Raw genomic sequence first — 57,143 nt, forward strand, 5'->3', positions numbered from 1 at the left:
GGGTCGGACCGCCTGGCAACCAAAAGCTTCAACCCCCCCTTCACCAACCCCATCACGAGGCCAGATCCAAGAAGCCGAGCCATTTGGCATCAACTACTTAGGCACACTGTTGAGTTCTCAAAGAACAGACGCGCATCCCTCACCGCTCTTACGAGCACCTGACCGGAGGCAACCGTTCAAACTTAGCGGACCCGCCCCAGCCGGTCAAGTCCGTCCGGACCCTCCCCACCAGCGAATCCACCCCGGCAGCGCCATCCCCAGGAACCGAAGCTCCCAAGAGGTCTCATACCGAGGGGGTGATCACCCGCGGGGACCAGCCACCGGGTGTGATCCGCGGTGTCCGTTCCTCCCTGCCGGGCGATGTCGAGAACATTACGCAGCGGCCGGAGCGGGCGTCAACTCGCCGAGGGGTGACGGCGGCCACACAGTCGCAGGTCAGACGCGCGGGCGCCGGTACGACGACACCCCCGCCGGTTCCGAGGGGAACGGGCGGGGGTGTCGTCGATCGAGCTCAGTAGAGGGCGCTGGCCAGTGCGCGTCGCGCGGCCTGGACCCGCGGATCCTCCGAGCCGACCACCTCGAACAGGTCGACGAGCCGGGTGCGGATCCGCTCGCGATCGGGCCCGAAGGTGACCCTGATGGTGTCGATCAACCGTCCGAACGCGTCGTCGATCTGGCCCCCGAGGACATCCAGGTCCGCCACCGCCAACTGGGCGTCCACATCTCCCGGGGCGTCGGCCGCCGCCTTCCGCACCGACGCCGGGTCCGCTCCCCTGGTCCGGGTGAGCAGTCCGACCTGCGCCAGACCGGCCTTGGCCAGGTCGTCGCGCGGGTTCTCGCGCAGCGCCTGCTCGTACGCGGCGGTCGCCGCGGGGAAGTCGTCGGCCTCGATCGCGTCGTAGGCGGCCTGGTGCAGGGGCGGGAGCGGCGGCTCCTCGGGCTCGGCGACCGGGGCAGGCGCACCGTCGGTGCCGGGTGCCGAGCCGGTGATGCCGTTCGCCTCGGCGGCCTGCAGCACCTGGTCCAGGACGTCCTTGATCTGCGCGCGCTCGGGCGCGCCCTGGAACAGGGGCAGCGGCTGCCCCGCCAGCACCGCGACCACCGTCGGCACCGACTGGCTCTGGAACGCTGCCGCCACCTGCGGGTTGGCGTCGGCGTCGATCCGAGCCAGCTGCAGGCGACCGCCGTACTCGCCGATCAGGGATCCGAGATCAGTGGCCAAGGTGGTGCTCGCCTCGCTCCAGGAGGCCCAGAGCAGCACGATCACGGGGTGGCCGGTCGAGGACTGCACCAGGGCGGGGAAGCCCTCGGTGTCCACGTCGATCACCCACGGACCGGGCGCGGCCAGTCCCCCGGGCGTCCCGGGCGGCGGAGTGGCCGGCCGGGCCAGGCTCGACAGGTCCACCGCGCCGCGCATGTTGAGCCGGGGTTCGCCGGCCGGGTTCTGGGTCATGCTGCTCTCGCTCCTGCTCTGCTGGGTAGAACGTTCACTCGCCGGTGACGGCGGTCCGGGCGTGCTCGGCGGCCAGCACCTGCACGCCGGTGTCGCTGCCCGCGGGGGGCACGTAGAAGGCGACGACGTCGGTCCAGGTGCGCACCAGGTTCTGGCTGACGCTGTCCTTGCCCGCCAGCGCGGCGTCCAAGGGGTCGTTCAGCGTGATGCTGCCCTGGCTGAGTGCCGCGGTCGTGACGGTGGTCAGCTGCCCGACCACGATCGCTCCCCCGTCGACGGTGCCCAACGCGGTGACCGCCCCGGCCTCGGGGGAGACCGTCTCGGTGACCGTGGCCACCGCCTGCAGACTCTGCACGGTCTGCGCCCGGGCGGCCTCGATCGCGGTGCGGAAGAAGTTGGTCCCGAAGGTCGCGGCGTAGGGCGACGCGTCACCGTTGGTGAGGACGTCGGCGTACTGGCCGACCACGTCCTGGGGCGTGACCAGCAGCGAGTCGTCGTCCGCGGTGATCAGCGGACTGCCGGTGTCCGGCTCGGCGGTGGCGGGCATCTGGACCCCCTCGCCGAGTCGGGCCCAGGCCCAGAGGTGGTAGTCGTCGCGCGGGCTCTCCTGGATCAGCACCAGGAGCAACGGCGCCTGCAGATCCGCCGGCTGCTCGGTCACGACCATCTGGGTCCGCGGCCAGGTCGTGGTGTCCGGGGTGATCGTGGTCTGCGCGGTCGTCGGGATGACCACCGGCGCACGCTCCCCGTTGGTCGCCTGCGCCCGGGTGTACTCCGCACCGCGGATCGCCAGTGCGGGACCGCTCAGCCGCGCGCTGAGACCGGCCGGGTCGAGCGCGCTGTCCCCGGCGGCGAGCACCTCCCCCACCTGCTCGAGGATCGAGGTCGACTGGGTCGCGTCCAGGACGGGCGGCGCCTGCGCGGGGACCGCCTCCGGCTGCGGTTCGGGAACGGGGTTGGCGCAGCCTGCCAGAGCGATCACGGCGGTGAGGGCCAGGGCGAGCGAGCCACGACGTCGGCGGGCGGTCATCGGTCCTCCTCCCGATCGGTGCTGCGGTCGGCTTCGGGCTGGTCGGGCTCGGCGTCGGCGGGGAAGCCCCACATCCGGCGCCACGAGTCGGCGCGCTGGGTGCTGGACAGGCTGTCGTCCTCCTCGTCGACCCCCGGGACCGCCGGTGCGGCGTCGTCGTCGGGTGTCGTGGACGCCCCGGGCGCGGGCGTGGGTCCGTCGGTCGCCGGGGCCGCCGGTTCCTGGTCACGCGAGCGGCGCCACGGCAGGCGGTCGGCGAGCCCGCGGCGGGGCGCCGTCTCGTCGGTGCGCGGCTCGGCGGCCGCATCCCCGGTGTCCGCTCCGCTCGGTGCGGCATCGGGGGCGGCTGTGGCACCGGGCCCGCCCTGGCCGATCGGACGCGCACCGCCGTCCGGACTGCTCGTGGGAGCGCTCGGCGACGAGGGGGATCCGGCTCCCCCGGTCGGGGTCGTGCTCCCGCTCGGGGTCGCGGTCGACGGCGCGGGCGGGGCGACCTGAGTGGACGCTGCTCCGGAGGACGCGCTGTCCGGTGCGGTCGCGGTCGCGTCCGTGCCGGTCTCCTCGGTCGCGGACGGATCGCGTCGACGGCCGAACAACGGGCGACGGCCGCTGCGGGCTCCCGGCGTGCCGGGCTGCTGGTCGACCGCGGTCTCCGCCGGTGCGGGAGCGTCCTCGGTGTGCGAGGAGTCGACCGGGGTGGCCGCACCGACGTCGTCGACCGGTCCCTTTCCTGCCGGGGTCGTCACGGCGGTCGTGCCCGAGCCGGACTCGGTCGGACCGGTCGGGGACGGGTCGGCGGGCGGAGCGGCCGGGATCGGACCGGTCGCCGTGGGGGTCGCCCCGGTCGCCGTGGGGGTCGCCCCGGTCGTCGTCGGGATCGCACCGGTGACGGTCGGGATCGCGCCGGTGACGGTCGGGATCGCACCGGTGGCGCCACGCCGACCGCGGCGGGCGGCGATCGCAGCGGCCTCGGCCTCCCGGATCTGGCGGCGGGTCAGCGGCAGACCGGTGGCCGGGTCGATCGGCGGGATCGTGCCGGTGGTGGCGGGTGCGGGGCCTCCGGTTGCCGGGTCGCCGCCGGGGACCTGCGGGGTCACGACGGCGATCATGCCGGTGGAGACGTCGTGCCAGTCCGCGCCGGAGGCGGAACGCCGGATCCGGATGGCCAGGACGACCGCGACGGCGATCAGCAGGACTCCGGCGGCCACCCCGGGCCACAGCCAGGGAGTGGTCACCTCCTGCGGCCAGGACAGCTCGAGCGTCGGGTCGCTGGCGCCGAGGCTGACCGCCATCAGCGACCAGCGGCCGGACGGGGGTGCAGTCCACTCCAGCGAGGCCGATCCGTCGCCGGTCACCTCGGTGACCCACATGTCCGAACCGGTGGGGTCGGCCGCGGTCCCCGCCTCGGCGGCGTCGGCGGACGCGGACGGGCTGGGCTCGACGGCGTCGGCCGTGGCCTCGGCGGACGCGGTGGCGTCGGCGGACGCGGTCGGCTCCGGGGTGGTGCCGTCGCTCAGCGCCAGGTCGTGCCAGTCGGACAGTCCGGTGACCAGTTGGTGCGGGTCGGTCCCGATCCAGGCCGAGACGTCCGTGTCCCGGCCGACGACCAGGACGACCGGTGAGCCGTCCGCGCGGACGGTGACCGTGACGGGCTCACCCGCGACCTCGAGCACACCGGGTTCGGTGACCAGGGTCGGGGTGTCGGCGGTCGCCGAGGCGACCAGGGGGTCGTCCGCACGCCAGGCGGTCGCCGAGGCGATCCCCAGAGCCGCGGCGGCGAGGCCCAGCAGCCCGAGCAGGGCGGCGATGAGTCGCTGAAGCACGCATGTTCCTTCCTGACGTGACGCACCAGGATAGGCAGCTGAGCAGGCATCCGGACACTTCGGGCACCTCGCGACCGGTTGTCCACGGTCCCGATCGGCCGTCGATGGTCCCCAGGTCCGCACGTCGGCACTGCCTCGACCACCCTGGTGGCGGATACCCTGGATCGCGGACGCCGGCCGTGGCCGCAGCCGTGTGTCCCTCCCGATCCGTCGGGAGCCACCGCTGCCATGCCCCAGGAGGATCTTCCGTGCCAGAGGACCGCATGCTGTTCCCGGTCGTCAATTTCCGCGGTTACGACCGCGAACAGGTCGACAGCCGGATGGCCGAGCTGGAACACGCTCTCGGCGAGGCCCGCTCGCAGGTGTCGTCGCTGGACGAGCGGATGCTGCAGATCTCCGGAGAGCTCTCCGAGGCGCACCGACAGCTCCGGGAGGCGGAGCGTCCCACCTACTCGGGGCTCGGCTCGCGGATCGAGATGCTGCTGCGGTCCGCGGAGGAGCAGTCCTCCGACGTCGTGCAGCAGGCGAACGCGCAGGCCTCCGACGCCCTGGCCCGGGCGCGGCTCGCCGCCGGGCAGCTGCGCGCCCGGGCGGAGAACGAGGTCGCCGAGCTGATCGCCACCGCCAAGCGGGAGGCCACCGAGGAGCGGACCACCGCCCACGCCGAGGCGGAGAGCGTCCTGACCGCGGCCCAGCGCCGTGCGGAGGAGATGGTCGGGTCCGCGGAGCGCGAGGCCGCCCGGATCCAGACCTCCCAGGCCACCGAGTCCAGCGAGCGGCGGGCGAGCCTGGAGCGTGAGCTCGGCACGCTGCGCGCGACCGTGGAGCGGGAGACCACCGAGCTGCGGATCAGCACCGAGCAGACCGCCGAGCAGCTGCGCAGCACCACCGAGGCCGAGACCTCGGCACTGCGCGCCGAGGCCGAGCACTACGACCAGGACCTGCGCCAGCGCGCGGACGCCGACACCTCCGCCCAGCGTCAGCTGGCCGAGTCCGAGACGTCCGAGCAGCGCCGGCAGGCCGCGACCGAGATCGCCGAGCTGCGGACCGAGACCGAGCGGTGGGCGGCCGAACAGCGGTCCACCGCTTCCGCCGAGGCCGCGCAGCTGCGGCAGTCCGTCGGCGAGGAGGTCAACCGGCTGCGCGCCGAGGCCGCCGCCTACGCCGACCAGGTGCGGTCCGCCGCCGAGCGGTCCGCGACCGAGCTGCAGCAGAAGGTCGCCGCCGAGACCAGCGCGGTGCGGGCCGAGGCGGACCAGTACTCCGGGTTCGTGCGGGCCACCGCGGACCGCGAGACCGCCGAGTTCCGGGCCCAGGTCGCGGAGGAGATCGCCGCGACCCGCCAGCAGGCGGAGCAGGAGCTCAGCACGGTGCGCGCGGAGTCCGAGCAGTACGTGGCCGAGCTGCGGGCCACCGCGGAGCGGGAGACCACCGAGCTGCGCGAGCGCACCGACCACGAGACCACGACCCTGCGGGCGCAGGCCGAGCAGTACGCGAACGAGCTGCGCGCCACCGCCGAACGGGAGACCACCGAGCTCCGGGCCACCACCCAGCGTGAGACCGACGAGCTGCGCGCCGACACCCGGCGCGAGACCGACGACCTGCGCGAGCAGACCCGCCTGCAGGTCGAGCGCCAGCTGACCGAGGCCGGCCGCCAGGCCGAGGAGCTCGCCGGCCGGGCGCGGACCGAGGCGGACACGCTCCAGCAGCGGGCCCGCCAAGCCCTGGCCGATGCCGAGCTCTCGATCGCGACCCAGCGGGAGGAGGCCGAGCGCGCCGACGCCGAGCGGCACGCGGTCGCCCGTACCGAGACCGAGAAGCTGGTCTCCGACGCGGAGGCGCACGCCGCCGCGGCCGAGCAGCGGGTGGCGAAGGCGCTCGAGCAGGCCGAGAGGGTCCGGCTCGACTCGCAGAACCAGGCCAAGGAGCTGCTGTCCAACGCCCGGCAGAACGCCGACCGGGTCGTGGCCGAGGCGCGCGAGCACGCCGAGAAGACGCTGTCCGAGTCGATGAGCGAGGCCGAGCGCGAGCGGACGACCGCCCAGCGTCAGGTCGAGGACCTGAACCGTCAGCGCGAGTCGATCACCAGCTACCTGGACGAGCTGCGGAATCTGCTCGGATCCGACCCGGTGCCCAACCGCCAGACCCTGGAGCGGGCGGACAAGGCGCAGGCCAAGTTCGAGCGCGAGGCCACGCCCGCGGCGGCCAAGCCCGCGCGGACCCCGGCCAAGTCCAAGGCGCGGCCGGCTCCGGTGTCGGCAGCCGGTCCGAAGAAAGCAGCGGCCCAGCCGATCGAGGAGACCGACGAGGCCGCGACGACGGCGACCCAGGACGACGCCGGGACCTCGGGCGAGGCGAAGGCACCGGAGGACGTGCAGGGCACGGAGGCGGTGCAGGCCACGCAGACGGCGGGGAGCACGGAGGCCACCACGGGGACGGAGGCCGAGCCGGCCGCCTCGGGCGAGGACCGCTCCGGCGCCGGCCGTCCCGAGGACAGCTCCGACGAGGACAGGTCCGGCGGAGATGACTCCGACGGCACCGTGACCTCGGTCGAGCCGGCGACCGACGACCGGTCCGGGGCCGAGCAGAAGTGACCGGGTCCGCGGCCGCCGACTGGCGGGATCGACGCCGGGAGGCGGCCACGGCACACGAGGCGGCGCTGCTCGCTCGGCAGCGTGCCGAATCCGATCGCGCCCGGGCGTTGATCCAGGGGTTCCTGGTCGACGCCCGAGCGCGCGGGGTGAGGCCGGAGCCACTGCGCGCTCAGGGCTACGGCGGCCGGGGATCGTTCCGCACCGGGATCGACGGGTGGTACCTGCGCCGCGACCGCACGGTGGCGATCGGGACCGACGGGGAGTTCTACGTGCTCACCGTGCCGGGATCGCTCGGTGCCCGGTGGCGTGGGGTGCACCTCGAGCCGCAGGACCCGCCGCTGGTGATCGGTGCCGGGGGCAAGGACGGGGAGTCGCTGGACCTGCCGCTCGCCCTGTCCCGGGTGCTGGGCGACGACTGAACGGTCAGAGCCGGGCGAGCAAGTCGTTCAGCGCGCCCGCGACGGCCTCCGGCTGCTCGACGGCGGTGAGGTGTCCCGCTGCGGGCACGACGACCGCTGTCACGCCGAGCTCCGCGGCCATCAGCTCGGCCTGCTCCGGCGGAGTGGGGCCGTCCTCGGCACCGACCAGCACCAGTGCGGGCGCGGTCCAGCCGCGGAGCACCGCCGTCCGGTCCGGGCGAGCGGCCATCGCTCGCTGGGACCAGGCGATCCCCGCGGGGGCCTGGTCGTCGATCCACCCGGTCACGACGTCGACGAGCGCGGGACGCTCGGCCAGCGTCGTGGCGCCGAGCAGTGACCGGGCCATGCCACGTACCGGGTCGACCGAACCGGTGCGCTCGGCCTCGTCCGCGATCCGTCGGCGGTGGGCGGCGGCCTCGTCGGTGTCGGCGACCGCCTTGGTGTCCAGGAGCGCGAGTCCGGCGACCAGCTGCGGGTGCCGCTCGGCGAGCGCGAGTGTCACGTAGCCGCCCATCGACAGTCCGGCGATCACCGCGGGGCCGGGCAACGCCGCCGCGACCGCATCCGCGGCGGCCTCGACCGACGGGGTGGCGTCCGTGCGCGCGTCGGGGAGGCCCGCCGCGCCCATACCGGGCAGGTCGAAGGCCAGGACCGGGGTCCCGTCGGACACGAGCGGCGCCAGCCCGGACCACATCCGCGCGTCGACCGGGAAGGCGTGCAGCAGGACCAGCGGGGTGCGGCCCGGATTCCCGGGACGCAGGGTGTGCTGGACGATCATCAGCCCTCCTCGGTCCGGGGCTCCGGGTCGGCCTGCTGCACGGGGCCGTCCCAGGTGGTGGGCAGCGGGAGGGCGAACCCGGGCCGGACGTGGCCGACGATCTCGTCCAGGACCCGGCGGACGTAGGGCTCGCCGACCCACAGGTGCTTGGCGCCGTCGATGCCGATGACCTCGGCCTGGCGCACCCGGGCGAATCGGCGGCGCGCCTCGTCGGGGCGCAGGTAGTCGTCGTGCTCGGGGACCAGCGCCACCAGCGGACGGCCGTCGGCGTCCCAGGCGTCCAGGTCGGTGTCCGTCGCGCGGTGCAGGGGCGGGGAGAGCAGGATCGCGCCCTCGATCAGCGGGTCGAGTCCGTGCATCAGGGTGAGCTCGGTGCCGAAGGACCAACCGACCAGCCAGGGGTGCGGCAGGTCGCGGAACTCGGCGAACTCGATCGCGGCGTGCACGTCGAAGCGCTCGGAGCGGCCCTCGTCGAAGCTGCCCTCGCTGGTGCCGCGCGGGCTGCTGGTGCCTCGGGTGTTGAACCGCAGCACCGCGATGTCGGCGAGGGCGGGCAGCCGCCACGACGCCTTGCGCAGCACGTGCGAGTCCATGTACCCGCCGTGCGTGGGCAGGGGGTGCAGCGTGACCAGCGTGGCGGCCGGGGTGCGGGGCGTGCCGTCGGGGTCGACCGGGAGCGCGAGCTCCCCGACCAGGGTCAGGCCGTCGGCGGTGTGCAGCTCGATGTCCTCCCGATGTGCGGGCAGGACGGTCAGGGATCGGATCTCGGCGCTCATCGCCGCCGAGCCTACGCGCCCGTCGAGAAGCCGGTTCGTGTCGGCCCGCGGGCGATCTGGGCGACGTGAGGTGGCTTCTCGGCGGCCGGGGCGCACGGAGGAATGGGCTCTCGCGCGACATGGGGCGCGTGGAGTGAGGGAGCGCGCGGGACGGAGTGCGCGGAGTGCGGGTGCGCGGGGAACGGAGCGCGCGGAGTGCGAGGAACGGGGCACGCGGAGTGACCGCGCGCGGGGAACGGGTCGCGGTGTCAGCGGGTCGGGCGGCGGCGGAGCCGGGCCTCCCAGCAGGAGGTGTGCCAGTGCCGGCGGTTCTCCAGCGCGGCGGTGTCGCCGAGGATGCCGTCCGCCTGCCAGGCGACGACGTGCGGGGTGCCGGTCGCGATCAGCTGGTCGCAGCCGGGGCAGCGGAAGGTGCGGTCGGAGCCACGGACCCGTTGGGTGGTCCACTCGCCGTCGGGTCCGGACTCCGCGCGACGGATGCCACCGACCCGGTCGAGGTCGAGCGGAACGTGCTCGGCGCTGTAGGGGCGCTTGCCGGAGCGACGGGAACGGGGCACGGGTCCATCTTCCCCGATCGCGCACGGTGCGGCGACGAGGTGCGGGGACCTCGGTCGCACGACCTGTGCGCGCTGTTCGGCGGATCGCCCCACGACCGGGTCGATCGGGAACGACGGCCCCCGGGCGCAGCGCACCGCCCGCCACCGAAGGGTCGGGGGCGGGCGGTGCGCGGTGTCCGGCTCCGGCCGGTCAGGTCAGATCGGCGGCCGTCTCGGCCGGGGCGATGGCACCGGTGCGGATCAGCTCGGCGTACCAGAGCGCGGAGTCCTTGGGGATCCGCTCCAGGGTGTCGTAGTCGACCCGGACGATCCCGAACCGGCGGTCGTAGCCGTAGGCCCACTCGAAGTTGTCGAACAGCGACCAGACGAAGTAGCCGCGCACGTCGGCGCCCTGGTCCATCGCGGCGCCCACGGCGTCGATGTGGTCGTGCAGGTAGCTGACCCGGTCCAGGTCGTGCACCCGTCCGTCGGCGGAGACCTCGTCGGCGAAGGCGGCACCGTTCTCGGTGATGGCCATCGGCAGTCCGGGGTAGCGCTGGTGCAGCGAGACCAGCAGGTCGGTCAGGCCCTGCGGCTCCTGGTTCCAGCCCATCGCGGTGTGGGGACCGGGCTGCGGGAGCCACTCGACGTCCTCGGCACCGACCCAGGTGCTGACCGCGGAGGACTTGTGGCCGTCGACGCCGGGGCTGCCGTCACCGACCTTGGCCTCACCCTGCAGGCGGCGGACCCGCCCGGTGGAGTAGTAGTTGACGCCGAGCAGGCTGAGCGGCTGGTGGATCAGGTCGAGGTCGCCGTCCTGGACGAAGGACCAGTCGGAGATCGCGGCGGTCTGAGCGAGGACCTCCTCCGGGTAGTGGCCGTCCAGGATGGGCTGCAGGAAGACTTCGTTGGCGATCAGGTCGATCTTGTGGCGCGCGGCGAGGTCCTCGGCCGACTCGGAGTCGGCGCGGGTGACGTGCAGGTTGAGCGTGATCGAGATCGTGGTGTCCTCGCCGAGCACCTCGCGGATCGCGGTCGATGCCAGGCCGTGCGCCAGGTTGAGGTGGTGGACGGCGGCGAGCGAGGCGGCCTGGTCCTGGCGGCCCGGGGCGTGCACCCCGGAGGCGTAGCCCAGATACGCGGAGCACCACGGCTCGTTCAGGGTGGTCCAGATCTCGATCTTGTCGCCCAGGACCTCGGCCATCTTGCGGGCGTAGTCGGCGAACAGCTCGGCGGTGCGCCGGTTGGTCCAGCCGCCCTGGTCCTCCAGCGGTTGCGGCAGGTCCCAGTGGTAGAGCGTGACGACCGGGTTGATCCCGGCGGCGAGCAGCCGGTCGACCAGATCCACGTAGAAGGCGATGCCCTCGGCGTTCCACTCCCCCGAGCCGTCGGGCTGGACCCGCGGCCAGGAGATGGAGAACCGGTAGGCCTCCAGCCCGATCTGCTGCATCAGGGCGATGTCCTCGGGCACCCGGTGGTAGTGGTCGTCGGCGACCAGGCCGGTGTCGCCGTTGAGCACGGCACCGGGAACGGCGGCGAAGGTGTCCCAGATGGACGGGCCACGACCACCCTCGGTGGCGGCACCCTCGATCTGATAGGCGGCGGTGGCCGAGCCCCAGACGAAGTCGGCGGGGAACTGGCGTCCGGACGGTCGGGTGGAGCTCATGCGGATCCTTCGGATCGGTGGGTGGCCGGGCGTCCGGTCCCCGGGCGCGGGGCCACGGTGCGGACGACGATGTCGGCGGGTGTCGAAACGATACGATAGCGCGGTGGGAACGCTCCCGCGACCCTCCCGACGACGTGTCGACATCGGGTTCGACGACCGGGCGCGTCGCTGGCGGCACGAGGGGCGCCATCACGGGGCGGGACGCGGTCGAATCGCTTCGCCACCGCGCACTAGGGTGTCGGCCATGGCGACGATCGACGAGGTGGCGAAGGCCGCGGGGGTCTCGGCCTCCACGGTGAGCTACGTGCTCAGCGGTAAACGACCGATCTCGCCGCGGACCCGGGAACGGGTGGAGCGCACCATCCGCGACCTCGGCTACCGACCCCATGCCGGTGCCCGCGCCCTGGCTTCCAGCCGGAGCAACATCATCGCCCTGATGGTGCCGTTCCGGCCCGGGATCAACGTCCAGATCATCATGCAGTTCGTCGGCGGGGTGGTGACCGCGGCCCGCGCGCACGACCACGACGTCCTGCTGCTCACCCAGGACGACAGCAACGGGGTGGACCGGGTGGCGTCGTCGTCGATGGCCGACGCGATCATCGTGATGGACGTCGAGGCCGAGGACGAGCGGCTGCCCGCCCTGCGCGCCCTGAAGCAGCCGTCGGTCCTGATCGGTGTGCCCTCCGACCCGAGCGGGCTGTCCTGCGTGGACCTGGACTTCACCGCCGCCGGGCGGTCGGCGGTCCGCACGCTCACGGACGCGGGCCACCGCCGGCTCGCCCTGATCGGTGCCTCGCAGGAGCGGATCGACCGCCGGGCGAACTATGCGATCCGGATGCGGGCCGGGGTGGCTGAGGAGTCGGAGCTGCGCGGGGCCGAGGTCACCATGCTGCCGTGCGACCCGCACTTCGCCGGCGGCGTCGCGGCCCTGGAGCGGGTGCTGGACGAGACCCCGGGCGTCACCGGGCTGGTGGTGCACAACGAGCTGGCGCTGCCCGGCGTGATGTCGGCGCTGGAGCGACGCGGGGTGCGGGTGCCGGAGGACATCTCGGTGGTGGCGATCGGCGCCGCGGACACCGGCACCGCGCTCCCCCGGCCGCTGACCGGGATCGACGTGCCGGGCGAGGACATCGGCCGGGTCGCACTGGAGATGGCGATGGCCCAGCTGGAGGGTGACGCACTGGCCAGCACCCGGCTGGTGTCGCCGCAGGTCACCGACCGCGGATCGGTCACGCCGCCCACGGACTGACAGCCCGGCCGTCGTCCGAGGTCGGTAGTCGCACCCGAGCTCGGCAGTTCAGCCCGAGGTCGGCAGTCGGCCAGGGGATTCGTGGCCGGAAGTGCCGCACTCGACGCGGGCAGGGGCGGCGGGCCGGGGCCTGCAGGCGCTGGAACTCCGGCGATCACGCCTCGCGGGCCAAGTGCCCGGCCTGGGTCCGGGTCCCACGGAGCCAGGAACCAAGCGCCAAGCGCCAAGCGCCAAGCGCCAAGAGGCCACGAGGCCACGAGGCCACGAGGCCAAGGTCGTGCGGTGCCGGGTCGCCCCGGCACCGCACACCCTGCTCAGAGCGTGAACTCGGCCCGGTCGCCCTCGGCGGCGATCACCCGGTCGCCGATCCGGACCGACCACGGAGCGGAGGCCCCGGTGGCAGTGGCGGTGACGGTGTCACCGGAGCGCACCACCCGGAAGGACACCGCACCCACGACCGTGGTGGAGTCGTGCCCGTCGGCCGGTTCGAACACGCGCAGGGTGACCCCGTCGGCGTGGTCGTAGTCCGGGCGGTCGGTGCGGGCGCCCACCGGGAGCACGCTGTCCGGCCGGGCGAGCAACGGCACCGACAGGAAGTCGTGCCGCTGACGGTGCCAGCGCGGACCGACCACGGTGGAGTCGTCGATCAGGCTGGTCCAGGTGCCCTCCGGCACGTAGACGTCGACCTCGCCGTCGGCGGAGAACACCGGGGCGACCAGCAGGTTCTCGCCGAGCATGTACTGGGTGTCGACGGTGGCCGTCGCCGGGTCCTCCGGGAACTCCAGCAGCATCGGGCGCATCACGGGCAGACCGTCGGTGTGCGCCGTCCGGCCGACCCGGGACAGGTACGGCATCAGGGACAGCTTGAGCTCGGTGAACCGGCGGGTGACCTCGACGGCCTCCTCGTCGAAGGCCCACGGCACCCGGTAGGAGTCCGATCCGTGCAGCCGGGAGTGGCTGGACAGCAGGCCGAAGGCCAGCCAGCGCTTGAACACCGCCGGGTCCGGGGTGCCCTCGAACCCGCCGATGTCGTGCGACCAGTAGCCGAAGCCGCTCATCGACAGCGACAGCCCGCCGCGCAGCGACTCGGCCATCGAGACGAAGGTCGACTCGCAGTCTCCGCCCCAGTGCACCGGGAACTGCTGACCGCCCGCGGTGGCGGACCGGGCGAACAGCACAGCCTCACCCTCGCCGCGCTCGGCGACCAGCAGGTCGAAGACGGCCTGGTTGTAGAGGTGCGTGTAGTAGTTGTGCATCGCCTGCGGGTCGGAGCCGTCGTGCCAGACCACGTCGGTCGGGATCCGCTCGCCGAAGTCGGTCTTGAAGCAGTCGACGCCGAGGTCGAGCAGCGCACGCAGCTTGCCCTGGAACCAGGCCACCGCGTCCGGGTTGGTGAAGTCGACCAGCGCCATGCCGGCCTGCCACATGTCCCACTGCCAGACCGAGCCGTCCGGGTTCTTCACCAGGTAGCCGAGCTCGCGGCCCTCATCGAACAGGTAGCTGCGCTGGGCGATGTACGGGTTGATCCAGACGCAGACCTTGAGGTCGCGCTCGTGCAGCCGGGTCAGCAGCCCCTGCGGGTCCGGGAAGGTCGCCGGGTCCCAGACGAAGTCGCTCCAGTGGAACTGCCGCATCCAGAAGCAGTCGAAGTGGAAGACGCTGAGCGGCAGCCCGCGGTCGGCCATCCCGTCGATGAAGGACATCACGGTGTCCTCGTCGTAGGAGGTGGTGAAGGAGGTGGACAGCCACAGGCCGTAGGACCAGTCCGGCACCGCGGCGGGCCGGCCGGTGAGCGCGGTGTAGCGGCGCAGCACGTCCTTGGGGGTCGGTCCGGCGACGACGTAGTAGCGCAGGCGCTGGCCCGGCACGCTGAACTGGGTGCGGGAGACCGCCTCGGAGCCGATCTCGAACGAGACGTGCTCGGGGTGGTCGACGAAGACGCCGTAGCCCTTGTCCGACAGCAGGAAGGGCACGTTCTTGTACGCCTGCTCGGAGGAGGTGCCGCCGTCGGCGTTCCAGATGTCGACGGTCTGCGAGTTCTTGACGAACGCGGTGAACCGCTCGCCCAGACCGTAGACGTGCTCGCGCACGCCCAGGTCCAGCTGCTCGCGGACGTAGGGGGTGCCGTTGTCGTCGACGACGGCCAGCCCGCGGGCGTCCGAGCCGGTGACCCGGCGACCGTCGACCGCGATGTCCAGCGACCAGCCGCCCTCGGTGGCGACGGTGGCGGTGAGGTTGCCGGTGGTGAGGGTGGCGGGGCCCTGCTCCGGGCGCTCGACGGTGGCGACCGGCAGGCCGCCGTCGTTGATCGCGAAGTGCGGACCGCGGTCGACCCCGCCCCGGAAGTGCTCCACGGTCACGCCGAGCACGCCCTCCGCCGGGGAGTCCAGCGTGATGGTGACCAGCGGGCGGTTCAGGGTGTCTCCGCGCTTGGTCAGCCGAGCGGTGGCGGCGTAGACGGTGAGCGTGCCGTCGCCGGCCACCACCTCGTCGATGCCGACCGGCTTGAGCATGCTCACTCCGGGTCGGGTCATCCAGTAGCCGTCGGTGAACTTCATCGATCCTCCTCGATCAGGGCGACGGCGGACTCGGCCGGAAGCACGAGGTCGCCGGGGGTGCGGGTGCCGCCGATCAGGTCGGTGGCGGGGAAGGGCAGTCGGACCGTGCGGGTCTCGACGCCGTGGTTCAGCAGGAAGAGCACGTCGCCGCGGCGGATCGCCTCGACGTCCGGCGGGCAGGCCACCGGGCCGTGCACACCGGCGGCGTCGGCGCAGTCCCGCAGGATCCGGGCCAGCACGTCGGAGGGCGGGACGGTGGACAGGTACCAGGCCTGGCCCCCGCTCGGGTGCAGCCGCCGGGTGATCGCCGGGCGACCGGCCAGTCCGGCATCGGCGTACCACGCCAGCACCTCGGCGCCGTCGGCACGCAGCAGTTCGGACCAGGTCACGGCGCGGAAGTCGCCGAACCGGTCGCTGCGCACCTGGGCACCGGTCTCCGGCAGGGGGCGGTGCTGCTCGCCGCTGACCCCGAGCACCTCGGCCCACGGTCCGGGGAACCGACCGGCCCGCACGTGGGCGTCGGGATCGGCGACCGCGGAGAACGGGCCGACGAGCAGCACTCCCCCGCGCTCGGGCACCCGGGCCAGGTTGGCCGCGTCGGCGTCCGAGACCAGGTAGAGCCCCGGTACGACGACCAGGTCGTAGCCGTCGAGCTCCCCGCCGGGGTGCACGACGTCGACTGCGATGCCTTCGCGCCAGAGCGGCTCGTACGCGGCGAGCAGCTGGTCGACGGCGTCCATCCGGTCGCTCGGACTGCCCGGCGCGCGACCGGCCCACCAGGACTGCCAGTCGAAGACCAGCGCGGCGCGGGCGTCGACCCGGGTGCCCGCGACCCGACGCAGCCGCGACAGCACGGCGCCCTGGTCGACCACGGAGCGGTGCAGGTCGGTGTCCGGCCCGGCGTGCGGCAGCATCGCGGAGTGGAAGCGCTCGGCACCGGCCACCGAGGCCCGCCACTGGAAGTAGCAGATCGCGTCCGCCCCGTGCGCGACCGCTCGCAGGGAGTCGACCAGCATGGTCCCGGCGGAGCGCGGCAGGTTGTGCGGCCGCCAGTTCACCGCGCTGGTGGCCTGCTCCATCAGCGCCCACGGCCGACCGTCGCCGAGCGACCGCATCAGGTCGTGGGTGAGGGCGGCACGGGCCGGGCTGCGGGGGTCGGCCGGGTCCGCGTACCAGTCGTCGGCGACGACATCGAGGTCGCCGGCCCAGCTCCGGTAGTCGACCAGTGGGAAGAAGCCCATGAAGTTGGTGGTCACCGGAACGCCCGGAGCCAGCTCCCGCAGCAGGTCGGCCTGCACCCGGTACAGGTCGCGCAGCTGGTCGGAGGCGAACCGGCGGTAGTCCAGCTCCTGGGTGGGGTTGTGCAGGTACGGCGCGGTGCGCGGCGGGACGACCTCGGACCAGCGGCCGTGGTGCTGCGACCAGAACGCGGTCCCCCACGCGCGGTTCAGCTCGTCCAGGGTGCCGTAGCGCTGCCGCAGCCAGCCGCGGAACGCCTCGGCGCACAGGTCGCAGTAGCAGACCTGGCCGAACTCGTTGCCGACGTGCCACATGCTCAGTGCGGGGTGATCGGCGTACCGCTCCGCGAGCACCCGGACGATCCGCAGCACGTGCTCGCGGAAGACCGGCGAGGTCGGGCAGAAGTGATTGCGGGAGCCGTGACTCATCCGCACGCCGTCCGGGTTCACCGCGGAGGTCTCCGGGTGGTCGACCGCCAACCAGGGCGGTGCCGAAGCGGAGGGGGTCGCCAGGTCGACCGCGATCCCGGCCTCGGCGAGCAGGTCGAGCACCCGGTCCAGCCACGCCAGGTCGAGGGCACCGGGCTGCGGTTCGAGCCTCCCCCAGGAGAAGACGCCGACCGTGACCAGGTTGACCCCGGCGGCCGTCATCAGCGCGACGTCCTCCGGCCAGACCTCGGCGGGCCACTGCTCGGGGTTGTAGTCACCGCCGTAGAGCAGGCCGCGTCCGGCCACGAGTGCGGTGAAGGACGCCTGACCGGCCGCACGCGCGGTGGGGTCGGCGGGCGGGGCGTGGGGGGCGGGATCAGGCTGCACCGTGCGTCATTGCCTCGGGGTCGGGCTCCGATCGACGGGACGTCGAAGCGCTTCGATTGACGGGGTCGACTGTAGCAATCAGGAGGGAACGATGTCGAGGTCCGGGAGAGGTGGCGGCCCTGCTCGGCTGCTGCGATGCCGCAGCGCGCCGACCTGCCCTCACACCGGCACCCGCACCGGCTTCCCGGCGGCCAGCTCGACGCGCCAGAGCCGGTGCCGCCACCGGACCTCGCACGGTCCCGCCGAGCGCGCGGACAGCGCCGTGAGCTCGACCGCGCGCGGGACGGCCGCCGTCCACTGCAGAGCGACCGCGACGCCGGGGTGCACGATCAGACCGTGCACCTCCCCCGCCTCCGCGAGCGCCGCCGGGAGCGCCGGCAACAGGCGGATCGTCCCGTCGACACCGCTGACCAGAAGCTCGGCCACCGCCGCGGTGAGGCCGAGGTTGCCGTCGATCTGGAACGGCGGGTGGGCGGCGAACAGGTTCCGGTAGACGCCCCCGGCGTGCGGGCCTCGGGCCTCCGGTGCCGGGCGCGACGGCCCGGCCGGCTCCGGATCGTCGTCCCACGCCGCACGCAGCGCCAGGCCGAGCACCCGGCCGGCCCGTTCGCCGTCGCCCAGCCGCGCCCACAACGCCGCCTTCCAGGCCACCGACCAGCCGGTGGAGTCGTCACCGCGCCGGTCCAGGGTCGCCGCCACGGCCTCGGCGTGCTCTCCGGGCCCCTCCCCGGGATAGGCGAACACCAGAGCAGACACGTGCCGGTGCTCCGGCTCGACCTCGACCCGAGGGCCGTCCCACTCGCGCACGGTCCCGTCGTCGGCGACCACCGGTCCGGGGACCCGGGGCAGGGCGGCGTCCAGTTCGGCCAGCACCGGGTGCGACTCCCCCAGCTCGGTCGCCAGACCGCGCACGGTCGCGGCCAGCTCGTGCAGCAGCGCCCGGTCCATCCCGGATCCCCGGGTCAGCGAGGCCGGACCGCGCGGGGTGTCGAAGCGGTTCTCCGGCGAGGTCGACGGCCAGCTCGCGAGCGTGCCGTCCGGACGCTCGGTCAGCAGGTCCAGCGCACCCTGCGCGGCACCGACTGCGAGCGGCCAGAGCCGCGCACGCCAGGCGTCGTCGACCACGCCGAGTCGTCGCAGCTCGTCGAGCTGGCGCACCAGCCACACCCCACCCATCGGCCACAGTGCCCAGGACGCGTCCCCGGCGGTCGGGCGGGTGTTCGCCCAGGCGTCGGTGTTGTGGTGCGCCACCCAGCCCCGCGCGCCGTACAACCGCCGGGCGGTGTCCGCGCCGTGCACCGCGAGCGCCTCGGCCAGCTCGAGCAGCGGCTCGGCGGTCTCGGCCAGGCCGGTGGGCCCGGCCGGCCAGTAGTTCATCTCGGTGTTGATGTTCAGGGTGTACGCGCTGGACCACGGCGGCCGCAGGTCGTCGTTCCACAGGCCCTGGAGGGTGGCGGGCAGACCACCCGGGCGGGACGCGGCGATCAGCAGGTACCGGCCGTAGTCGGCGAGCAGCGCCAGCAGGTCCGGGTCACCGGCCAGCGGGCCGTCCGGGTGGCGCTCGGCGTGCCGCACCCGGAGATCGGTGTCGGTGCCGGAGTCCGGCCTCGGGATCCCGAGGGACAGCCCGAACCGGTCCATCAGTCCGCGGTGGTCCGCGAGGTGCCGCTCACGCAGCTCGGACCAGGTGGCGGACGCGGTCGCCGCCAGCACGGCCGTGGCCCGGTCGGCCGCGACCCCGTGCGGACAGCCGCCGATCCGGTCGAAGGTGGTCGCGGTCGCAAGTCGGAGCTCCAGGACCCGGACCCCGACCAGCCTGACCCCGTCCGCCGTGGTGACATGGGTGCCGTCGTGCCGCCAGGAGAGCGCGACCGCACCGGTCAACGGGGTCACGCCGTCGACCTGCCAGGTGAGCGCGGGCTCGTCCGGCTCGTGCCCGGGAGCGACATCCGCCGGGAGGGTCATCCGCAGCACGGCGCCGTCCGCGTCGACCGTCAGCTCCGGTGCGCCCAGCGGGGTGGTCAGCGACAGGTCGAGGTCCACCGGGTCGTCGCTGGTCAGACGGTGCACCAGGAGGCCGTCCGGCGCGCTGAGGAAAGTGCGGTGCCGCAGGGCTCCCGCGGTGACCAGGTGCTCCCCGTCACGCAGCCGGAGTCGCCGCTCGACCGGGGCCGCGGAGTGGTCGATCCGCAGCACCAGGTCGGCGAACGGCAGGTAGGCCTGGACGTAGTCCTGCTGCAGCGCGGACAGCGCACGTTCGGCGTCCACGATCCGCCCCTGGTCCCACAGCGCCGCGGCCTCGGCACGTGCGCGGGCGGCCTCCTCGGCGGGGAGCGTCCCACGCCGAGCGGCCGACCCCACGCCGCCGGACCAGGCGGTGCCGTCGTTCAGCTGCAGGTGCAGCCGGTCGGCGGCGGCCAGCACCATCGCTCCGGTGCGGCCGTTCCCGAGCGGGAGCCCGTCCAGCCAGCCCGCACTGGGCCGGCCGTACCGCAGCTCCCGCCCGGGGTGGTCGATCGTCATCTCAGAACCGCACACCGCCCGCGGCCAGGCCGGAGCGCCAGAACCGCTGCAGGGAGATGAAGATGACGATGATCGGGATGATCGAGACCAGGGCGCCGATGATCACCAGGGTCTGCAGGCCCGGGATGGTGATCGCGGCCTGGCTCCAGCCGGACAGCCCGACCGTGACCGGCTGCAACCGGGTGTCGGTCAGCACCAGCAACGGCAGCATGTAGCTGTTCCAGGAGCCGATGAACGCGAACAGCAGGATCGTGACCGACCCGGAGCTGAGCAGCCGGGACGCGATGGACCGGAAGATCCGCCACTCGCCGGCACCGTCCAGCCGGGCCGCCTCCAGGATCTCCCCCGGTACCGCGGACCCCGCGAACACGAAGCCCAGCATCACGCCGAACGGGTACACCAGCTGCGGCAGCAGGACGCCGAGCATGGTGTTGTTCAGCCCGATCTCGACCAGCAGGACGTAGATCGGCTGGGCGAGCACGGTCTGCGGGACCAGCATCGACCCGAGGACCGCACCCAGCACCACCGAGCGGCCCCGGAACCGGTACACCGCCAGGGCATAGCCGGTGATCACGCAGATGAAGGTCATCAGGATCGAGCCGACACCGGAGTAGACCACCGAGTTGCCCAGCCAGCGCCAGAAGATGCCGCCGTCCCGCGCGGTGAGGTCGGCCAGGTTCTGGAACAGGTGGAAGTCCGCGAACCAGAACCCCGGGGTGGAGAACAGGTCGCCGGTGCTCTTGGTCGAGGCGACGATCAGCCAGTACACCGGCACCAGGAAGTAGACCGCCGTGACGATCATGACCGCCCAGCCGATCACCCGGGCGCCGCGGCTCGGGCGTTCGCCCTCGGCGGTGGTCCGCGGCTTCGGCGGCTTGCCGGGGGTCGTCGACGCCGGGCGTCCGCTGACGATGGTCGGGGCGGTCATCGCGCACCGCCCTTCTTCCGGTTGGAGGCGGCGGACAGCACGATCGACAGGACCATGGTCGCGATGCCCAGCAGCACCGCCATCGCGGAGCCGAGGTTGAGGTTCCCGCCCAGGGTGGTGGTCTGGTAGATCGCCATGTTCGGCGTGTAGGAGCCGGAGATGTTCGAGGTGATCGACCGCAGGGTCATCGGCTCGTTGAACAGCTGCAGCGTCCCGATGATCGAGAACAGCGTGGTGAGCAGCACGGCGGGCATGATCATCGGCACCTTGATCTGCAGCGCCAGCCGCAGCTCGTTCGCCCCGTCGATCCGGGCGGCCTCGTACATCTCCCGGGGCACGGTCTGCAGCGAGCTGAAGATGATGATCATGTTGACGCCGGTGACCGACCAGATCACCACGTTCACCAGCGACCACATCACGGTGCCGGGCGCCAGGAACTGCGGGTCGACGCCCATGCCGCGCAGCAGCTCGACGATCGGGCTGACCTTCGGCTGGTACAGGAAACCCCAGATCAGCGCCGCGACCACCGACGGCACCGCGTACGGCAGGAACACCGACAGCTGGAAGAACTTCTTCCCGCGCACCATCGCGGAGTCGAACAGCAGGGCGAGCGCCAGCGCGATCAGCAGCATCACCGGCACCTGCACCGCGCCGAACAGCAGCACCCGGCCGAAGGAGCGCAGGAACTCGGAGTTCCCGAACGCCTGCACGTAGTTGTCCAGACCGACGAACGCCTCCTCACCGCCGCCGAAGCCGAGCCCGGAGCGCTGCACCGCGAAGAAGCTCTTGTAGACCGCGATCACGATCGGCAGCACCAGGAAGACCACGAACAGCGCGACGAACGGCGCGATGAACACGTAGGGAGCGGCCCGCAGCCCCCCGCTGAGCCGACCGCGCGAGCGGCCGGGGCGGGGGGCCACGGTGGCCGGGGAGGCCGAGGTCACTCCCGCACCTCGAGGCCCATGTCCTTCAGGTCCTTCACCGTCTTGGCCTGGACCTGGTCCAGCGCCTCGGCGAAGGTGAGCCGGCCGTTGGCGACCTGGGCGAAGGCGTCCTTCAGCGCGTCCTGCGTCAGGTCGAAGGTCGGGCCGTCCACCCAGGAGTCCGGCACCGTCGCGGCGGCGTCGGCGAAGGTCTGGTTCGCGACCGCCCCGCCGAAGTACTCGTCCTCGACCAGCAGGTTGCTGTTCTCCTGGCCCACGTAGGCCGAGGGGAACACACCCCCGTCGATCAGGTGCGTGGTGCCCTCCTCGCTGGCGTTCAGCCAGCTGATGAACTCGACCGCCTGCTCGACGTGCTCGGTGCCGCGCGGCACCACGTTCACCGAGCCGCCGGACTCACCGGCCGCGTCGGAGCCGCTGAACGTCGGGGTCGGGGCGATCCCCCACTGGCCGGACAGGTCCGCGGCGCTCTCCTTGAGCAGAGCCGGGAACCAGGCGCCGTAGTTGATCGTGGCGATGGTGCCGTCGTTGACCTCGGCCCAGTACTCCGGGGTCCACATCTCGACGACCTTCACCAGGTCCTCGTCCAGCAGGGTCTGCCACACGTCGGCGACCGCCATGCTCGCGTCGTCGTTGACGGTGACCTGCCACGAGTCGCCGTCGATGCCGTACCACGACCCGGAGTTCTGCCACACGGACTGGATCCAGAACCCGGCCTCGTTCGGGGAGAACTGGGCGATGTACACGTCGGGGTCGGCGGCGTGCAGCGCGCGGGCCGCGTCCAGGTACTCGTCCCAGGTGGTCGGCACGTCGATGCCGTACTGCTGGAACAGGTCGGTCCGGTACAGCAGGCCGGAGGGACCGGAGTCCTGCGGGACCGCGTAGACCGCCGAGTCGAAGACCACGGTGCCCCAGGAGGACGGCGTGAACTGGTCCTCCAGGTCACCGGCGTACTCGGTGATGTCGGTCAGCCGGTCGTTGACGATGTGGCCCGGCAGCGAGTGGCTGGACATCTGCACGATGTCCGGGGCGGTGCCGGCGTCGATCGCGGCGGGGATCTTGTCGCCGTCGTCGCCGGTCATCCGGAAGAAGTCGATCTGGATGTCGGGGTTCGCCGCGTTCCACTCGGCGACGGTGTCCTCCAGTCCGGGGACCCAGCCCCAGAACTCGAGGGTGACCGGCTCGCCGTCGCTGCCCGATCCGCTGCCGCCGTCGCCGCCGCCCGAGCAGGCCGTCACGGCCAGGCTCAGCACTCCGACAGTCGCCGCAGCCGCGAACAGCCGCTTCTTGTTCCCACTGGCCATCGTTGGCGTTCCTCTCTGAAGCCACCGCTCGGGTGGACCCGGTGGGCAGCCGGGGCGCTGCTCACCTGTGCGATCGGTTGAAGCGCTTCGACCTCGACGAGGGCGGTGGCCGCCGCGGATCCGTGGACAGGCGTCCGGGATCGTTGTGCGGAAATGTGCGACTCAGAGCGTCGGACGGGAGCAGTCCTCGCAGCGTGCCGGGTGGCCCGATGCGACAGAACTGCGCCCTCGGAGGTCTCCATTGCCCTGGATTGCGCAAGCGCTTCGACGGTCTCGCTGGTGTGACCATACGGGCTGTGCGACAGCTGTGACAAGTCCCTGCGATCAACCCCGCACACGACCGCGCAACACCGGACATGGCCGGCGCGGCGTCCGGTTCCGCCGGCACGCCTCCCCCGCGCGGTCACGCCGACCCACGCCCGCGTGCCCACCTCCACCTCAGCGCGGGCCCCGACCACCCCGCCAGTTCGGCACCTCCGCCCCACCACGGCACCCACGCCACCGCACTCGCGGCACGCGTCGACGAACTCGGCACTGTGCGCCCGATCTGCCCCGGTGAAGTGCCGATTTCGGGGCGGGCTGCCGACCTCGAAGCGAACTGCCGAATTCGGAGCAAGCTGCCGACCTCGGGGCGGGCTGCCGACCTCGACAGCAGGTGACGGGGCGAGCACCCCGGGCAGGCAGCGCGACGGGGCGGGCACGTGATCCGTGCCCGCCCCGTGGCGGTCGACCGGGTGGCAGGCCCGGCCGGTTGCGGCGCATCCCCCGAGGCGCCGGCCCGATGTCAGCTCACTTCACCGCACCCGCCGTGATGCCACGGGTCAGGGTCCGCTGGAACAGGATGAAGAAGATGATCGCCGGGATCATCGACACCAGGGCACCGGCGTTGGTGGTCGGCGCGTCCATCATCCGGTCGCCCTGGAGCGAGGCCAGCGCCACCGGGATGGTCTGGGTGGCGTTGGTGGTCAGCATGACCAGCGGGATGAAGAACTCGTTCCAGGTCCAGATGAAGAAGAAGATCACCAGCACCGACATGGTCGGCCGGACCACCGGGAACACCACGCTCCACAGGGTCCGCCAGCGACCGGCGCCGTCCAGCGCGGAGGCTTCCAGCAGCGCCTTCGGGAAGGTGCCGAGCACGGAGGACAGCAGGTAGGTGCCGAATGCCGCCTGGATCACGGTGAAGATGAGGATGATCGACCACTGGTTGTTGCTCAGCCCGACCTTCTGCGCCATCTGGAACAGCGGGTAGACCAGCACCTCCTGCGGCAGCATGTTCGCCAGCAGGAACAGGGTGACGATCGACATCCGGCCCTTGATCTTGCCCACGCCGAGCGCGTAGGCGCTGAGCAGGGAGACGAACACCGCGAAGATCGCGACGGTGCCGGAGATCCACACCGAGTTGACCAGCTTCTGCGGGAAGTTGACCCGCTCCCAGAAGTTGACCAGTCCGTCGGTGTACACCTCCTTCGGGATGCTCAGCGGGCCGTTGGTGGAGTAGTCGGCGGGCGACTTGAAGGCGTTGAGCACCATGATGACGAACGGGATCATCATCGCCACGGCGACGACGATCGCCGCGGCCAGCACGAACCAGCGGGCCGCGCCGCGCCGGTGCCGGCGGTCGGTGTCGGTGGCCTTGGCCTTGCGCGGGGGCTTGCCCGTGCCGACCGAACCGGAGCTCGGCAGGGTCTCGATCTGGGTGGCCATCAGTGCCCCTCCTCCTCGCGGCGGGCGCTGCGTGCCTGCAGCACCATGATCACGACGGCGACCAGGATGATCAGCAGCGTCAGGACGTTGGCGATCGCGGCGCCGTAGCCGACCTTCGACTTGTCGAAGAAGTTCAGGTACGAGTAGTAGCTCGGCACCAGGGTCGAGCTCTCCGGGCCCCCGCGGGTCAGCACGTAGATCGGCCCGAACACCTTCAGCGCCGCGACCGTGCAGGTCAGCGTGATGACGAACGTCTCCGGCTTGATCTGCGGGACGGTGATCGCCCGGAACCGGTGCCACCAGCCCGCGCCGTCCAGCTCGGCCGCCTCGTAGAGCTCGGGGTCGACCCGCTGCAGCGCGGACATGAAGATGACGACCGGGTAGCCGATCTGGATCCAGATCAGCACCAGCATCACGCTGGGCAGCGCGGTGTCGGTCGAGCCCAGCCAGTTCGGCGGGTTGTCGATGCCGATCCCGCGCAGGACCACGTTGACCGCACCGGTCTGGGAGTTCAGGATCCAGTTCCACAGCACACCGGCGACGGCGACCGGGAGGATCTGCGGCAGGTAGTACAGCGCGCGCAGGGTCGAGGCGACCCGCGGTCCGAACCGCTTGCCGAGCACGTCGAACAGCACGGTGGCGAGCAGCAGACCGACGACGGTCGGGACGATCACCATCGCGCCGATCATGGCGATCGAGTTCTTGAACGAGGTCCAGAACTGCTCGTCCTGCAGCAGGTCGGCGTAGTTGCCCAGGCCGTACCAGCGCATCGGGGCGTTGCCGCCCTTCCACTTGTGCAGGGAGTAGTAGATGTTCATCCCGAACGGGATCAGGACGATGACGATGAAGCCGATCAGGCCGGGCAGCAGGTAGGGCACGTAGCCCCACCTGGCGCGGTTCTTCCGTCGGCGCGGGGTGGTGGTGGTCGTGGACATCAGGGGGCCGCTCTCCTCGCAGGTCTCCGCGGTTCGGGGGATGGGAGGGCGCCGGTCCCGCCGCCGGTGACGACGGCGGGACCGGCGCGGAGGATCAGCCCTCGAGCAGGTCGGTCTTGCCCTGCTCGTAGGCGCTGGACAGCGAGTCGAGGACCTCGTCCGGGGTCTTCGACTGGTTGATCAGCGACTGCATCTCGGACACGATCACGTCGTAGAAGCCGGCGACCGGCCAGTCCGGGTAGAACGCCAGGCCGTCCTCGTCGAGGATGGTGTTGAAGTTGTCCGTCATCGCCTTGGTCTTCTCGTCCGTGATGGTGGACGCGTCACCGGCGACCGGCAGACCACCGGCCTGGCCGAGGATCTCCTGCACCTCGTCGCTCAGCGTGATGTCGATGAAGTCGTAGGCCAGCTCCTTGTTCGCCGCGTTCTCCGGGACGACCCACAGGTTGCCGGAGGAACCCGGGTGCAGGTCGTTGCCCGGGAACAGGCCCTGGCTCCACTGGAACGGGATCTCCTCGTTCAGGCGGCCGAACCACCAGGAGCCGGAGACCATGATCGGGTAGGTGCCGTTGATGAACGAGACGCCCATGTCCTCGGCGGTGAGCGCGGCAGAGTCCGAGGCGATGTATCCGGCCTTGATCCACTCGTCGAGCTTGTTCGTCGCCTGGGTGAAGGCGTCGTCGTGGAAGTCCACGTCGTCGGCGAACAGCTGGTAGTCGTCGACCAGGTCGCGGTCGCCGTAGTGCAGCACCAGCTCGTACCAGAGCTGACCCATCGGGTACTCCGAGCCGGCCTCGGCCAGCGGGGTGATCCCCTTCTCCTTGAACGCCGCGAGGGCCGACTCGAAGGAGTCGAAGTCGGTCGGGATCTCGATGCCGTTCGCGGTGAACATGTCGTCGTTGTAGTAGTTGCCGACGAACTCGCCGTAGTTCGCGACGCCGTACCAGTCGCCGGAGCCCATCAGCCCCTGCTCGTCGTACATCCCGGTGGTCTGGATCGACGCGGGCAGGATGTCGTCCCAGCCGCGGGACTCGGCCTCGTCGGTGAGCGGGCTGATCAGCCCCTGGGCGGCCAGCTGGCCCGCCGTGGCGTTGCCCTTGTTGTACTCCATCACGTCCGGCACGTCGTCGCCGGTCAGGAAGATGGAGGCGTTCTTCTGGATCTGCTCGAAGGTCTGGTTCTCGACCTTGACCGTGACGTCCGGGTGCTCGTCCTCGAAGATCTCGATCGCCCGGGCCCAGGCCTGGCCCATCGCCGACTCGTCGTTCTCGTAGTGCCAGACGGTGAGCGTGTCGGCGTCGGAGCCCCCACCGCCACCGCCGTTGTCGCCACCACAGGCCGCCAGGGCCAGGGGCAGGGCGAGCGCCATCGCGCCCGCCACGTACCTGGTGCGCTGAGCCTTCACGTCGTTCCTCCTCATCGAGTTACTGCTGGGTCGTGCCGTGCGCCGGTGGTCACCGATGCAGGGTCGGGGGGTTCCGGGGTGCGTCCGCGGCCGGCTCGGGCACCGGCGCCGAGCCGGTGCTGCCGAGATCGACCAGTCCGCAGCCGATCAGCACCGGCTCGGGCACCTGTCCGGTGTCGAGCACGGTGAGCAGGGTGTCGACCCCGGCACGTCCGAGGGCGCTCCCCGGTGCGTGCCAGGTGGTCAGCGGCGGCACGGTCTGCCCGGCCACCGCGGGGGTGGAGACCACGGCGGCCACCGACACCTCGCCGGGGACGCGGATCCCCCGGGCGGCGAGCTCCGCGACCAGCCCGAAGGCGGCCTCCTCGTTCATCACGATCACCGCGGTCGGGGCCTCCGAGCCGTCCAGCAGTTCCTCCGCGGCGAGTCGCCCACCAGCGACCGACTCCCCCGCGTGCAGCTCGCGCGGGGTCAGGCCCAGGGAGGTGCTGGCACGGTGGTAGGCCCGTCCGGCCCGGATCGTGGGCCCGTGCCCCTCGACGACCCGGTGGGCGGCGTGGTTGATCAGCGCGATCCGGCGGTGGCCGAGCCCGGCCAGGTGCTGCACCGCCGCGTTCAGCGTCGCCTCGAAGTCGACGTCCACCACCGGGAGGCCGCCCTGCGCGGTGCGGCCGATCAGCGTCAGCGGGATCCCCGCCTCGCTCAGCGCCCGCACCCGGGGGTCGGCCAGCCCGACCTCCATCAGCAGCACACCGTCGGCCAGGCCCTGCGCCGCGACGTCGAGCAACGGCCCCGCGGCGTCGGCCGCGAACGGCCAGAGCACCAGCTGGTAGCCCCGGTCCTGCGCGGCCTCGGTGGCGCCGAGCACGAACTCGGCGGAGGTCCGGGACAGGCCGGCCGGTCCCATCGGGAACGCCAGCGCCAGCACCCGGCTGCGCTTGGTCGCCAGTCCCCGGGCCAGGGCGTTCGGGCGGTAGCCGAGTGCGGTCATCGACGTCTCGACCCGGGCGCGGGTGGCGGCGGAGACCGGTCGGGCGGCGGTCAGGGTCGCGGACACGGTGGACAGGGCGACACCGGCGTGCCGGGCTACGTCCTGCATGGTCACCACCACTCCACTGCCCTCTTCCTCGACGGCACGGCCCCACTCCATCGCGGGGTCGAAGCGCTTCGCGCGCCGTTACTCTAACCACCGAACTAATCGGCGGTCCAGCTCTGCGCGGAAACGCTTCGATAACGGAATCATCGGCCACCCGCCGCACCCAGGCCCCACCTGGGTCGAAACGGTTCGACTTTTGAGAGCCGCGGCCGGCGACGGCCGCCCGCGCCGGAAGGGGAACGTGCACAGAGCTCACGCCGGGCGAGGAAGGCGGCGGATCCGGTGCCCGTCCTCACCGGACCGGACGATCCGCGGGACCGCATGGAAGCCGGGCGATCCGCTCGACCGCACGCAGGCCCGGGGGCCCGTCCGGCTACCGCTGGGCGCTCAGTCCTCGACGAGCTCCCCGCCCCGGTACACCGCGATCGGCGACAGGTCGTCCTGCGTGATCAGGACGTCCCCGCGCCGCCCGGCCACCAGGGCGCCCAGGTCGTCGCGTCCCACCACCGTCGCCGGCGTGGTGGCCGCGGCGCGGACCGCGGACACCAGCGGCACCCCCGCCGCCACCGTCGCCCGCACCACGTCGATCAGATGCGCGGTCCCCCCGGCGATCGCACCGGACGTCCCGTCCTCGGCGATCAGCCGTGCCACGCCGTCGCCGACCCGCACCGCCATCGGGCCGAGCCGGTAGTCGCCGTCCGGCATCCCCGCCGCGGCCATCGCATCGGTCACCAGCATGATCTGCTCCGGGCCGACCAGATCGAAGACGCTGCGCACCGTCGCCGGGTCCAGGTGGGTGCCGTCGGCGACCAGCTCGACCACCAGCTCACCGCGGGAGGCGGCGGCCAGGCAGGCGGCGATCGGGCCCGGATCCCGATGGTGCAGCGGCCGCATGCCGTTGAACAGGTGCGTCGCGGTCAGTCGCGGCGACCGGCCGGGCAGCGTCCCGCCGCCGACGGACTCCGCCCGCTCGCCACCCGCCAGCAGCGCACGTCCCCGGGCGATCGCGGCCTCGACCACCGGGGCGTGCGCGTCGGTGTGGCCGATCGACGGGACCGCACCGGCCTCGACCAGTGCGGACAGCGCGTCAGGGCGGCCCGGGCCCCCGTCGGCGACACCGGGCACCTCGGGCGCGACGGTCATGGTGACCAGGTGACCGCGCGCGGCGGCCGCCAGCTCGGCGACCAGCACCGGGTCACCGCCGAGCATGTCGTCCGGGTTCTGCGCACCGCAGCGGTCCGCGGACAGGAACGGGCCCTCGGCGTGGATGCCGATCAGCTCACCGGCGTCGACCAGGTCCGCCAGCAGCGCGACACGGGCCAGCAGCACCTCGCGCGGGGCGGTCACCAGGGAGGCGACCAGGGCGGTCGTGCCGTGCCGGAGGTGCTCCCGGGCGGCGGTCCGGGCCTGGTCGGCGCCGGTGGCGTCCGGGAAGGACTCGCCGCCACCGCCGTGGTCGTGGACGTCGACCAGGCCGGGGAGCACGGTGGTGCCCGGTGCCGGCTCGGCCGGCAGGTCCTCGCGCCACTGGCCCGGCAGGTCGGCGACGGAGCCGACCCAGGCGATCCGGTCGTCGATCAGCACGACGGCACCGTCGGTCAGGATCTCGGTGGGGGTGACGACCTCGCCACGCAGGACGGTCGGGATGCGCTCGCTCACCCGGCCATTGTGGCCCCGGCGACCCCGCGACGGCCACGGTCCCCCGCCGGGCGTGTGCAGGTCAGAACAGGCGGGAGTCCACGTCGTCGACCCCGCGCATGGCGTCGTAGTCCAGCACCAGGCAGGTGATCCCCCGGTCGGTGGCCAGCACCCGGGCCTGCGGCTTGATCTCCTGGGCGGCGAACACGCCCTGCACCGGAGCCAGCAGCGGGTCGCGGTTCAGCAGCTCCAGGTAGCGGGTCAGCTGCTCGACCCCGTCGATGTCCCCGCGACGCTTGATCTCCACGGCGATCGTGCCGCCGGCGGGGCTCTTCGCCAGGATGTCGACCGGGCCGATCGCGGTCGGGTACTCGCGCCGGACCAGGGTGTGCCCGGAGCCGAGCACCTCGATCTGCGCGGCCATCAGCTCCTGGAGGTGCGCCTCGACGCCGTCCTTGATCAGGCCGGGGTCCACCCCCAGGTCGTGCTCGGAGTCGTGCAGCACCTCGTGGATCTCGATCACCAGGCGGTCGTCGCTCTTGGTGTGCTGGACGGTCCAGACCTGCTCGACGCCGCGCTCGACGGCCTCGCCCTCGGCCGGGGCGGTGCGCAGCGTGCAGGGCGGGCTCATCCAGTTCAACGGCTTGTACGAGCCGCCGTCGGAGTGCAGCAGCACCGAACCGTCGGCCTTGACCACGACCAGCCGGGTCGCGAGCGGCAGGTGGGCGTTCAGGCGGCCGCTGTACCGAGCGGCACAGCGGGCGACGAGCAGACGCATGGAAGTCCTTTGTCAGATCACCAGGTGCGGGGCGGTCGGGCCGGCCTCCAGCCAGGAGGTCAGGCCAGCGTAGGCCTCACGGGACATCACCAGCTCGACCTGTTCCTCCAGGCCGACCGGTCCCCCGGCGACGCGGCACCGGACCCGCAGCGGACCGGTGGGCCGGTCCGGGTGCAGCGGTTCGCGCTCCAGCACGCTCAGGGCCAGCCGGGACCACGCCCGGGTGGCGCGGAACGCGATCGAGCGCCGCTTGTACCAGTACAGGCTCCGTGCCCCGTAATGCGCGACGCCGGGGACCAGACGGCCCCCGGCGCGCAGAGCACAGGAGAAGGAACCCACCCGACGGGTCAGCGAGTGCCAGCGCGACAGCGCGACACCGGCGACCCCCAGACACACGGCCAGCACCAGCAGCGTGAGCAGCCAGCCGACCCCGTGCACGGGTGGATCAGGCGGCCGGGGTGGTGGCGGAGTCGTCGACCCCGTCCACCACCACCGTGACCTGGTCGTCGTCGACGGACAGGAAGCCGCCCTCGACGACCCACGACAGAGCGGAGCCGCCGCCAGAGCCTTCGACCGTCACCCGCAGGCTGCCCCGGCCGAGCACCGACAGCACCGGCGTGTGACCGGGCAGGATGCCGATCTCACCGTCGGACGCGGGGGCGCTCAGCGACCGGGCGGCACCGGACCAGATGGTGCCGTCGGTGCCGACCAGGTCGACCTCCAGCTGCTTGGCCATCAGACGCCGTACTCCTTCTGGATCCGCTCCCAGTTGCGCTCGAGGTCCTCGAGGCCGCCGATGTTGAAGAAGGCCTGCTCGGCGATGTGGTCGAACTCGCCGGCCGCGATCCGCTTGAACGCCTCGACGGTCTCGGCCACCGGAACGGTCGAGCCGACCACGCCGGTGAACTTCTCCGCCATGTAGGTGTTCTGGGAGAGGAACTGCTGGATCCGGCGGGCGCGGGCCACAACGGTCTTGTCCTCCTCCGACAGCTCGTCGACACCGAGGATCGCGATGATGTCCTGGAGCTCCTTGTTGCGCTGCAGGATCGACTTCACCTGGGTCGCCACGTCGTAGTGCTCCTGGCCCACGTACCGCGGGTCGAGGATCCGGCTGGTCGACGCCAACGGGTCCACGGCCGGGTACAGACCGCGCGAGGCGATCTCACGGGAGAGCTCGGTGGTCGCGTCCAGGTGGGCGAAGGTGGTCGCCGGGGCCGGGTCGGTGTAGTCGTCCGCGGGGACGTAGATCGCCTGCAGCGAGGTGATCGAGTGACCGCGGGTCGAGGTGATCCGCTCCTGGAGCTGGCCCATCTCGTCGGCCAGGTTCGGCTGGTAGCCCACCGCGGACGGCATCCGGCCGAGCAGGGTGGAGACCTCGGAACCGGCCTGGGTGAACCGGAAGATGTTGTCGATGAACAGCAGCACGTCCTGCTTCTGCACGTCGCGGAAGTACTCCGCCATCGTCAGGGCGGACAGCGCGACCCGCAGCCGGGTGCCCGGCGGCTCGTCCATCTGGCCGAAGACCAGGGCGGTCTTGTCGAAGACCCCGGCCTCCTCCATCTCACCGATCAGGTCGTTGCCCTCACGGGTGCGCTCACCGACGCCGGCGAACACCGACACACCGCCGTGGTCCTGGGCGACGCGCTGGATCATCTCCTGGATCAGCACGGTCTTGCCCACGCCGGCGCCGCCGAACAGGCCGATCTTGCCGCCCTGCACGTACGGGGTCAGCAGGTCGATGACCTTGATGCCGGTCTCGAACATGGTGGTCTTCGACTCGAGCTGGTCGAAGGCCGGCGGCTTGCGGTGGATCGGCCAGCGCTCGGTGATCTCGAGCTTCTCGCCCTCGGCCAGGTTCAGCACCTCACCGGTCACGTTGAACACGTGGCCCTTGGTGATGTCGCCGACCGGCACCGAGATCGGCGCACCGGTGTCGGTGACCTTGGCGCCACGGACCAGGCCATCGGTCGGCTTGAGCGCGATCGCCCGGATCATGGAGTCACCCAGGTGCTGGGCGACCTCCAGGGTCATCGAGAACGCGCCCGCGGCTTCGCCCTCGCCCTGACCGGACAGGTCGATGTCGACGGTCAGGGCGTTGTACATCTCCGGGATCTGGTCCGCAGGGAACTCGATGTCCACGACGGGCCCGATCACGCGTGCGACGCGGCCCACGCCCGGCGTGGCCGTGTCCTTCGCGTCGACGGTGGTGGCGGTCATGTCTGCCTCACTTTGCTTTGCCGCCGCGTGCGGCGGCGTGGGGTTCTGGTCTGCGGGACGTCAGGAGGCGAGTGCGTCGGCACCCGACACGATCTCGCTGATCTCCTGGGTGATCTCGGACTGACGGGCCTGGTTGGCCAGTCGGGTGTACATGCGGATCAGGTCCTCCGCGTTCTCCGTGGCGGTGTGCATGGCGCGCTGCCGGGAGGCGAGCTCCGAGGCGGCGGCGTGCAGCAGGCAGGAGTAGATCCGGGTCCGGACGTACCGCGGCAGCAGCGCGTCCAGGACCTCCTCCACGCTCGGCTCGAACTCGTAGAGCGGGAGGATCTCCTCGGCGTCGTGCTCGACGACGCCGTCCACGACCTCCAGCGGGAGCATCCGGATCACCTGGGGACGCTGGGTCACCATGTTCTGGAACCGGGTGGAGACGATGTGCAGCGCGGACACGCCGCCCTCGTCCGCCGGTGCCGCGAAGTCCGCCAGCAGTCGGCCGGCGATCTCCTCGGCGAGGTCGGCGGTCGGGGCGTCCGACTGACCGGTCCACGACGCCGCGAGCTCGCGGTGCCGGAAGGTGTAGAACGCCTCGGCCCGACGTCCCGCGACGTAGAGCGCGACCTCCTTGCCCTCGCCCTGCAGCCGCTCGATCAGCGCCTCGGCCTCCCGGATGACGCTCGCCGAGTAGGCGCCCGCCATGCCGCGGTCCGACGCGATGAGCAGGACGGCCACCCGGTCGGTGTCGCCGCGGTCCGCGAGGAGCGGGTGCCGCACGTCCGAGTGGGTCGCCACCGCCGACACGGCCTTGGTGATCGCCGTGGCGTAGGGGCTCGCCGCCGCCATCCGGTCCCGGGCGCGACCGATCCGCGAGGCGGCGATCAGCTCCTGGGCACGGAACATCTTCTTCAAGGACTGGGTCGACCTGATCCGCTGGCGGTAGACCCGCTGCTGTCCGGCCATGCTCAGCCCTTCTTCTGTCGGACGATCTGCTCCTGCTCGACCGGGGTCTCGGACTCCTCCTCGGCGCCACCCACCAGCGGGGTGCCGTCGCCCTTGAGGAAGCCGTTGCGGAACTCCTCGACCGCGGCCGCCAGGGCGTCCTCGGTGTCCTCCTCCAGCTTGCCGGTGGAGACGATCGTGGAGAGCACGTCGGTGTTGCGGCGCAGGTGGTCCAGCAGCTCGGACTCGAAGCGGGCGATGTCCGAGACCGGCACGTCGTCCAGCTTGCCCTTGGTGCCGGCCCACACGGAGGCGACCTGCTCCTCGGCCGGGTACGGCGAGTACTGGGGCTGCTTGAGCAGCTCCATCAGGCGCGCACCCCGGGTCAGCTGGGCACGGGAAGCGGCGTCCAGGTCGGAGGCGAACATCGCGAACGCCTCCAGGGACCGGAACTGTGCCAGGTCCAGCTTCAGCGTGCCGGAGACCTTCTTCATCGCCTTGATCTGCGCGTCACCACCGACGCGGGAGACCGAGATGCCGACGTCGACCGCGGGGCGCTGGTCCGCGTTGAACAGGTCGGACTGCAGGAAGATCTGCCCGTCGGTGATGGAGATGACGTTGGTCGGGATGTACGCCGACACGTCGTTCGCCTTGGTCTCGATCACCGGCAGACCGGTCATCGAGCCCGCGCCGAGCTCGTCCGAGAGCTTGGCACAACGCTCCAGCAGGCGGGAGTGCAGGTAGAACACGTCACCCGGGTAGGCCTCGCGGCCCGGCGGGCGACGCAGCAGCAGGGAGACGGCGCGGTAGGCCTCGGCCTGCTTCGACAGGTCGTCGAACACGATCAGCACGTGCTTGCCCTCGTACATCCAGTGCTGGCCGATGGCCGAGCCGGTGTAGGGCGCGAGGTACTTGAAGCCCGCGGGGTCCGAGGCGGGAGCGGCCACGATGGTGGTGTACTCCAGCGCGCCGGCCTCCTCCAGGGCACCGCGCACCGAGGCGATGGTGGAGCCCTTCTGGCCGATCGCCACGTAGATGCAGCGCACCTGCTGGGTCGGGTCGCCGGTCTCCCAGTTCGCCTTCTGGTTGATGATCGTGTCGATCGCGATCGCGGTCTTGCCGGTCTGGCGGTCACCGATGATCAGCTGACGCTGGCCCCGGCCGATCGGGATCATGGTGTCGATCGCCTTGATGCCGGTCTGCAGCGGCTCGTGCACCGACTTGCGGGACATCACGCCGGGGGCCTGGAGCTCCAGGGCACGACGAGCGGTGGAGGCGACCTCGCCCAGACCGTCGATCGGCTGACCCAGCGGGTCCACCACGCGGCCGAGGAAGTCGTCGCCGACCGGCACGGAGAGCACCTCGCCGGTCCGGCGGACCTCCTGGCCCTCCTCGATCCCGGAGAACTCGCCGAGGACGATCACACCGATCTCGCGGACGTCCAGGTTCAGCGCCAGGCCGAGCGTCCCGTCCTCGAACCGGAGCAGCTCGTTGGCCATGCACCCCGGCAGGCCCTCGACCTGCGCGATGCCGTCGGCGGCCAGGGTGACGCGGCCGACCTCCTCGGAGGCGGCGGCGGTGGGCTCGTAGGACTTCACGAAGCTGTCGAGCGCAGCCTTGATCTGGTCCGGCCCGATGGTCAGCTCAGCCATAGTTCTCTCCTGTCGAGACCGCGCCGGGGAGGGGCGAGGTCAAGTCTTGGTTGCGCCGGGTCATCCGGCCAGACGGCGGCGGGCGTCGGCGACTCGCGCCGACACGGTGCCGTCGATGACGTCCGGACCGACCTGGACACGCATCCCGCCGAGGACCGCGGGGTCCACGGTGACGTTCAGCTGTACCTGGCGGCCGTAGGCACGGGCGAGGCCGGACCGCAGACGGTCCTCCTGCTCCCGTGTGAGTGCGGTGGCACTGGTGACCACCGCGACGGTGCGTGCACGACGCTCGGCCGCGGCATCCGCCAGGGCGGCGACCGCCGAGACGGAGCCCGCTGCGGCAGTGCTGTCGTCCTGGTGGGTGATCCGCTCCAGCAGGGTCAGCGTCCGCGGGTGCACCGCGGGGCCGAACAGCTGCCGGATCAGCGCCGCGCGGGCGGTGGCGGGGGTGGACCGGGCGGTGAGTGCCTCCCGGACGTCCCGCTGCCCGACCAGGAACCGCTGGGTGCGGAACAGGTCCTCCTCGACGGTGTCGAGCGCGCCGTCGGCGTCGGCACCGGCCAGCACGGCCTGGCGGCCCAGCTGCTCCAGCGCCTCGGCCAGGTCGGACTCGTGCGACCAGCGCGAACGGACCACACCGGCGAGCAGGTCGACCACCCGGCCGTCGGCCGACGAGCCGAGCAGGCTCGACACCAGTGCGGCCTTGGCCTCACCGGGGGCGGCCGGGTCGGTGAGCGCCCGGCGGAGCTGACCCGATCCGCGGACCACGTCCGCGAAGGTCAGCACCTGAGCGCCCAGCTCGGCCGCGTCCGCACCGACCTGCTGCCAGAGCGTCTCGAAACGCTCGGCAGCGGCCGACAGGGATGCCTGGCTCGCCGCGCGCATCAGCGCTCGTTCTCCGCGGCCACGGCCACGCTGTCGGTCTCGAGCTCCTCGAGGAAGCGGTCGACCACGCGGGTCTGACGGGCCTGGTCGGCCAGCGACTCGCCGACGATCCGCGAGGCCAGCTCGATCGCGAGCTCACCGACGTCCTGACGGAGCGACTCGGCGGCCTGCTGACGCTCGGCGGCGATCTGCCGCTGGGCGGTCTCCACGATGCGAGCGGCGTCGGCCTGGGCCTTCTGCCGCAGCTCGGCGACGATGGCGCCACCCTCGGTCCGGGCGTCGTCCCGGATCCGGGCGGCCTCGGCACGGGCGTCGGCCAGCTGCTGCTTGTACTCGTCGAGCAGCTGCTGGGCCTCGGCCTGAGCCTCTTCCGCGCTCTCCAGGCCGCCCTCGATCTTCGCGGTGCGCTCGTCGAGCACCTTGAGGAACTTCGGCAGGACCTTGATGAAGACCGCGGCGATGATCGCCGTGACCACCAGGGACCAGACGATGTCGTAGGTCGCCGGGAGCAGGACGCTGTGCGTCGTCTCCTCGGCGGCTGTGACGAAGGCGTGCATCAGATCAGAAGACGAAGCCGGCGACGAAGCCGATCAGGGCCAGGGCCTCGATGGCACCCAGCGCGATGAACATGTTGGTCCGCAGCAGACCCGCGATCTCGGGCTGGCGAGCGGTCGCCTCCTGGGTCTTCGCGACCATGATGCCCAGACCGATGCCGGGGCCGATGGCAGCCAGGCCGTAGCCGATGGTGGCGAGGTCTCCGGTGATCTCCACGATCATGTTTCCTTCCGTTGATGTCCCTGTCGGGACGGGCACTACGGGACCGGCCGGGGCCGGTTGTCCTCGGGGGTGAGGCGCGGTCGGATCAGTGGTGCGCTTCCGACAGCTGGATGTACACCGCGCTGAGCAGGGTGAAGATGTACGCCTGCAGGGCGGCGATGAAGATCTCGAACAGCGTGAACGCCAGGCCCGCGGCGAAGGTGACGACACCGATCGCCTTGAGGGCCGAGGCCGCCTCGAAGAAGAGGAAGTGGGTCGCCGCGAAGCACAGGACCAGCAGCAGGTGACCGGAGATCATGTTGACCAGCAGACGGATGGTCAGCGTGGCCGGCCGCAGGATGAAGGTCGAGATCAGCTCGATCGGCGTCAGGATGATGTACACCGGCCACGGCACTCCGGCCGGGAACAGCGACTCCTTGAGGTAGCCCGTCACGCCGTGGGCACGGATGCCCGCGATGATGAAGGCGATCCAGCTGATGACCGCGAGGACCAGCGGCAGGCCGATCACCGAGCTGCCGGCGATGTTCAGGCCGGGGACGACACCGGTGATGTTCATCGCCAGCACGGTGAAGAACAGGATCGTCAGCAGCGAGAGGTACTTGCGGCTGCGCTCCTTGCCGAGGATCTCCTCGGCGATCTGCACGCGGACGAAGTCCAGCGCCAGCTCCGCGATGTTCTGGCCACGGCCCGGCACCAGGCGGACCCGGCGGGCGGCGAGCAGGAACAGCCCGCACAGCACGATCGCGGCGATGATCCGGACCATCATGATCCGGTTCAACTCGAAGGGGGTGCCCTCGAACAGGATCGCGTCGGGGAAGAACTCCGCGATGGTGGGCACGTGGAAGCCGGACTCGTCCCCCGCGGCGGACAACATTGAAGGCACGAGGTTGAACAAAGGTTCAGGCTCCTGGGGTCAAAGGGGCGCAGCCGGCACCGTAGTGGCTGTCGGACGTCGTGCAGCCTAACTCACAGGATGACTCGTTCATCACATCTGTTCAGAGTTGGGCGAATCGGGCGAGACGTACGGGACCCGATGGCGCACGACTGCACGGTAATCGAGAAGAGCCGAGGCGGCTACACCCACGAGCAGGACGATCCCGAACACCCGGTGGTCGTAGAAGTCGAGGCCACGCAGCACCACCAGCACGGCGATGACGACCACGACCTTGACCAGCCAGGTCACCATGACGACGGCGGTCATCCGCTGCACGGTCGAGCCCGCGGTCAGCAGCATGGACAGCGGCGTGGCGCCGGAGAACAGCAGCGCGAGGCCGGCACCGATCAGCGCACCCCACAGCCCGGACGTCCCGGACACCGCCAGCCCGATCCCGCCGCCGAGCACCACCAGCGCCGCGGTGAGCAGCAGGGTGCCGGTCAGGGCGGTGCGGAACACCGGGGCGGTCTGCGGCGCGGCCGTGGCGGCCAAAATCTCCCGTTCGCGGGCGGCCCTGATCTGCTCCGGGGTCCGGGCGGGCGTCGTGCTCCCGGGCGCGGTGCCCTCGGGGTCCGTCGTGTCGGGGTCCGTCGTGTCGGGGTCCGTCGTGTCGGGGTCCGTCGTGTCGGGTACGGCGGCGTCGCGCGCGCTGTCGTCGGGCTCGGTGCTCACGGGTGCGTCCTCGGGTCGGTCAGGGCGGTGCGGGCCAGCGGGGCCGGGCGGTCCGGGCCGGGCGGGTTCTCCCCCGGTGCCCGGCCGGCGTCGTCGGGGGTGCCGGCCGATCCGCCGCGCAGCGGACCGAGGGTCAGCAGCAGGGCGACCACCACGCCCACCCCCATGCCGATCAGCACGGCGGTGGTGGAGAACCAGACCAGCGCGACGGCGCCGCCGGTGAACACCGCGGTCCAGACGTAGAGGATCACCACGGCGCGGCGGTGGGAGTGCCCCAGCGCGAGCATCCGGTGGTGCAGGTGCATCCGGTCCGGGTGGAACGGCGACTTGCCCGAGCCGATCCGCCGGATCACCGCCATCCCCATGTCCAGCAGCGGCAGCAGCAGCACCGCCACCGGCAGCAGGATCGGCAGGAACGCGGGGAAGGACTGCCGCGGCAGGGTGCCGGTGTCGATCTGCCCGGTGACCCGGATCGCGGCGGCGGCGATCAGCAGGCCGATCAGCATCGAGCCGGAGTCGCCCATGAAGATCCGCGCCGGGTGGAAGTTGTGCGGCAGGAAGCCCACGCACGCGCCCACCAGCAACGCCATGATCAGGGTCGCCAGGCTGGCGTAGCTGGTCGATCCCGCGCTCACGGTCAACCAGTACGAGTACAGGAAGAACCCGGTGCCGCCGATCGCGATCAGGCCCGCGGCCAGCCCGTCCAGCCCGTCGACGAAGTTCACCGCGTTCATCGCGACCACCACCGTCAGCACCGTCAGCACGAGCCAGACCCGGCTGGAGCCGAGCACCACCCCGCCGATCGGCAGCTGGTAGAGCTGCAGACCCTGCGAGGCCATCACGAGCGCGGCCAGCACCTGTCCGACCAGCTTGGTGATCCAGTCCAGATCCCAGATGTCGTCGGCGACCCCGAGCAGGCAGACCATCACCGCCGCCGCCAGCACGCCCAGCACCGGCCGCGGATTGATGAACACGTCGGCCAGGAACCGCATCTGGGAGGCGAAGGCGAAGGCCACCAGGACCCCGGCCAGGATCGCCAGGCCGCCGAGCCGCGGGGTCGGGATCGTGTGCACGTCCCGGGAGCGCACGGCGGTGATCGCGCCCCAGCGCAGGGCACACCACCGGGCCAGCGGGGTCAGCAGATAGGTGGACGCCGCCGCGACCAGCAGGAGGAGGACGTAGACCCTCACCGGCCGGCGTCGCCTTGCACCGGAGCCACCGCCCGGAGGTCCTCCAGCGAGATCGCGCCCTCGCGGACCACGGTGAGGTCGTCGCCGGTGGCGTCCACGATGGTCGAGGCCACCCCGCCCGGGGTCGGGCCGCCGTCCAGGTAGACCTGCACCGAGGCGCCGAGCTGCTCGTGCGCCTCGGCCACGTCCAGCGCGGAGGGCTGACCGGTCCGGTTCGCGGAGGAGACGGCCAACGGGCCGGTCCGGCGCAGCAACGCCAGCGACACCGGGTGGTCCGGGACCCGCAGCGCGACGGTGCCGTGGGTCTCCCCCAGGTCCCAGACCAGCGAGGGCTGGGCACGCACGATGAGGGTGAGCCCGCCGGGCCAGAAGGCCGAGGCCAGATCGCGCACCGCGGGGTGCAGCGAGACGGCCAGACCGTCCAGCGTCGCCACGTCCGGCATCAGCACGGGGGGCGGCTGCTGGCGGCCCCGGCCCTTGGCGGCCAGCAGCGCGGCCACCGCCTCCGGGGTGAAGGCGTCGGCGCCGATGCCGTACACGGTGTCGGTGGGCAGGACGATCAGACCGCCGCGGGACACCGTGTGCACCGCCGCGTCGATCGCCGGTCCCCAGGCAGCGGGGTCGGTGGCGTCCAGGACCGGGTCGGCACTCACGGGACGTGAGTCTGTCACGTCGAGCTGGCTGCCGGGGACGGCTCGCCCGGCGCGGACGCCCGTCGGGCCACCAGCATGCGGGGCCGGCCGGTGAGATCCGGCTCGGTCCGCACGTCCACGAACGCCCCGGTGCCGATCGCCGCGGCGCGGGCCTGGGCGTCCTGGACCTCGGCGTGCTCCATCACCAGCAGTCCGCCCGGCACCAGCAGCCGGATCGCGGCGTCGATCACCGCGCGCGGCACGTCCAGGCCGTCCGCTCCCCCGCCGTACAGCGCGAGGTCGGGGTCGTGGTCGCGGACCTCCGGGTCCACCGGGACCGCGTCCGGCGGGATGTACGGCGGGTTGGAGACCAGCACGTCGACCCGGCCGTCCAGCTCGGCGAACAGCGCGGGGTCGCGCACGTCGCCGGTCACCACGGTCAGGTCGGCACCGGCGATCTCCGCGTTGCGCCGGGTGAGGGCGACCGCCTCCGGCGAGGCGTCGACCGCCGACACCCGGGTTCCGGGCACCTCGGTCGCCACCGACAGCGCGATCCCGCCCGCGCCGCAGCACAGGTCGACGACCACCGGGTCCTGTCCGAGCACCGCCAGCCGGGCCGCCTCGTCGACGGCGACCTGGGCCACCGTCTCGGTCTCGGGCCGCGGTACGAACACGCCGGGCTCCACCCGCATGGTCAGGTACCGGAACACCGTGCTGCCGACGATGTGCTGCAACGGCTCGCGGCGACGACGGCGGTCCACCACCGCGGCGTAGTCGGCGGCGAAGCCCTCCGGCACCGGCGGCGGCAGCACCAGGTCGACCCGGGGCAGGTCCAGGACGTGGGCGGCCAGCGCCAGCGCGTCGTGCCGCGGCGAGCCCACCCCCGCGTCCGCCAGCAGGCGTGCGGCACCGTCGACCAGCGCGCGCAGGGACACGTCGCTCATGCCTGCTCCGCCGCCGCGGCGAGCTGGGCGGCCTCGTCGGCGTCGATCGCGGACTGGATCACCGGTGCCAGATCCCCGTCCAGCACCGCGTCCAGGTTGTAGGCCTTGTAGCCGGTGCGGTGGTCCGCGATCCGGTTCTCCGGGAAGTTGTAGGTGCGGATCCGCTCCGAGCGGTCCACGGTGCGCACCTGCGAACGACGCGCGGCACTGGCGGCGGCCGCCGCGGCCTCCTGCTGGGCCGCGAGCAGCCGTGCCCGCAGCACCCGCATCGCCTGGTCGCGGTTCTGCAGCTGCGACTTCTCGTTCTGCATCGACACCACGATGCCGGTGGGCAGGTGGGTGATCCGGACCGCGGAGTCGGTGGTGTTCACCGACTGCCCGCCCGGACCCGAGGACCGGTAGACGTCGATCCGCAGGTCGTTCGGGTCGATCTCGACCTCACCCGGATCGTCGACCTCGGGGAAGACCAGCACCCCGGCGGCCGAGGTGTGGATCCGGCCCTGCGACTCGGTGACCGGCACCCGCTGCACCCGGTGCACGCCGCCCTCGTACTTCAGTGCGGCCCACACGCCGTCGGCCGGGTCGGTGACCGAGCCCCGGGCCTTCACCGCGACCTGGACGTCCTTGTACCCGCCCAGGTCCGAGCCGGTGGACTCGAGGACCTCGGTGCGCCAGCCGCGCTGTTCGGCGAACCGCAGGTACATCCGCAACAGGTCGCCGGCGAACAGGGCGGACTCCTCGCCGCCCTCCCCGGCCTTGATCTCCAGGATCACGTCCCGGGCATCGTCGGGGTCGCGGGGTACCAGCACCCGGCGCAACCGGTCGGCCGCCTGCTCGGCGGCGGCGGTCAGCTCGGGGAGCTCCGCGGCGAACGCCGGGTCGGTCTCGGCCAGTTCGGTGGCGTCGGAACGATCCTGCTCGGCGGCCTCCCACTCCCGGTAGGCGGCCGTCACCCGGCCCAGCTCGGCGTAGCGGCGACCCAGTCGGCGGGCCTCCACCGCGTTCGCGTGCACCGCCGGGTCGGCGAGCTGCTGCTCGATCCGGGCGTGCTCGTCCAGCATCGGTCGCGCTGCCGCGAAGGACTCACTCATCGACACTCCCGGGTCCGGACATGACGAGCGCCGGTGACCACGGGCTCGCGGCCCGCCGTCACCGGCGCCAGGATCGTCAGTTGGAGCGCTTGCCGTAGCGCGCCTCGAACCGGGCCACGCGGCCACCGGTGTCCAGGATCTTCTGCTTGCCCGTGTAGAACGGGTGGCAGGCGCTGCAGACGTCGGCGCGGATCTCGCCGGAGGCCTCGGTGGACCGGGTGGTGAAGGTGTTGCCACAGGTGCAGGTCACCGTGGTCACCACGTACTCGGGGTGGATACCAGACTTCATGGGGTGCTCTCCTAGTCAGAGTGTCTCCGGGTCGTGCACGGGGGTGCGCACGTGAACCGCAGACCGACGGAACATTGTGCCAGAACAGAGCCGGGCGGTGAAATCTTCCCGACCTGCGGAATCCGCGGCACGGTTCTAGCGTCGGAGCAATGAGCCGTCAGCACCTGCTCCCCGTGATCGCGATCGCCGCGCTCGCCCTGCTCACCGCCTGTTCCGACGACGGCGACGACACGGCGACCCCCACCGTCACCGCCCCCGGGCCGACGGTCACCGCGACCACGGAGCCCACCGAGCCCGTCACCACACCGACCTCGACCGGCTGCGCCGCGTCCGGCAAGGGGGTCCCGGCCACCGCTCAGGTGACCACGACCATCGACCTGGACGGCGACGGCAGCCCCGACCAGCTGTGGATCGCCGACGACGTCGGCACCCGCACCCTGGGCGTGACCACCGCCTCCGGCGCCACCTTCACCCATCCGATCGACCTGGCCGGCCCGGCCGGGGCCTCCGCCTTCGCGCTGCGCCCGTCCGCCGAGGACCCCGGTCTGGTGCTGCTCTCCGACAACCGGGTGGCCGACCTGCTGATGGTGCAGGACTGCGGACTGGTGGACGTCACCGACGCCGAGGGACAGCCGTGGCAGTTCGACCAGGGATTCGCCGGGAACGGCACCGGCGTGGGCTGCGTGGACATGACCGGCAGCGGCGAGCTCGACCTGGTCGGGCTCAACGACGTGGACGGCACCATCGAGCGCACCCAGATCACACTGACCGGCACCGTGGCCGCCGCCGGGGTGAAGGACACCGTGACCGGCGACACCGACACCGCGCACGCGATCACCTGCGGCGACCGGACCCTGCAGGCCGACGGTGTGCACGAGGCCGCCGCCTGATCCCCCTACGATGACCGCCATGCTGCGGATCGGTTTGGTCATCGACGACGGACTCGATCGACCGGACGGGGTCCAGCAGATCATCCTCACGCTGGGCCGTCGGCTCTCCGCGCTCGGCCACGAGGTGCACTACCTGACGTCCGCCACCGAGCGCACCGATCTGCCGAACCTGCACGTGCTGTCCCGGACGGTCGGGGTGCGGTTCAACGGCAACCGGCTGGGCACCCCGCTGCCGCTGCGCCGATCGGCGGCCCGGTCCCTGCTGGCCCGGCTCGACCTGGACGTGCTGCACGTGGCCATGCCCTACAGCCCGTTCCTGGCCGGTCAGCTGGTCTCGGCCGCCGGACCGCGCACCGTCGTCGCCGGGTCGTTCATGATCTACCCGCAGGACGCGCTCACCCGGTGGGGCATCCGCGGGCTCGGCCTGCTGGAACGGTCCCGACTGCGCCGGTTCGACACCCTGTCCGCGCTGTCCGAGGCCGCGCAGCGCTCCGCCGAGGGCGCGTACCGCCGCGAGGTCCCGGTGATCGGGGCCCCGGTGGAGCTGCCCGACCCGGTCGCCGCCCCGCACGACGGTCCCCCGCGGATCCTGTTCCTCGGTCGGCTGGTCGAGCGCAAGGGGCCCAGGGAGCTGATCGCCGCCGCCGGGGCGCTGTACCGCGCCGACCCCGCGCGCCGGTGGTCCCTGACCCTCGCCGGCCGGGGCCCGCTCCTCGACGACCTGCGTGCCGCCGCCGAGCGCGAGGGCATCGCGGACCGGGTGGACTTCCCCGGCTTCGTCGCGGAGGAGGACAAGACCGCGCTGCTGTCCGGCGCCGAGCTGGTCGTGCTGCCCTCGCTCGGCGGGGAGAGCTTCGGCATCTCGGTGGTCGAGGCGCAGGCCGTCGCCACCGGCGTGGTGATCGCCGGGGACAACCCGGGGTACCGCACCACCATGGCCGGGCTGACCTCCCAGCTGGTCGATCCCCGGGACACCGGGGCGTTCGCCCGGGTGCTGGCGCGCTGGCTGGACGACCCGTCCGGGCGGGCCTCGGTGGTGCGCGAGCAGCGCCGAGCGGCGCAGCGGTTCGAGGCCGGGGCGATCACCGAGCGGACGCTGGCCTGGTACGACGAGGCGCTGGAGCGCCGGCGGGGCTGATCCGGCGATCCGGACGCCGGACGGCGGCGACCCCGAGGGGATCACCGCCGTCCATGGGTCGGGCGTCAGTCCTCGGACTTGCCGCCGGTGCCCGGGGTGGTCTTCTGCACCTGGAGCAGGAACTCCACGTTCGACTTGGTCTCCCGCAGCTTGCCGAGCAGCAGCTCGATCGCCTGCTGCTGGTCCAGGGCACCCATCACCCGGCGCAGCTTCCAGATGATCTTGAGCTCGTCCGGGGAGATCAGGATCTCCTCGCGGCGGGTGCCGGAGGCGTTGACGTCCACCGCCGGGAAGATCCGCTTGTCCGCGAGCGACCGGGACAGCCGGAGCTCCATGTTCCCGGTGCCCTTGAACTCCTCGAAGATGACCTCGTCCATCTTGGACCCGGTCTCCACCAGGGCGGAGGCCAGGATGGTGAGCGAGCCGCCGTTCTCGATGTTGCGGGCCGCGCCGAAGAACCGCTTGGGCGGGTAGAGCGCGGAGGCGTCCACACCACCGGACAGGATGCGCCCGGAGGCGGGGGCCGCCAGGTTGTAGGCGCGGGACAGCCGGGTCAGCGAGTCCAGCAGCACCACGACGTCCTGGCCCAGCTCGACCAGGCGCTTGGCCCGCTCGATCGCGAGTTCCGCGACCATGGTGTGGTCCGACGCGGGGCGGTCGAAGGTGGAGGCGATGACCTCACCCTTCACGGTCCGCTCCATGTCCGTGACCTCCTCGGGGCGCTCGTCGACGAGCACGACCATGAGGTGGACCTCGGGGTTGTTCGCGGTGATCGCATTCGCGATCTGCTGCATGATGATCGTCTTGCCCGCCTTCGGCGGCGCCACGATCAGACCACGCTGGCCCTTGCCGATCGGCGCGACGATGTCGATCACCCGCGGGGTGATGTGCGCCGAGTCGTGCTCCAGGCGGAGCCGGTCCTGCGGGTACAGCGGGGTGAGCTTGCTGAACTCCGGCCGCTGGCGGGCCAGCTCCGGGGCCATCCCGTTGACGGTGTCCAGCCGGACCAGGGCGTTCGCCTTGTTCGGGCGGTTGCCCTGCTGCTGGGGCTGCTCGCCCTCGCGGGGGGCGCGAACCGCACCGGTGATCGCGTCACCGCGGCGCAGCCCGGCCTTGCGGACCTGGGCGAGCGGCAGGTAGACGTCGCCCTCGCCGGGCAGGTAGCCGGTGGTGCGGACGAAGGCGTAGCTGTCCAGCACGTCCAGGATGCCGGCCACCGGGACCAGCACGTCGTCCTCGGAGATCTCGATCTCCTCGTAGGACGCCTCCTGGCCACCACTGCCGCGACGGTTGCGCTTGGTGCGGTCCCGGTCGCGGTAGCGGTCCCGCGAGCGGCGACGTCGACCGCCGCGCTCGTCGTCGTCCTCACCGTGCGCGGACTGCTGGTTCGAGGACTGCTGACCCTGGTTGCCGCCGGACTGCTGGGCCTGATTGCCGCCCTGCTGGCCCTGGTTCCCGCCCTGGCGCTGCTGGCGCTGACCGCGCTGCTCGCCGTCCTGGGCGTTCTTGTCCTGACGCTCGCGGCGGTCGCCGCCGGTCGGGCCCTCGGGGAGGGTCACGTCGATCACGGGCGCTCCCGCGCCACGGCCGGCGCGACGGGAGCGACGCTCACCGCCGTCGGCGCTGCCGTGCTGGCCGTTCTGACCCTGCTGGCGGTCCAGCGCGGCCTCCAGGCCGGCCAGGGCGTCCTGCTTGTCGGTGCGGCCGCCGTCGCCGCCACGACGCTCGGCGGTGTCGGTCGTCGGACCCGCATCGGCGGAACGGCCTCGGCCGGAACGCGTCGGACGGGACGGACGCTCGGCACCCTCGGCCGGGGCGTCGGGACGCCCGGCGGCGACCGGTGCGCCGGTGACCTCGACACCGGCGGCCGGGGCCTCGGCGGCGCGGGTGGCCCGGCGGCTGCGGGTCGGGGCGGACGCGCTCGGCGCGGACTCGCCGGATGCCGGCTGGGCGGGCGCGGACTCGGCCGTCGGCTGCGTCGCCGCGGTCTTCCTGCCGCCCCGGGCCGTGGCGCCGTCGCCGCCGGAACGGGACTGGATGGCGTCGACCAGGTCGCTCTTGCGCATCCGGGACGTGCCCGTCACGCCGAGCTGTGCCGCCAGTGCCTGGAGCTCCGGCATCCGGAGCCCGGAGATGGAGCCGCCCGAGCGTGCGCTCGATGCCGACTCGATGGTGTCTGTCACGAAGGACCCTTCCCCCTCGTCAGGACCGTCGCCCGCCTCTGGGGCACGGTCGGCGTCCACCTCGCTGGGGGCGGATCGCATCGGAGACCGCACAACTCACGTCAGTGCTGACATGGCATGTGGGGTTGGATGTTCCCGGCCGAGGCACGTGGTGTCCCACCCCTCCTGCGGCAGCAGATGCCGGGAGACTGATCGGTGGGTCCGTCGGACGATGTCCGGGGAACAGCGCGACTATAGCACCGCGATCTCAGGGCAGTCGACGCCAGAGCGCGCCCTCGTGGCTGAGCCCGAGCCGCAGGATCCGCCAGCCGCCCATCGCGCCACCGAAGACGTCGAGCAGCGCCTGGTCCGCGTCGGTGACCCGGTGGTCGACCGGGCGGTCGTCGCCGGGTGCGGTCCGCCCCAGCGCCAGCACGGTCGGGCCCGCGCCGGAGACCACGGCGGGGACGCCGTGCGAGCGGAGCGCGTCGACCAGGGCGAGCGACTCCGGCATCACCGCGCGGCGCTGCTCCTGGTGCAGCCGGTCCCCGGTGGCGTCGAACAGCAGGTCCGGGCGGCGGCCGAGCGCCTCGACCAGCAGCGAGGCCCGGCCCGCCTGCCAGGCGGCGTCGGCGTGCGCGACCTGGGCGGGAAGCACACCGCGCGCATGGCTGGTGGACAGCCGGCTCGGCGGCACGATCGCGATCGGCACCACGGTCGGGTGCACGTCGATCCGGGTCGCCCGGACCGCGTCGCCCTCGGACCAGGCCAGGGTGGCGCCGCCGAGCAGCGCCGGGGCGGCGTTGTCCGGGTGCCCCTCGAGGTCGGTGGCCAGGCGCAGCAGCACGTCGTCGCCGAGCGACTCCGGCTCGGCGACCAGCGCCCGGGCACCGAGCAGTCCGGCGATCACGGCGGCGGCCGACGAGCCGAGTCCCCGGCCGTGCGGGATCCGGTTCCGGCACACCAGGTGCACCCCGGTCTGCGGCGCGCCCACGTGGTCGAGCGCGTGCCGCATGGCCCGCACCACCAGGTGGTCCTCACCGGAGGGCAGGTCCTCGGCGCCCTCCCCCACCACGTCCACCCGCACGTCCGCGACGCCCAGCGCCCGGACCTCGACGTCGTCGTACAGCCCGAGCGCCATGCCCGCGGTGTCGAACCCCGGCCCGAGGTTCGCGCTCGTCGCGGGCACCCGCACCCGGGCCCGATCGGCTCCCAGTCGCACGGCCGTGCCTCAGCCGAGGTCCAGGGCGGCGGCGATCTCCATCACGTCGGGGCGGACCCGCACGGTCTCGACCTCGTCGCCGTCGGCGTTGCGCAGCGCCCACTGCGGGTCCTTGAGGCCGTGACCGGTGACGGTGATGACGATCCGCGCGCCCGCGGGCACCCGGCCCTGCTCCGCGGCGGCCAGCACCCCGGCCACCCCCGCGGCGGAGGCGGGCTCGACGAACACGCCGACCTGCGAGGACAGGAGCCGGTGCGCGTGCAGGATCTGCTGGTCGGTGACGGCCTCGATCAGGCCGCCGGAGACGTCACGGGCCTGCTCGGCCTGCGCCCAGGACGCGGGGTTGCCGATCCGGATCGCGGTGGCGATGGTCTCCGGCTCGGTGATCGGGTGCCCGGCGACGATCGGGGCCGCGCCGGCCGCTTGGAAGCCCCACATCGCCGGCGTCCGGCTGGACACCGCGGGCAGGTCCGCGCCGCCGTCCAGGCCCGCGTACTCGCGGTAGCCCTTCCAGTAGGCGGTGATGTTGCCGGCGTTGCCGACCGGCAGCGCGTGGATGTCCGGCGCGTCGCCGAGCGCGTCGACCACCTCGAAGGCACCGGTCTTCTGACCCTCGATCCGGTCCGGGTTCACCGAGTTCACCAGCTCGACCGGGTAGGCCTCGGCCAGCTTGCGGGCGGCGATCAGGCAGTCGTCGAAGTTGCCGTCCACCTGGAGCAGGCGGGCACCGTGCGCCACGGCCTGGCTGAGCTTGCCCATCGCGATCTTGCCGTCCGGCACCAGCACCGCGCAGAGCATGCCCGCGTGGGTGGCGTAGGCGGCGGCGGAGGCCGAGGTGTTGCCGGTGGAGGCGCAGACCACCGCCTTGGCACCCCGTCCGGCGGCCGCGGAGATCGCGGTGGTCATCCCACGGTCCTTGAACGACCCGGTCGGGTTCATCCCCTCGACCTTGACCCAGACCTCCGCGCCGGTGAGCGCGGACAGCGCCGGGGCGGACACCAGCGGCGTCCCGCCCTCCCCCAGGCTCACCACGCGCTCACGCACGTGGGCCGGCAACCGGTCGGCGTACTCCGCGATCACGCCGCGCCACTGCTGTGCCATCAGACTCCCTCAACCCTCAGGACGGACACGACCTCGCGCACGGAATCGTGCTCGGCGATCGCGGCGACGGTGGCCGACAGCGCGGCCTCCGTCGCCTCGTGTGTGGTGATCACCAGACGCGCCACGGACTCGGCGGGCTGGACGGACTGCCGGACGGCCTCGATCGAGACCCCGTGCTCGGCCAGGATCGTGGCGACCTGCGCCAGCACGCCGGGGCGGTCGGTGACGTCGATCCGGACCTGGTACCGGGTGCGGGCGGCCCGGGCGGGCAGCACCGGCAGGGCGGCGTAGAACGACTCGGCCGGTCCTCGCCCACCGTGCACCCGGTGCCGGGCCACCGACACCAGGTCGCCGAGCACCGCCGACGCGGTCGGAGCGCCACCGGCGCCGCGACCGTAGAACATCAGCTCGCCCGCGGCCTCGGCCTCGACGAACACCGCGTTGAACGCGCCGCGCACCCCGGCCAGCGGGTGGGAGCTCGGCACCAGGGCGGGGTGCACGCGCACCTGCACGCCCTCCGGGCCGTCGTCGTCCGCCAGGCGGTGCTCGGCGATCGCGAGCAGCTTGACCACGTGCCCGGTGCGCGCCGCCCAGGCGACGTCCTCGGCGGTGATCGACGTGATGCCCTGCCGGTCGACGTCGGCCAGCGACACCCGGGTGTGGAACGCCAGCGAGGCCAGGATCGCGGCCTTGGCCGCCGCGTCGTAGCCCTCCACGTCCGCGGTCGGGTCGGCCTCGGCGTAGCCGAGCTCCTGCGCCTCGGCCACCGCGGCGTCCAGGTCCAGCCCGTCGGTCGCCATCCGGTCCAGGACGAAGTTGGTGGTGCCGTTCACGATGCCGAGCACCCGGCGCACCCGATCACCGGTCAGCGACTCGCGCACCGGCCGGACCAGCGGGATCGCCCCGGCGACGGCGGCCTCGAAGTAGATGTCCACGCCCGCGGCGTCCGCGGCGGCGTAGAGCGTCGGGCCGTCCTCGGCCAGCAGCGCCTTGTTCGCGGTGACCACCGAGGCGCCGTTCCGGATCGCCCGCAGCAGCAGGGTCCGGGCGGGCTCGATGCCGCCGACCACCTCGACCACGAGGTCCGCCCGGTCCACCAGCGACTCCGCGTCCTCGGTGAGCAGCGCCGGGTCGACGACCGGGTCGCGGGGGGCCGTGGCGTCCCGCACCGCGATGCCCACCAGCTCCAGCGGGGCACCGACCCGGGCCGCGAGATCCGCGGACTCGGTGGTCAGCAGCCGCACCACCTCCGTGCCCACCACCCCGCAGCCGAGCAGGGCCACCCGCACCGGGGCGGGCTGGGACGTGACATCGGACGTGTGCTGCTGGGTCACCGGGTCTCCGTTCGCATCGGGCCGAACCGTGGCCGCGCGCGCCGGGACGGATGCGGTCCGCCGACCGCGCGGGCGGCCGACGCCCAGGATAGGGGTGCCGTGCGCGGGCGCAGGCGGGTATCCACAGCGTGGGCGCGGGTCACCGCAGCTCGGGCTCCAGGCCGGGGGCGTGCCGGTCGACGAGGTGGCGGACACCGGTGGTGAACCGGCCGAGCCGATGCTCGAGGATCTGCCGGATCCGCGCCGGGTCGACGCTGCGGTAGTCGTGGGCGATGAGGTTCCGGGTCGCGCGGATGCGGGGCCATTCATCACCGAACTCCGCGGCCAGCCAGGGTTCGGGCAACCGGGCGACGACCTCGATCGCGGCGGACAGCCGCATGCACACGGCGTCGAAGGTCATCGCACTGTCGAGCCGTCCGGTCGCGAGATGACGGTCCAGCACCGCGAGATGGTCGAGTGCGATGCCCAGGTTGTCCCGCGGGTCCCGGCTCACAGGGCCACCGCCTCGGGGATCGCCTTCCGTGCGATCCGCGGCCACAGCGCAGCGGCCTCGACCACGTCGACCCGGCGATCGAGCAGTCGTTCGAGGTCGACGGTCAGACTCCCGAGGTCCCAGAGGCTGGTCTCCTGTGCCACGTCGACCAGCAGGTCCACGTCCGACTCCACGTCGTCCTCCCCCCTGGCCACCGACCCGAACACCCGGACGTTGCTCGCCCCGTTCGCGGCGGCGATCCGGACGATCTCCTCGCGCTTGTCCCGCAGCACCCAGGTCAGGGTGCTCGGCACCCGCGCGGCGGGCGGCGCGGTCGCAGGCTCCGCGGTCTCCGGCACCGTGCTTTCCGGCCTTGCGGTCTCCGGCACTGCGGTCTCCGGCCTCGCGGTCTCCGGCCTCGCGGTCTCCGGCCTCGCGGTCTCCGGCCTCGCGGTCTCCGGCACCGCGCTCTCCGGCATCGCGAACGCGTACTCCACCCTCGGCCGGGTCGCCCGCAGCAGCCGCGCCACCTCCGGCTGACTCCGCCCGACCGCCGCGGCGATCTTCCGTTGGCTCCAGCCGAAGTCCGCCGCCTGCCGTACCGCACGGGTCAACGCCCGTGAGGCCTCCTCGCGCAGTCGGTCGACGTAGTCGTTTACGTCGTCCAGGTACTCGAGCAGCGCTCCGTCGACCGCGCTCGGTTCCGAGCCCTCGTCATCCATCCGGCACCTCCTGATAGGAGATGCTATCAACGTCGTCAGCCCAGGTCGAGGGCCAGCAGGTCGTCCTCGGTCTCCCGGCGCACCAGCACCCGGGTCCGCCCCGAGCCGACCGCCAGCACCGGCGGGCGGGGCACGTGGTTGTAGTTGGAGGCCATCGACCGGCCGTAGGCGCCCGTGGCCGCGACCGCCAGCAGGTCACCGGCGGCGATGTCCTCGGGCAGCTGCACCTCGCGCACGACGATGTCGCCGCTCTCGCAGTGCTTGCCCACCACTCGGGCGAGCACGGTCCGCTCGGCGCCCACCCGGTTCATCAGGGCCGCGGTGTAGTCGGCGCCGTAGAGCGCGGGGCGGATGTTGTCGCTCATCCCGCCGTCGACCGAGACGTAGGTCCGGACCCGGCCGTCGTCCAGGCGCACCGGCTTGACGGTGCCGACCCGGTACAGGGTGAGCGTGGTCGGACCGACGATCGTGCGACCGGGCTCGAAGGACAGCCGGGGCGCGGGGGTACCGAGCTCGGCACAAGCGTCGGTCACCGCGGCGGCGATGTCCTTCGCCATCCGTTCCGGGTCCAACGGCACCTCACCGGGCAGGTAGGCGATCCCGAACCCGCCGCCCAGGTCGACCTCCGGCACCAGCACGCCGGTCCGGGCGGCCAGGTCGGCGCGGAGCGCGAGCACGGCGCGGGCGGAGACCGTGAAGCCCTCCGGGTCGAGGATCTGCGAGCCGATGTGCGAGTGGATGCCGAGCAGGCGCAGCTCGGGCAGCTCGACCGCGCGCAGCAGGGCGGTGAGCGCGGGCGAGTCCTGCCCGGCGATCGACAGGCCGAACTTCTGGTCCTCGTGCGCGGTGGAGATGTACTCGTGTCCACCGGCGTGCACGCCGGTGGTGACCCGGACCATCACCGGAGCGGGCTCGCCACCGCGCTCCCGCACGAGGGCGGCGATCCGGTCCAGTTCCGGCAGCGAGTCGACGATGATCCGGCCGACCCCGGCGTCCAGCGCCCGGGAGATCTCGGCGTCCGACTTGTTGTTGCCGTGCAGGCCGATGTCCGCGCCCGGCACTCCGGCCCGGAGCGCCACCGCGAGCTCGCCGCCGGTGGCGGTGTCCACCCGCAGACCTTCCTCGTGCGCCCAGCGCGCGACGGCGACCGACAGGAACGCCTTGCCCGCGTAGTACACGTCGACCCCGCCGAACGCGGCCTCGAAGGCGGTGCGCAGGGTGCGCGCCCGGGCGCGGAAGTCGGCCTCGTCCAGCACGTAGGCCGGGGTGCCCTGGGCCTCGGCCAGCTCGCGCAGGTCGACCCCGGCCACCCGGACCGCTCCGTCGGGGTCGCGGACGGCGGAGGCGGGCCAGGGCAGACCGAGGCCGACCGGGTTCACATCCGCTCCGGCGCGGACACCCCGAGCAGGTCCAGACCGTTGGCCAGCACCTGGCGGGTGGCGTCGTTCAGCCAGAGCCGGGTGCGGTGCTCGTCGGAGACGGCCTCCTCGCCCCACGGCACGACCCGGCGCTTCTGGTCGTACCACTTGTGGTATCCACCGGCGACGGTCTCCAGATAGCGGGCGATCCGGTGCGGCTCGCGCAGCTCGGCGGCCTGCGCGACCACCCGGGGGAACTCCGCGAGCAGGCCGAGCAGCGAGGACTCGGACGGGTGGTCCAGCAGGGCGGCGTCGAAGCCGTCCTCCCGCCGCACCCCGGCCTCGGCCGCGTTCCGCGCCATGCTCGCGGTGCGCGAGTGGGCGTACTGCACGTAGAACACCGGGTTCTCGTTGGTGGCGGTCGACAGCAGGTCGAGGTCCAGGTCGATGCTCGAGTCCACCGAGGACCGGGCGAGGGAGTACCGCGCGGCGTCCACGCCGACCGCCTCGACCAGGTCGTCCAGGGCGACGACCGTCCCGGCCCGCTTGGACATCCGTACCGGCTGGCCGTCCTTCACCAGGTTGACCATCTGGCCGATCAGGATCTCCAGGTTGACCCCCGGCACGTCCCCGAACGCGGCGCAGGCGGCCATCATCCGGCCGATGTAGCCGTGGTGGTCGGCACCGAGCATCAGGATGGCCCGGTCGAAGCCGCGCTCGCGCTTGTCCAGGTAGTACGCCAGGTCACCGGCGATGTAGGCGGCGTCGCCGTCGGACTTCACGATGACGCGGTCCTTGTCGTCACCGAAGTCGGTGGTGCGCAGCCAGACCGCGCCGTCGGCCTCGAAGATGTGGCCCAGCTCGCGCAGCCGGGCGACCGCCCGCTCCACGGCGCCGGACTCGTGCAGGGAGTCCTCGTGGAAGTACACGTCGAAGTCGACGCCGAAGTCGTGCAGCGCCTTCTTGATCTCGTCGAACATCAGGTCGACGCCCCGGGACCGGAACACCTCCTGCGCCTCGGCGTCGGGCAGCTCGCGCGGGTCGGTGCGCCCGGAGGTCACCTCGTCGGCGATCACCCGGTCGGCGATGTCCTGGATGTACTGGCCGCCGTAGCCGTCCTCCGGCGCCTCCAGACCGCGGGCCCGGGCCAGCAGCGAGCGGGCGAACCGGTCGATCTGGGCGCCGTGGTCGTTGAAGTAGTACTCGCGGGTCACGTCCGCACCGGCGGCGGCGAGGATCCGGGCCAGGCTGTCGCCGACCGCGGCCCAGCGGGCCCCGCCGATGTGGATCGGGCCGGTCGGGTTGGCCGAGACGAACTCCAGGTTGATCCTCTGGCCGGTCTGGCTCTCGCCGCGGCCGTAGGCCTCGCCGGAGTCGACGATCGACCGTGCCAGCTCGCCGGCGGCCGCCGCGTCCAGCGTGATGTTGAGGAAGCCGGGGCCGGCGATGTCCACGGCGGCGATGCCGGGCACGTCGGCCAGCCGGCGGGTGAGCTCCTCGGCGAAGGCGCGCGGGTTCATCCCGGCCTTCTTGCCCAGCTGCAGGGCGACGTTGGTGGCCCAGTCGCCGTGCTCGCGCTGACGGGGTCGCTCCACGTGCACGGTGTCGGGCAGGTCGTCGGCGGCGAGGGCGAAGGTGCCGTCGGCCACCGCCGCGGTGAGGGCGGCGTGCAGGGAGGCGGAGAGCTCAGCGGGGGTCACCGGCCCAGGGTATCGAGCCCCGGCCGGTGCCCGGTACGCCGATTCAGTGCTCGGGACGGGCCTTCGGCAGCCAGGAGTCCTCCAGGAACGCCGGCCGGCAGGCGACGACCGCGCCGGCCATCAGCACCGCCAGCGTGCCGATCAGGAACACCAGTGGCCAGGTCCAGGCGGCGGTGGCGTCGTAGAGCACGCCGATCAGCAGCGGACCGACCGCCGCGATGGCGTAGCCGATCCCCTGGGTGAACCCGGACAGCGAGGCGGCACCGGCGGAGGTCCGGGTGCGCAGGTTGATCAGGGCGAGCAGCAGCGGGAACGCGCCCGGGCCGAGTCCGCCGACCAGCACCCACAGCCAGACCGGGCCGGACGGGTGCACCAGCAGGCCGACGTAGCTGAACAGCCAGCAGGCGACGAAGAAGATCACCAGGCCGATCGGGTTGCGCATCCTGGTGGCCGCGATCGGGGCGATCAGCGCCGGGGGCAGTCCGAGGATCGCGTAGACGCTCAGCCAGGTCCCGGCGGAGTGCGGCGAGGTGCCCGAGTCGATCAGGATCTGCGGCAGCCAGGCGAACATGGCGTAGGAACCGAGGGAGTTCATCGCGAAGGTGACACCCATCCCCCAGGCCAGCGGACTGCGGTACACCCGGCCGCCGGAGCGGTGCCGGCTGGTCAGGGCCGGCGTGGTCGCCGGTCCACGGCGCAGCAGCCCTGCCAGCTCGACCCGCGTCGCCGCCGACCGGACCACCACGACGATCCAGGGCAGCGCGGCGAGGATGCCGATCAGCGCCCAGACGGACAGCGCCGGGCGCCAGCCCACCCGGTCCGCGACCGGCACCACCACCGCGGCCGGCAGGGCGGTGCTCACGCTCAGCGTCACCGAGTAGGCGGAGGTCACCACGCCGACCCGGTCCGGGAAGTACCGCTTCACCAACGGGGGCAGCAGCACATTGCCCATGCCCATCCCGGCCAGGGCCACCACCGTCCAGGCCAGGAACCCGGTGGAGGTACCCGCGGCGGAGCGGACGATCTCCCCCGCCGCGGACAACGCCATCGCCGCGATCAGCAGCGGCTCCAGCCCGACCCGCCGGGCCAGCAGCGGGGTCAGCGCACCGAAGACCGCGAAGGACGCGACCGGGATCGTCCCCAGCAGACCGGCCTGGGTCGCCGACAACGCGACATCCGCGCGCACCAGGTCCAGGATCGGCGACACCGACGCCACCGCGATCCGGAGGTTCAGGGCGACCAGCAGCACCCCGACCAGCACCACGACGCGTCCCCGCCAGGGACGCAGCTCGGGCTGGACGGTCTCGGGCGCGGGCATGGGAACTCCGAATTCATGGGAAGGTGGCGTCGCCCGCACGGCGGCGGGATTTGACACGATGTCGGTCGGCACCGTTGCCGCACACCTGACCTGGGAGAGTACCCGCATGACGCGACGCACCGGCTTGATCGACGCCACGGTGTCCCAGCTCCGTGGGCGGATCTCCTCGGGCGAGTGGCCGGTCGGCACCCGGATCCCGGCCGAGCCGGCCCTGGTCGAGCTGCTGGGTGTGGGTCGCAACACGGTGCGTGAGGCGGTGCAGTCCCTGGTGCACTCCGGCCTGGTCGAGCGCCGCCAGGGCTCGGGCACCTACGTGCTCAGCGCGTCGGAGCTGTCGGTGACCTTCTCCCGGCAGATCGCCGACGCCCGGCAGCGGGACGTGGTCGAGGTCCGCCGGTCGCTGGAGGTCGAGGCCGCCCGGCTGGCCGCCCGGCGCCGCACCTCCTCCGACGTCGCCTCGATCACCGCCCTGCGCGAGGCGCGCGCCGAGGCCTACGCCGCCCACGCCCTGGACCGGATGGTCGCCGCCGACCTGGCCCTGCACCGCGCCATCGCCCGCGCCGCCCGCAACCCGGTGCTGCTGTCCCTGTACGAGAGCCTGATCGACGCGATCACGGAGAACATCCGGTTCAACTTCGCCCAGGTGCTCCAGGACGGGGACAACCACGACGGCCTGGTGGACGCGATCGTGCGCGGGGACGTGGCGGGGGCGGTCGACGAGACCTCGGACTACCTGTCGGGGCTGCTCGGGGAGGAGTGAGTGCCCTCAGCACTCCGCGGTGCTGGTAAGGTCATCCCTCGTACCGACCACGGTCGGAACACGCCCTCGTAGCTCAGTGGATAGAGCGTCTGCCTCCGGAGCAGAAGGTCGTAGGTTCGAATCCTATCGAGGGCACCCCGGTCGAAGGCCCGGCATCCCAGGATGCCGGGCCTTCGTCGTCGGCGGCACCCCGCGGCGACGAGCGGGTCCTGTCGGACCCGTTCAGGCCGCGATCGCGGTGACCTCCAACTCGACCCGCACGTCGGGCTCGAAGAGGTGGTCCACGCCGATCAGCGACGCGGGCGGGAGGGGCTGCGGGATGCCCAGTTCCCCGGCGACCCGTTCGACGCCCGCCATGAAGTCCCCGATCTGGGCGGGCGACCACCGCGTCACGTAGAAGGTCATGCGTACGACATCGGCGAACGACGCATCGGCTCCCGCGAGAGCGCGGTGCGTGTTGCGCAGCGTCTGCTCGACCTGCGTGCCCAAGTCGTCACCGCCGACGGGATCACCTTCCGAGTCACGGGCGATCTGGCCGCTGATGTGGATGTGCCGGGCG

At 72.5% G+C, this 57,143-nt stretch carries 50 protein-coding genes and 1 tRNA gene (1 of these 51 running past the window's edge); 7 read left to right on the forward strand and 44 right to left on the reverse strand.

The window, feature by feature from the left end:
* Nucleotides 1-511 precede the first annotated feature (511 nt).
* Genes OGL89_RS03405 through OGL89_RS03415 form a run of 3 tightly spaced genes read right to left on the reverse strand, consistent with a single transcriptional unit; the run spans nt 512 to nt 4,306 of the window.
* Nucleotides 512-1,453: a tetratricopeptide repeat protein gene (locus OGL89_RS03405; RefSeq protein WP_263118464.1), complete on the reverse strand. Its 942-nt coding sequence runs from the start codon at nt 1,451-1,453 to the stop codon at nt 512-514.
* A 34-nt stretch (nt 1,454-1,487) separates the two neighbouring features.
* On the reverse strand, nt 1,488-2,483 hold the full coding sequence (locus OGL89_RS03410; RefSeq protein WP_263118465.1) for a hypothetical protein: 996 nt from the start codon (nt 2,481-2,483) through the stop codon (nt 1,488-1,490).
* On the reverse strand, nt 2,480-4,306 hold the full coding sequence (locus tag OGL89_RS03415) for a hypothetical protein (RefSeq protein WP_263118466.1): 1,827 nt from the start codon (nt 4,304-4,306) through the stop codon (nt 2,480-2,482). Before OGL89_RS03415 ends, OGL89_RS03410 begins: the two co-directional genes overlap by 4 nt.
* A gap of 248 nt (nt 4,307-4,554) precedes the next feature.
* Between OGL89_RS03415 and OGL89_RS03420 the strand changes: the two genes are divergently transcribed.
* Nucleotides 4,555-6,900: a hypothetical protein gene (locus OGL89_RS03420; RefSeq protein WP_263118467.1), complete on the forward strand. Its 2,346-nt coding sequence runs from the start codon at nt 4,555-4,557 to the stop codon at nt 6,898-6,900.
* A complete protein-coding gene (locus OGL89_RS03425) occupies nt 6,897-7,319 on the forward strand; it encodes a hypothetical protein (protein WP_263118468.1) in 423 nt (140 codons plus the stop codon). Before OGL89_RS03420 ends, OGL89_RS03425 begins: the two co-directional genes overlap by 4 nt.
* A 4-nt stretch (nt 7,320-7,323) precedes the next feature.
* Here the strand turns inward: OGL89_RS03425 and OGL89_RS03430 are convergent, their stop codons facing one another.
* The 4 genes from OGL89_RS03430 to OGL89_RS03445 all read right to left on the reverse strand — a co-directional run bounded on the left by OGL89_RS03430 (nt 7,324) and on the right by OGL89_RS03445 (nt 11,075).
* Nucleotides 7,324-8,097: an alpha/beta hydrolase gene (locus OGL89_RS03430; protein WP_263118469.1), complete on the reverse strand. Its 774-nt coding sequence runs from the start codon at nt 8,095-8,097 to the stop codon at nt 7,324-7,326.
* Nucleotides 8,097-8,873: an alpha/beta hydrolase gene (locus OGL89_RS03435; protein WP_263118470.1), complete on the reverse strand. Its 777-nt coding sequence runs from the start codon at nt 8,871-8,873 to the stop codon at nt 8,097-8,099. The genes OGL89_RS03430 and OGL89_RS03435 overlap by 1 nt, the downstream gene beginning before the upstream one ends.
* 248 nt (nt 8,874-9,121) lie before the next feature.
* Nucleotides 9,122-9,430, reverse strand: a complete 309-nt coding sequence (locus OGL89_RS03440; RefSeq protein WP_263118471.1) for a hypothetical protein — start codon at nt 9,428-9,430, stop codon at nt 9,122-9,124.
* 190 nt (nt 9,431-9,620) lie between these two features.
* Nucleotides 9,621-11,075, reverse strand: coding sequence for a family 1 glycosylhydrolase (locus OGL89_RS03445; protein ID WP_263118472.1), 1,455 nt, complete (start codon nt 11,073-11,075; stop codon nt 9,621-9,623).
* Between the two features lie 244 nt (nt 11,076-11,319).
* Between OGL89_RS03445 and OGL89_RS03450 the strand changes: the two genes are divergently transcribed.
* On the forward strand, nt 11,320-12,324 hold the full coding sequence (locus tag OGL89_RS03450; RefSeq protein ID WP_263118474.1) for a LacI family DNA-binding transcriptional regulator: 1,005 nt from the start codon (nt 11,320-11,322) through the stop codon (nt 12,322-12,324).
* 314 nt (nt 12,325-12,638) lie between these two features.
* Here OGL89_RS03450 and yicI read toward each other — a convergent pair whose 3' ends face one another.
* From yicI to rpmE, 27 genes are all read right to left on the reverse strand, one after another.
* On the reverse strand, nt 12,639-14,882 hold the full coding sequence (yicI, locus tag OGL89_RS03455) for an alpha-xylosidase (protein WP_263118475.1): 2,244 nt from the start codon (nt 14,880-14,882) through the stop codon (nt 12,639-12,641).
* Nucleotides 14,879-16,936: a beta-galactosidase gene (locus OGL89_RS03460; protein ID WP_263118476.1), complete on the reverse strand. Its 2,058-nt coding sequence runs from the start codon at nt 16,934-16,936 to the stop codon at nt 14,879-14,881. The genes yicI and OGL89_RS03460 overlap by 4 nt, the downstream gene beginning before the upstream one ends.
* 159 nt (nt 16,937-17,095) lie before the next feature.
* Nucleotides 17,096-19,459 (reverse strand): glycoside hydrolase family 95 protein, encoded by a 2,364-nt coding sequence (locus OGL89_RS03465; RefSeq protein WP_263118477.1) that lies wholly within the window; start codon nt 19,457-19,459, stop codon nt 17,096-17,098.
* A gap of 1 nt (nt 19,460) precedes the next feature.
* The gene (locus tag OGL89_RS03470; protein WP_263118478.1) at nt 19,461-20,387 is read right to left on the reverse strand and encodes a carbohydrate ABC transporter permease; all 927 of its coding nucleotides are present in this window, start codon (nt 20,385-20,387) and stop codon (nt 19,461-19,463) included.
* A complete protein-coding gene (locus tag OGL89_RS17095; protein WP_263118479.1) occupies nt 20,384-21,331 on the reverse strand; it encodes a sugar ABC transporter permease in 948 nt (315 codons plus the stop codon). Before OGL89_RS17095 ends, OGL89_RS03470 begins: the two co-directional genes overlap by 4 nt.
* Nucleotides 21,328-22,632: a sugar ABC transporter substrate-binding protein gene (locus tag OGL89_RS03480; protein WP_263118480.1), complete on the reverse strand. Its 1,305-nt coding sequence runs from the start codon at nt 22,630-22,632 to the stop codon at nt 21,328-21,330. The genes OGL89_RS17095 and OGL89_RS03480 overlap by 4 nt, the downstream gene beginning before the upstream one ends.
* Before the next feature lie 789 nt (nt 22,633-23,421).
* On the reverse strand, nt 23,422-24,339 hold the full coding sequence (locus OGL89_RS03485) for a carbohydrate ABC transporter permease (RefSeq protein ID WP_263118481.1): 918 nt from the start codon (nt 24,337-24,339) through the stop codon (nt 23,422-23,424).
* Complete coding sequence (locus OGL89_RS03490; RefSeq protein ID WP_263118482.1) at nt 24,339-25,274, reverse strand: sugar ABC transporter permease; 936 nt, start codon at nt 25,272-25,274, stop codon at nt 24,339-24,341. Before OGL89_RS03490 ends, OGL89_RS03485 begins: the two co-directional genes overlap by 1 nt.
* Before the next feature lie 94 nt (nt 25,275-25,368).
* Entirely contained in the window at nt 25,369-26,679 is a 1,311-nt protein-coding gene (locus OGL89_RS03495) for an extracellular solute-binding protein (protein ID WP_263118483.1), read from the reverse strand.
* A gap of 49 nt (nt 26,680-26,728) precedes the next feature.
* The gene (locus OGL89_RS03500) at nt 26,729-27,778 is read right to left on the reverse strand and encodes a substrate-binding domain-containing protein (protein WP_263118550.1); all 1,050 of its coding nucleotides are present in this window, start codon (nt 27,776-27,778) and stop codon (nt 26,729-26,731) included.
* Between the two features lie 384 nt (nt 27,779-28,162).
* Complete coding sequence (locus tag OGL89_RS03505) at nt 28,163-29,434, reverse strand: amidohydrolase family protein (protein WP_263118485.1); 1,272 nt, start codon at nt 29,432-29,434, stop codon at nt 28,163-28,165.
* A 61-nt stretch (nt 29,435-29,495) separates the two neighbouring features.
* Complete coding sequence (gene nucS / locus OGL89_RS03510; protein WP_263118486.1) at nt 29,496-30,191, reverse strand: endonuclease NucS; 696 nt, start codon at nt 30,189-30,191, stop codon at nt 29,496-29,498.
* A gap of 12 nt (nt 30,192-30,203) precedes the next feature.
* Nucleotides 30,204-30,629, reverse strand: a complete 426-nt coding sequence (locus OGL89_RS03515; protein WP_263118487.1) for a DUF2550 domain-containing protein — start codon at nt 30,627-30,629, stop codon at nt 30,204-30,206.
* Between the two features lie 7 nt (nt 30,630-30,636).
* Nucleotides 30,637-30,927, reverse strand: coding sequence for a F0F1 ATP synthase subunit epsilon (locus tag OGL89_RS03520; protein ID WP_263118488.1), 291 nt, complete (start codon nt 30,925-30,927; stop codon nt 30,637-30,639).
* Nucleotides 30,927-32,408, reverse strand: a complete 1,482-nt coding sequence (atpD, locus tag OGL89_RS03525; RefSeq protein WP_263118489.1) for a F0F1 ATP synthase subunit beta — start codon at nt 32,406-32,408, stop codon at nt 30,927-30,929. Before atpD ends, OGL89_RS03520 begins: the two co-directional genes overlap by 1 nt.
* A gap of 60 nt (nt 32,409-32,468) precedes the next feature.
* A complete protein-coding gene (locus tag OGL89_RS03530; protein WP_263118490.1) occupies nt 32,469-33,362 on the reverse strand; it encodes a F0F1 ATP synthase subunit gamma in 894 nt (297 codons plus the stop codon).
* Nucleotides 33,363-33,364: 2 nt separating this feature from the next.
* Complete coding sequence (gene atpA / locus OGL89_RS03535) at nt 33,365-34,993, reverse strand: F0F1 ATP synthase subunit alpha (RefSeq protein WP_263118491.1); 1,629 nt, start codon at nt 34,991-34,993, stop codon at nt 33,365-33,367.
* 60 nt (nt 34,994-35,053) lie between these two features.
* Nucleotides 35,054-35,878 (reverse strand): F0F1 ATP synthase subunit delta, encoded by an 825-nt coding sequence (locus OGL89_RS03540; RefSeq protein ID WP_263118492.1) that lies wholly within the window; start codon nt 35,876-35,878, stop codon nt 35,054-35,056.
* Complete coding sequence (locus OGL89_RS03545) at nt 35,878-36,435, reverse strand: F0F1 ATP synthase subunit B (protein WP_263118493.1); 558 nt, start codon at nt 36,433-36,435, stop codon at nt 35,878-35,880. The genes OGL89_RS03540 and OGL89_RS03545 overlap by 1 nt, the downstream gene beginning before the upstream one ends.
* Nucleotides 36,436-36,439: 4 nt before the next feature.
* The gene (gene atpE, locus OGL89_RS03550; RefSeq protein ID WP_203767609.1) at nt 36,440-36,655 is read right to left on the reverse strand and encodes an ATP synthase F0 subunit C; all 216 of its coding nucleotides are present in this window, start codon (nt 36,653-36,655) and stop codon (nt 36,440-36,442) included.
* A gap of 85 nt (nt 36,656-36,740) precedes the next feature.
* On the reverse strand, nt 36,741-37,529 hold the full coding sequence (atpB, locus tag OGL89_RS03555; RefSeq protein WP_263118551.1) for a F0F1 ATP synthase subunit A: 789 nt from the start codon (nt 37,527-37,529) through the stop codon (nt 36,741-36,743).
* Between the two features lie 111 nt (nt 37,530-37,640).
* Nucleotides 37,641-38,261 (reverse strand): hypothetical protein, encoded by a 621-nt coding sequence (locus OGL89_RS03560; protein ID WP_263118494.1) that lies wholly within the window; start codon nt 38,259-38,261, stop codon nt 37,641-37,643.
* Nucleotides 38,258-39,451 carry an MraY family glycosyltransferase gene (locus OGL89_RS03565; RefSeq protein WP_263118495.1) on the reverse strand — a complete coding sequence of 398 codons (1,194 nt, stop codon included), beginning with the start codon at nt 39,449-39,451 and terminating at the stop codon, nt 38,258-38,260. The genes OGL89_RS03560 and OGL89_RS03565 overlap by 4 nt, the downstream gene beginning before the upstream one ends.
* Nucleotides 39,448-40,104 carry an L-threonylcarbamoyladenylate synthase gene (locus OGL89_RS03570; RefSeq protein ID WP_263118496.1) on the reverse strand — a complete coding sequence of 219 codons (657 nt, stop codon included), beginning with the start codon at nt 40,102-40,104 and terminating at the stop codon, nt 39,448-39,450. Before OGL89_RS03570 ends, OGL89_RS03565 begins: the two co-directional genes overlap by 4 nt.
* Nucleotides 40,105-40,118: 14 nt before the next feature.
* On the reverse strand, nt 40,119-41,027 hold the full coding sequence (prmC, locus tag OGL89_RS03575; RefSeq protein WP_263118497.1) for a peptide chain release factor N(5)-glutamine methyltransferase: 909 nt from the start codon (nt 41,025-41,027) through the stop codon (nt 40,119-40,121).
* Nucleotides 41,024-42,118, reverse strand: coding sequence for a peptide chain release factor 1 (gene prfA / locus OGL89_RS03580; RefSeq protein WP_263118498.1), 1,095 nt, complete (start codon nt 42,116-42,118; stop codon nt 41,024-41,026). Before prfA ends, prmC begins: the two co-directional genes overlap by 4 nt.
* 76 nt (nt 42,119-42,194) lie before the next feature.
* On the reverse strand, nt 42,195-42,407 hold the full coding sequence (gene rpmE, locus OGL89_RS03585) for a 50S ribosomal protein L31 (protein WP_263118499.1): 213 nt from the start codon (nt 42,405-42,407) through the stop codon (nt 42,195-42,197).
* Nucleotides 42,408-42,556: 149 nt separating this feature from the next.
* Between rpmE and OGL89_RS03590 the strand changes: the two genes are divergently transcribed.
* Together OGL89_RS03590 and OGL89_RS03595 are read left to right on the forward strand one after the other, a co-directional pair.
* Nucleotides 42,557-43,297 (forward strand): hypothetical protein, encoded by a 741-nt coding sequence (locus OGL89_RS03590; RefSeq protein ID WP_263118500.1) that lies wholly within the window; start codon nt 42,557-42,559, stop codon nt 43,295-43,297.
* A 19-nt stretch (nt 43,298-43,316) separates the two neighbouring features.
* Complete coding sequence (locus tag OGL89_RS03595; RefSeq protein WP_263118501.1) at nt 43,317-44,435, forward strand: glycosyltransferase family 4 protein; 1,119 nt, start codon at nt 43,317-43,319, stop codon at nt 44,433-44,435.
* A 65-nt stretch (nt 44,436-44,500) separates the two neighbouring features.
* Here the strand turns inward: OGL89_RS03595 and rho are convergent, their stop codons facing one another.
* The 9 genes from rho to OGL89_RS03640 form a co-directional block, all read right to left on the reverse strand.
* Nucleotides 44,501-46,618 carry a transcription termination factor Rho gene (gene rho / locus OGL89_RS03600; protein ID WP_263118502.1) on the reverse strand — a complete coding sequence of 706 codons (2,118 nt, stop codon included), beginning with the start codon at nt 46,616-46,618 and terminating at the stop codon, nt 44,501-44,503.
* A 247-nt stretch (nt 46,619-46,865) separates the two neighbouring features.
* Nucleotides 46,866-47,819, reverse strand: coding sequence for a homoserine kinase (gene thrB, locus OGL89_RS03605; RefSeq protein ID WP_263118503.1), 954 nt, complete (start codon nt 47,817-47,819; stop codon nt 46,866-46,868).
* A gap of 9 nt (nt 47,820-47,828) precedes the next feature.
* Nucleotides 47,829-48,920: a threonine synthase gene (thrC, locus tag OGL89_RS03610; RefSeq protein WP_263118504.1), complete on the reverse strand. Its 1,092-nt coding sequence runs from the start codon at nt 48,918-48,920 to the stop codon at nt 47,829-47,831.
* Nucleotides 48,920-50,254: a homoserine dehydrogenase gene (locus OGL89_RS03615; protein ID WP_263118505.1), complete on the reverse strand. Its 1,335-nt coding sequence runs from the start codon at nt 50,252-50,254 to the stop codon at nt 48,920-48,922. Before OGL89_RS03615 ends, thrC begins: the two co-directional genes overlap by 1 nt.
* Nucleotides 50,255-50,393: 139 nt before the next feature.
* A complete protein-coding gene (locus OGL89_RS03620; RefSeq protein WP_263118506.1) occupies nt 50,394-50,747 on the reverse strand; it encodes a DUF86 domain-containing protein in 354 nt (117 codons plus the stop codon).
* Nucleotides 50,744-51,448 carry a nucleotidyltransferase domain-containing protein gene (locus OGL89_RS03625; protein ID WP_263118507.1) on the reverse strand — a complete coding sequence of 235 codons (705 nt, stop codon included), beginning with the start codon at nt 51,446-51,448 and terminating at the stop codon, nt 50,744-50,746. The genes OGL89_RS03620 and OGL89_RS03625 overlap by 4 nt, the downstream gene beginning before the upstream one ends.
* Nucleotides 51,449-51,483: 35 nt before the next feature.
* The gene (lysA, locus tag OGL89_RS03630) at nt 51,484-52,827 is read right to left on the reverse strand and encodes a diaminopimelate decarboxylase (protein WP_263118508.1); all 1,344 of its coding nucleotides are present in this window, start codon (nt 52,825-52,827) and stop codon (nt 51,484-51,486) included.
* A complete protein-coding gene (argS, locus tag OGL89_RS03635; protein WP_263118509.1) occupies nt 52,824-54,506 on the reverse strand; it encodes an arginine--tRNA ligase in 1,683 nt (560 codons plus the stop codon). The genes lysA and argS overlap by 4 nt, the downstream gene beginning before the upstream one ends.
* Before the next feature lie 43 nt (nt 54,507-54,549).
* Nucleotides 54,550-55,824 (reverse strand): MFS transporter, encoded by a 1,275-nt coding sequence (locus OGL89_RS03640; RefSeq protein WP_263118510.1) that lies wholly within the window; start codon nt 55,822-55,824, stop codon nt 54,550-54,552.
* 106 nt (nt 55,825-55,930) lie between these two features.
* Between OGL89_RS03640 and OGL89_RS03645 the strand changes: the two genes are divergently transcribed.
* Nucleotides 55,931-56,584, forward strand: coding sequence for an FCD domain-containing protein (locus OGL89_RS03645; protein WP_263118511.1), 654 nt, complete (start codon nt 55,931-55,933; stop codon nt 56,582-56,584).
* Nucleotides 56,585-56,646: 62 nt separating this feature from the next.
* Nucleotides 56,647-56,719, forward strand: a tRNA-Arg gene (locus tag OGL89_RS03650).
* An 87-nt stretch (nt 56,720-56,806) separates the two neighbouring features.
* Here the strand turns inward: OGL89_RS03650 and OGL89_RS03655 are convergent.
* On the reverse strand, nt 56,807-57,143 hold the 3' portion of the coding sequence (locus OGL89_RS03655) for a RidA family protein (RefSeq protein ID WP_263118512.1). The gene runs 74 nt beyond the window's last position; the window shows 337 of its 411 coding nt (coding positions 75-411); its start codon lies beyond the right edge, outside the window; its stop codon occupies nt 56,807-56,809.

It is taken from the genome of Cellulomonas sp. RIT-PI-Y, from assembly GCF_025642745.1.
Classification (GTDB): domain Bacteria; phylum Actinomycetota; class Actinomycetes; order Actinomycetales; family Cellulomonadaceae; genus Cellulomonas.

What these genes read in the sequence shown, in the direction of transcription:
- OGL89_RS03405 (WP_263118464.1), bottom strand. Translation starts at nt 1,453, where the DNA reads ATGACCCAGAACCCGGCCGGCGAACCCCGGCTCAACATGCGCGGCGCG.
- OGL89_RS03410 (WP_263118465.1), bottom strand. Translation starts at nt 2,483, where the DNA reads ATGACCGCCCGCCGACGTCGTGGCTCGCTCGCCCTGGCCCTCACCGCC.
- OGL89_RS03430 (WP_263118469.1), bottom strand. Translation starts at nt 8,097, where the DNA reads ATGATCGTCCAGCACACCCTGCGTCCCGGGAATCCGGGCCGCACCCCG.
- OGL89_RS03435 (WP_263118470.1), bottom strand. Translation starts at nt 8,873, where the DNA reads ATGAGCGCCGAGATCCGATCCCTGACCGTCCTGCCCGCACATCGGGAG.
- OGL89_RS03445 (WP_263118472.1), bottom strand. Translation starts at nt 11,075, where the DNA reads ATGAGCTCCACCCGACCGTCCGGACGCCAGTTCCCCGCCGACTTCGTC.
- OGL89_RS03450 (WP_263118474.1), top strand. Translation starts at nt 11,320, where the DNA reads ATGGCGACGATCGACGAGGTGGCGAAGGCCGCGGGGGTCTCGGCCTCC.
- yicI (WP_263118475.1), bottom strand. Translation starts at nt 14,882, where the DNA reads ATGAAGTTCACCGACGGCTACTGGATGACCCGACCCGGAGTGAGCATG.
- OGL89_RS03465 (WP_263118477.1), bottom strand. Translation starts at nt 19,459, where the DNA reads ATGACGATCGACCACCCCGGGCGGGAGCTGCGGTACGGCCGGCCCAGT.
- OGL89_RS03470 (WP_263118478.1), bottom strand. Translation starts at nt 20,387, where the DNA reads ATGACCGCCCCGACCATCGTCAGCGGACGCCCGGCGTCGACGACCCCC.
- OGL89_RS03480 (WP_263118480.1), bottom strand. Translation starts at nt 22,632, where the DNA reads ATGGCCAGTGGGAACAAGAAGCGGCTGTTCGCGGCTGCGGCGACTGTC.
- OGL89_RS03485 (WP_263118481.1), bottom strand. Translation starts at nt 24,339, where the DNA reads ATGGCCACCCAGATCGAGACCCTGCCGAGCTCCGGTTCGGTCGGCACG.
- OGL89_RS03490 (WP_263118482.1), bottom strand. Translation starts at nt 25,274, where the DNA reads ATGTCCACGACCACCACCACCCCGCGCCGACGGAAGAACCGCGCCAGG.
- OGL89_RS03500 (WP_263118550.1), bottom strand. Translation starts at nt 27,778, where the DNA reads ATGCAGGACGTAGCCCGGCACGCCGGTGTCGCCCTGTCCACCGTGTCC.
- nucS (WP_263118486.1), bottom strand. Translation starts at nt 30,191, where the DNA reads ATGCGTCTGCTCGTCGCCCGCTGTGCCGCTCGGTACAGCGGCCGCCTG.
- OGL89_RS03520 (WP_263118488.1), bottom strand. Translation starts at nt 30,927, where the DNA reads ATGGCCAAGCAGCTGGAGGTCGACCTGGTCGGCACCGACGGCACCATC.
- atpD (WP_263118489.1), bottom strand. Translation starts at nt 32,408, where the DNA reads ATGACCGCCACCACCGTCGACGCGAAGGACACGGCCACGCCGGGCGTG.
- OGL89_RS03530 (WP_263118490.1), bottom strand. Translation starts at nt 33,362, where the DNA reads ATGGCCGGACAGCAGCGGGTCTACCGCCAGCGGATCAGGTCGACCCAG.
- atpA (WP_263118491.1), bottom strand. Translation starts at nt 34,993, where the DNA reads ATGGCTGAGCTGACCATCGGGCCGGACCAGATCAAGGCTGCGCTCGAC.
- OGL89_RS03540 (WP_263118492.1), bottom strand. Translation starts at nt 35,878, where the DNA reads ATGCGCGCGGCGAGCCAGGCATCCCTGTCGGCCGCTGCCGAGCGTTTC.
- OGL89_RS03545 (WP_263118493.1), bottom strand. Translation starts at nt 36,435, where the DNA reads ATGCACGCCTTCGTCACAGCCGCCGAGGAGACGACGCACAGCGTCCTG.
- atpE (WP_203767609.1), bottom strand. Translation starts at nt 36,655, where the DNA reads ATGATCGTGGAGATCACCGGAGACCTCGCCACCATCGGCTACGGCCTG.
- atpB (WP_263118551.1), bottom strand. Translation starts at nt 37,529, where the DNA reads ATGTTGTCCGCCGCGGGGGACGAGTCCGGCTTCCACGTGCCCACCATC.
- prmC (WP_263118497.1), bottom strand. Translation starts at nt 41,027, where the DNA reads ATGAGCGACGTGTCCCTGCGCGCGCTGGTCGACGGTGCCGCACGCCTG.
- prfA (WP_263118498.1), bottom strand. Translation starts at nt 42,118, where the DNA reads ATGAGTGAGTCCTTCGCGGCAGCGCGACCGATGCTGGACGAGCACGCC.
- rpmE (WP_263118499.1), bottom strand. Translation starts at nt 42,407, where the DNA reads ATGAAGTCTGGTATCCACCCCGAGTACGTGGTGACCACGGTGACCTGC.
- OGL89_RS03590 (WP_263118500.1), top strand. Translation starts at nt 42,557, where the DNA reads ATGAGCCGTCAGCACCTGCTCCCCGTGATCGCGATCGCCGCGCTCGCC.
- OGL89_RS03595 (WP_263118501.1), top strand. Translation starts at nt 43,317, where the DNA reads ATGCTGCGGATCGGTTTGGTCATCGACGACGGACTCGATCGACCGGAC.
- thrC (WP_263118504.1), bottom strand. Translation starts at nt 48,920, where the DNA reads ATGGCACAGCAGTGGCGCGGCGTGATCGCGGAGTACGCCGACCGGTTG.
- OGL89_RS03625 (WP_263118507.1), bottom strand. Translation starts at nt 51,448, where the DNA reads ATGGATGACGAGGGCTCGGAACCGAGCGCGGTCGACGGAGCGCTGCTC.
- OGL89_RS03640 (WP_263118510.1), bottom strand. Translation starts at nt 55,824, where the DNA reads ATGCCCGCGCCCGAGACCGTCCAGCCCGAGCTGCGTCCCTGGCGGGGA.
- OGL89_RS03645 (WP_263118511.1), top strand. Translation starts at nt 55,931, where the DNA reads ATGACGCGACGCACCGGCTTGATCGACGCCACGGTGTCCCAGCTCCGT.